The following is a 55880-nucleotide window of genomic DNA, read 5'->3' as shown; positions in this document are numbered from 1 at the left end:
GAAAGACACGCATGATTACCCCAAGGGTGTGTGGACACTACCGCCGACCTATCAGGAGGGCGACAAGGACCGCGCGCGCTATGCAGCGATCGGGGAAAGCGATCGCATGACGTTGAAGTTCGTGAAGCCGAAATAAGGGCGAGCGAACAGAGCCGGGACGGACCGCCGCGTCGCCGAATCTCTGGGCCGAATCTCTGGGCCGAATCTCTGGACAATCAAGGGCCGCCAAATCTATCCATCAGCGGACATTTCAGCGCGGAGAAGGCAATGGATTTCCTCAAGGCGGGCACGACCGGACTGTTCCTCCTGATCGCGAGCGGTGGCGTCGCCCATGCCGACAAGGCCTGCCTGATCGAAGGGACGATGATGTCCGAACAGATCAAGGATTGCACCCAGACGAGCATGAGCGTGCCCGCGGCCGAATATGCCGCGCAATGCACGTCGAACACCGAAGCCTTCAAACAGATGGGCGGCACGATGAAGGCCACCGTGCTGAACGCCTGTCCGGCAAAAGCGCAGGCCGCTTGTGTCGGGCTCTTCGGTCAGCCCGCCACCGCTTATTATTATGCGCGCGATCCGAAATCGCTGGCCGCGACCAAGTCGAGCTGCATCGCACAGCGCGGCAAATGGGTGGCGAACCCATAGTGGTCCGGGTTGAGACTCGCTCGACCTCGGCGACAGACAGGCGATCAGCAGAGCAAGGCCAAAGCGAGACTTCATGAACGACAAGAATGCAGAGTATCGGCGGCCCTCCGTCCGGGTCGCGCTGATCGGCTATGGCTTTGCCGGCCGGACTTTTCATGCGCCGCTGATCCGCGCGACGCCGGGGCTGGACCTTGCGCTGGTCGCCTCGCGCGATGCGGCGAAGGTGCATGCCGACCTGCCTGGCATGGCGGTGGAGGCGGACCCGTTACGCGCGGTCACCGATCCGGCGATCGAGCTGGTGGTCATTGCCGCCCCCAACAGCCGCCATGCGCCGCTGGCGCGGGCAGCGCTGGCGGCGGGCAAGCATGTGGTGGTGGACAAGCCCTTCACGCTCGACTTGGCCGAAGCACGCGCGCTGATCGCGCTGGCGGAGCAGCATGACCGGCTGCTGTCGGTGTTCCACAACCGGCGCTGGGACAGCGACTATCTCGGCGTGAAGCAGTTGATCGACAGCGGCGCGCTGGGCGAGGTGGTACATTTCGAATCGCATTTCGACCGCTTTCGTCCGGAAGTACGCGGGCGCTGGCGCGAGCAGGCACTGCCGGGAAGCGGCGTGTGGTTCGATCTCGGCCCGCATCTGGTGGACCAGGCATTGCAGCTGTTCGGCTTGCCGGAGAGCATTCAGGCGAACCTGGCGGTGCAGCGCCCCGGCGGACAAATCGACGACTGGGCGCATATCGTGCTGAACCATGGCGGGCGGCGCATCGTCCTGCATGCCGGCATGGTGGTGGCCGGGGGCTCGATGCGCTTCACTGTGCATGGCAGCAAGGCAAGCGTGGTCAAACAGCGTGCCGATGGCCAGGAACGGCAATTGCTCGACGGCGTCATACCGGGCGCACCAGGCTGGGGCGAGGATGACGATGATCTGGTGCTTTACCAGGGCGATGATGTTCGCCGCCTGCCCACTCCGGCCGGCGACCAGCGCCAATATTACCGCGCGATCCATCGGGCGTTGCGCGACGGCGCGGCCAATCCGGTGCCGCCGATCCAGGCGCTGGCGGTGATGGCGGTGATCGAGGCGGCGACGCAGGCGGCTACCGAGGGGCGGACGACAAGGCTGCCGCTGACCGATGCGGAGCTGGCTGCCTGGGCGTGACGGGCGATTGCCCGCTTGCCTGGTCGGCGCCTTGCCTGGTAGCCCCTTCACATGGTGAAAGCAGTTCTGACGACCAAGGTACTGCCGGATTACAAGGATCTGCCGGAGAGCCGGTATCATTTCCCGAAAACCTATCTCAACCAGGTTGCCGGGGCGATCGGAGACTGGATCCTCTATTACGAACCGCGCCGCTCGACCGGCGATTTGTCGAGCAGCGGCGGGCGACAAGTTTATTTCGCGACCGCCCGGATCGACCGCATCCTTGAGGATCCGGAACTCGCCGACCATTTCTATGCCGAGGTTTCCAATTATTTGCCCTTTGTTCGACCCGTGCCGTTCAAGGAGGGCGATCATTATTACGAGTCGATGCTCAGAAAGCAGGACGGGTCGACCAACAAGGGCGCATTCGGACGAGCTGTCCGCAATCTGCCGGATCGGGAATATGACATGATCTGGCGCGCCGGTTTCGCCCATGTCATCGGCCTTGAAGAGCGGCGGCGCGACGCCCCCGACATTGCCGAAGAGCCCATGCCGCCATTGCCGATGGTCGCGGAGGAGAGGGCGGTGTTCGATCACGATGTGCCGATGGAGGAAGATCGCGCGATCGTGCACCAACTCGTTTCCAGGCCGTTTCGCGATCGGGCGTTTTCGGCAGCGGTCAAGGATGCGTATCGCGACACATGCGCGATGACCGGCCTCAAGATTATCAATGGCGGCGGACGATCCGAAGTGCAGGCTGCGCATATTCGCCCGGTCGGCCATCGCGGTCCCGACAGCATCCGCAACGGCATCGCCCTGTCCGGCACCGTGCACTGGATGTTCGACCGGGGCCTCATTTCGGTCGAGGATGATTATTCGTTGCTGCTGGCGAAGGACCGGTTGCCGGACACGGTCGACCGCTTGCTCGCCGGCAACAGCAAGCTGGCGGTGCCAGCGCGTTCCGACCTCCGTCCCCATCCGCAATTTCTCGATTATCACCGGCGCGAAGTGTTCAAGGGGTAGGACCGCGCGATCCGAAAGTCGGCCCGTAACGGAAAGTTCATTATGGCACTCCGCCGCAACGGAAGGAGCGGTATCGGGTTGACCATGTCCCGCATATTCAAGGACCGTGCGGCGGATGATCCGACTCGGCGCTCTTTCGCGGGGATGGCAGGGAGACAGTGACGATGGTGCAGATCGACCGACGGCGGGTATTGGCGGCGGGGGGCGCGGGGTTGCTCGCGGCGAGCCCGATCGCGCGGGCGATGGCGATCGACGCCGATGTCCGCAAAGGCACGTTGGCCGACATCGAGCATATCGTGATCCTGATGCAGGAGAATCGCGGCTTCGATCATTATTTCGGGTCGGCCGCCGGCGTCAGGGGGTTTGGCGATCGCTTCCCGATCCCCTCGGCGGCGGGGCATGACCGGCAGACCGTCTGGACGCAGTTCGGCGCACCGGACCGTCCCGCCGGAATCGCACCATTCCATCTCGACACGATCGAGGCGTTCCCGCTGATGCGTGCCGAGGGAACGCCGCATAGCTGGCCCGATGCGCAGGCGGCATGGGACGAAGGGCGGATGAGCTGGTGGCCCAAGGCCAAGACGCCCGGGTCGATGGGCTATTACCGCGCCGCCGATCTACCCTTTCAATATGCGCTCGCCGACGCCTTCACCTTGTGCGACGCTTATCATTGCTCAGTCCAGACCGGGACCAACACCAACCGGCTGTTCCTGTGGAGCGGGACCAATGATCCGCTGGGCAAGGCCGGCGGACCCTCGATCGCCAATTCGCACGATCAGCTGGTCAGGAATGGCGGCGCGCCCGACGGGTATCGCTGGACCAGCTATGTCGAGCGGCTACAGGCGGCGGGAATCGACTGGCGCATCTATGAGGACATGGCGGACAATTTCACTGACAATCCGCTGGTCGGTTTCCGCCGCTTTCGCGATGCCGATGCCGATGCCGCCGGCCCGGGCGGCGCGGACCATCAGCTGATCGCGCGGGGCCTGTCCACGCAGAAGCTCGATCGATTGCGCCATGATGTGATGAACGGCACGCTGCCGCAGATTTCCTACATCATCGCCGACGCCGCCGGATCGGAGCACCCCTCCGCCTCCAGTCCCGCGCAAGGCGCGGATTATACCGCACGGGTGCTCGACGCGCTGACCGCCAATCCCAAAGTGTGGAGCCGCACCGCGTTGCTGGTGATGTTCGACGAGAATGACGGCTTTTTCGACCATGTGCCGCCGCCCGCCCCACCCTCGCGCGATCCCGCCGCGCCCGATGGCCTGGCCGGCGGATCGACCGTGTCGACCGAAGGCGAATATCATCTGGTCCGCTCCGCCGCCGACGCCCCGTTCGAGCGCCCGGAGTTTATGGGGCGCCCCTATGGCCTGGGCCCGCGCGTGCCGATGTATGTCATCTCGCCATGGAGCCGAGGCGGCTGGATCAACAGCGAGACATTCGATCACACATCGGTGATCCGCTTCCTGGAATTACGGTTCGGGGTGCAGGAGCCGAATATTTCGCCGTGGCGGCGCAGCGTATGCGGCGACCTGACCTCCGCCTTCGATTTCAGGCACCCGAACGACGCGCGCAACTGGCCCGCCTTGCCCGCCACCGCCGCGCAGGCCGCGCGCGCCGCCGCTTTGCCCAAGCGGACCGTGCCGGTCCCGCCCGGCCAGCCCGACATGCCGGTCCAGGCGACCGGCCCGCGCCGCTCACGTGCGCTGCCTTATGCGCTCGATGTTCAGGCCCATGTCGCCGATGACGGCATCCGCCTCGATTTCGCCAATAGCGGCCGGGCCGGGGCGGTCTTCCATGTCTATGACCGGCTGCACCTGCAGCGCGCGCCACGGCGCTATACGGTGGGCGCGTCGGCCCGGCTGAGCGGCTTGTGGCAGGGCAGCAGGGACGACGCATATGATTTGTGGGTGCTTGGCCCGAACGGTTTCCATCGGCATTTCATCGGGACGCTGAATAGCGGCGCGCTGCGCGTATCGCTGCGGCCGGAGCCAGTGCGGCACGCGATCGCGCTGACATTCGACAATCCCGGCGCAGCAATGCGGCGAATCGACATTCGCCCGATGGCGTATGCCAAAGCGCTCGATGCAAGGACGATCACGCTTCGCCCCGGCCAGTCGGTCACTGAGCTTTGGCGCGTGGCGGCCACGACGGGATGGTATGATCTGGCGGTCGAGATCGATGCGGAGAAAGCCCATTTCCAGCGTTTCGCCGGACGGCTGGAGACTGGGCGGGATTCGATTTCCGATCCGGCGATGGGCGGCGCGGCGATCAGGGCGCATCCGCGATAACTTGTGGAGGCATGATGGGGAGGCCCGGCTGAGAACGGGGGCTCTTTATCGTCTCGCGAGAATATTACGCTCGGCCGGAGGGGTCATCCTGCGAGGCCATGGTAGCCCGACGCGAATTGTCGAAGCGCCCGCGCGCGCGCAGATATGTATCGATCGACCGGTTTCGCGCAGGTTCCCGAGCAAACGCCATGACGAACAGTCCAAACCAGAGCAGACCCAGAACGATGAGAAGGCAGGCGAAGAAGGTTCGCCGTGAGGGGTCATAATCAAACGGCGCGTGGGAGACCCAGCTCAACGCGAAGAATGCAGCGGCGACAATGGGTTCGAACACGGAAGGCAGGAGGAACAGGCCAGTCCCGCCGCCCAGGCCTACGACAAGCCCGACGAGGCCGAGTAGCGCTTGCCCCTTCCGGGTCGTGCCGAATGGTTCTCGCACCCAAAATCACCTCGCGCAAAACAGCCGGACCATCCGCGACGGCAATCGCTCACTGCCGCCGCGATATGTCGGCCAGAACGGCATACATGATCGCCGATACCGCCAACAGCGCGACGACGATCGCGAAGATCGTGAGCGCCACCACGGCGTCGTTCAATACGCGGGAAAGCAGCGCAACGCCGATCACCGGCAGCGAATTACCGATGAAGCAGACAATCATATAGCTCGAGACAATTTCCGCTTTCGCATCTGCGGGTGCGACTTCGTTCACCACCGACAGGCTGCCGCGATAGCCGAGCGCCGCGACGCTGCCACCGATCGCACTTGCCGCAATCAGCAGCGGCATCGACGCCATGCGGTCGGCGGCGACCAGCAATGCGAGCGCAGGCAATTGCATCGCCAGTCCGGCAAGCATTGCCGTACGGCTCGGCATATGGCGCGTCGCGCGGTTCACCAAAGCGGCAACGACGAACAATTCGCACACGATCGCGCCCGCGACCGCATGATTGGCCTGATGCAATCGTCCGGCGATGAGGCTCGGCACCAGCGCCGCATAGAAGCCGATAAAGGCAAAGGTGCAGAAGGCGGTGATCGCCGGCGCGACGAAGCGCGCGCGCGCTGCCGACGGCACACCGATGCGCGGCGCGAACGAGATCTTGCCGCTGCGCCGGACATCCGGCTCGGCGGCATGAAAAACCAATATGGTTGTCATGACGACGAGCGCGAGATAGACGAGATAGCTCAGCCGAAGCGGCATTGGCGCATATTGCGCAAGGATGCCGGCCAGGATCGGCCCCATCGCAAGACCAAGCAAGTTCGCGCTGGTCGAGATGAACGCCGCGCTCCCCGCCCCGTCCTTGTCCTCGAGTTCCGCCAGCCAGGCGGTGCCGCTACCGGCCGCGATCCCGATCGCGAAGCCGCTCAAGGCGCGGCCCGCGAACAGCCAGGGCGTTGACTGCGCGAACAGGAAGCCGAGCGCCGCGAGCGCGATGATGCCGATCGCCGGCAACGCTGCTTTCCGCCGGCCGATCTGATCCGACACCCGGCCGAAAATCAGCAGCGCGGCGAGATTGCCGATGACATAGGTCGCATAGATCAGTGTCAGCATCACATTGCCGAACCCGAAGGTGGCGGCATAGATCGTATAAAGCGGCGTCACGATCGTGCTGCCCATGAATACGACACCAATCATCGCTGATGCAGCGATGCGGCCTGAACGGATGGAAGACGGCGTGGCCACGATCGCTAATCGCTATCCCGGGTCATGAGTTCAATCAACGATACCACCCGATGGAAGTTCATTGGTTTGGCGAATACCGGCGACCGGGTCGCATCCCCGGGAGCACCGGAATTCCTGCCCGGATTGATTAAAGCGTCAACGGTACGATAGGGTCGCGGCGGGAACGCTGAGGGGGGCGGATGCGGTTCGGGATAGCGAAGATACCAGGCGTCATCGCAGTGACGATGGCCATGCCAGCCGCGCTTGCGGCACAGCAAGCCCCATCGACACCATTGCCGGCCCCCGTTCCTCCGCCAGGTCCGATGGCACCATCGGAAGACAGTACGGCAATGGTCGCGGCCAAGGCCGGCGCCGCGCTGATGAAAGTCGTACCGCGACTGATCCGGGGCGGCGTGCCCGTCTATCCCGCGAGCGAACTTGCCGCCGGACATAGCGGCACGGTGAAAGTGCGCGGCATCCTGGGCATCGACGGCAAGCTGAGCGAACTGGTGGTAACGCAAAGCGCGGGCTTTCCAGGGCTCGACGACGCTGCGCTGGCGACAGCGCAGCGCGCGACCTTCTCCCCCGCCCGGACGGCGGCGGGCGACGCCATCGCCATCCCGGTCACCATGCCGGTCCGATTCGCGCTGGAGGAGAATGCGGACAATGGCCCGCCAATCCTGACCCGGGTCGAAGCGATCTATCCCGATGCCGAACGGGCCGCCGGTCGCCACGGCAAGGTCGAGATCACCGGCACGCTGGGCGAGGATGGCAAGCTGATCGATCCGGTCGTGGCGGTCAGCAGCCGCGCCCCGGTGCTCGACGAAGCCGCATTGACCGCGGCGCGGGCCACGGTGTTTCGCGTGGACCGGAACACTGCGGGCAAACCGGTCCTGCCGTCAGTGCGTCTGCCTTTCAGCTTCAACAGCTACCAATCGCCGGGCCCGGGTGGCGGGGTATTACGCTATCGCTGCGGCCAGTTCGCGACGGATCAGGCGTGGTGGCGCGCGACCTGGCCGGAGAAGACGCATGACGCCTTTTATTACATGATCTTTGGGCTGCGAACGATCGTGATGATGCAAGGCGAGAAGCTGGATCCGGCGACGCTTAAAGGCAATATCGCGGACTTCGGACAGCGCTGGACCAAGGCGATCGACACGTGCCGCGAGCAGCCGGACATGTTGTTCATCGATGTGTTCAAGCCGGAGGGTGACTGGGCGCGGCGGCTGGCCGGCAATGGTCTGTGAAAGAGGTGCGCGGCTCCCGACAGCATCACGCGGCTGACCCGTTCAATGCGAACAGGTTCAGCGCGGCATATTGGAGCAGGATAATCGTCTTTCCGTCCTGAATGGCGCCAGTGGAAATCATCCCGAGCGCTTCATCGATATCGAGTTCGATGACCTGGATATCCTCCCCCTCCGCCGCAACGCCGCCACCCCGCCCGGTCCGCATCAGCGGGTCATATTGGGCGACGAAGAAATACAGCCGTTCCGTGACCGAGCCGGGGCTCATATAACAATTGAATATCGCCGTGACCGGACCAAGTCTCAGGCCAAGCTCTTCTTCGACTTCGGCGCGAATCCGCTCTTCTGGCGAGGCCTTGTCAAGCAGACCGGCGGCAGCTTCGATCAGCAGGTCGTCACAGCCATTGACGTAAGCGGGAAAGCGGAACTGCCGCGTCAGCAACACCGTTCGACGAACCGCATCAAAGGGCAGCAGCGTCGCCCCGTTGCCACGATCATAGGTTTCACGACTCATCGCTTGCCAGACGCCATCGGCGCGACGCCACTCGAACTTCGTCCGCTTCAGGACATACCAATCATCCGACAGGACCGTGACATCGTGGATGCGGATTCGATTGCTCAGTGACATTCGTGCAGTTTCATGCAATTTCGTGCAGAGTCAAGAAGGGCAATATCGACAATGCTGACCGAGCAACGCAAACGGCATCTCCTCGCGGTGTTGGCACAAATGGGGCGGATCGTGGCCAAGGATGTCGCGGCCGAGCTTGGCCTGTCGGAAGACACGATCCGGCGGGATTTGCGCGAACTGGCCAGCGAAGGGCAGTTGCAGCGCGTCCATGGCGGTGCGCTGCCGACATCTCCCGCGACAGGAACGTTGGAGACGCGGCGGGAAATCTTTCCAACGGAGAAGATCGCCATCGGCCGTCATGCGGCGACAATGGTCCTGCCCGGGCAAACCATATTCATCGATGGCGGCACGACCGCGATCCAGCTCGCCAATCATCTCGATCGCGATATGCGGGCAACAATCGTCACGCACAGTCCGCTTGTTGCAGCGGCATTGGCCGGCCATGCGGTCGATGTGATCCTGCTGGGCGGCAGGTTGTTCAAACATTCGATGGTGACGATGGGCGTCGTCACCTTACAGGCTATCAGGGACATCCGGCCGGACATATTCTTCATGGGCGTGACCGGCGTTCATCCCCTCGAAGGACTGACCACCGGAGACTCGGAAGAGGCCGGCATCAAGCGCGCCATCGCCGACATCTCGGCGGAGCTTGTGGTCATGGCCTCGTCCGAGAAAATCGGGGCGGCCTCTCCCTTTGTGATCGCATCCGTCGATCGGGCGGATGTGCTGATCATCCCGTCCAGTGCCAGTGGTGACGTCGCCGATCGGCTTGCGACGCTTGGGATTGATGTCCGTCGCGTGTGAGCGAGTCTGGAATGTCAGCGTCGATGGGCTTGGTGCACCGACGATCCGGAACGGATTGCTCGCTCCACCAGCGAATAGTGCAATGTCGCCGATTGAGGGCGGTAGTCGGAACGTATCGCCATAGTAATTCCTCATTCTCGACTTGGTGCTGTTGCCAGTCCCAGCTTGAGCGAGAACGTGTTTTTGTGCCCCGGGGTAGCAACGCGCTTGACGGACAGGATGTCGGATGATGCAATAGCTCATGCTCCTCTTCCCCTCCCTGCTTCTTCTCGCAGACGCGCAGCCTGTCCCGTCGATGTGGGCGGCCCTCCCCCAATGCGAATCAGCCACGGCTCCCGTGCCGAACCCTTGCGTCGTACCGCATGGCCTGACCGCGGAGGAAGCAACGCGCCGGCTGGGAACGCGCGAGCATATATGGTGGATCGACGGCGATCGATTGACGATGGTCGCCAAGCCGACGACCGAACCCTGGGCCTTGTTATGTTGTTCGCTGCAAACCGGGCTGCAACCCATTCCAAACAGTGGGCTTGCCGCCGTGACGGTCCGCGTACCGCGACTACGCGAAGCTGTTTTGAAGATCGCCACCACACCAAAAGGTACGCAGGAACCCGAGATTTACCGGGGTCCGGATGCAGAGCCAGCGCCACCTCGACTTGATACCCCCAACAGCACGATCACCGTCTACGACCTGCCATCCAAAGTGATGGGCGAAAGCCGACGCCTGACCATCTATGTACCCGCTGGAACTCCGCCCCGTGCGAAACTCCCGGTATTCTATCTGGGTGACGGCGCATCCCGCGCCTTTGCGCCAATCGCAGCGGCTGCTTCGCGCGATGGCCGCGCCCGTCCGGCAGTGCTGGTTGGAATCGACGCTGCGCCGAACAAGAAGGACTGCACCGGCATGGGTTGCGACCGGCGCGCGCCGGAATATCTGGCGGACGTTGGAGGCGCGGGACCAGATAGCCCCTACATAAGGCATCAACGCTTCCTAGTCGAAGAGGTTCTTCCCTATGTCGAAGCGCATTACCCAGTCTCGCGCCGGCGAAGCGACCGCGTTATCGGCGGCTATTCGAATGGTGGCGCCTGGGCGCTGACCACGGCAGGAAAATACTCAAGCGTATTCGGGAATGCCCTGGCGATGTCGGCGGCTGCAATGCCCGCTGCTGAACCCGCCGATCGCCTGAAGAAAGTTCGCGTATTTGGCGGCGCCGGTATCTTTGAACCCTCCTTCCACAAGAGAACCGCAAACATCCTCGTCGGCGCGAAAGCAGCAGGAGCGGATACTCAATTCCGCGAGGTCGCCAGCGGTCACGACCTCTCGACATGGGAAACTATCTTCGCCGATTCATATCATTGGTTTTTCCCGGTCAGGCAGTAATCTGCCGTCTGGTTCGCCGGCATTGAATGGCACATGAGGAAACCGTCGAACGGGAGGTAGCCGGGCTCCGATCTACTGCCACGGAGATCACTTCCGCGTCGCGTTGATCTTCACGACCACCTTCACCGCCGCAGGAATCTCGTCGGTCGCGGCATAATCGCCTTTGCCGATCTGATAAGCGGTGCGGTCGATCGTTGCGGTGCCTTGCATCTCCGCCTTCTTCCCCGTGATCTTGAGCGTGAAGGGCAGGCTGATCGGCAAGGTCACGCTCTTGATCCTGAGCGTGCCGCTCGCGACGTAGCGGTCGGTGCCGGTTTTCCGGAAGCGGCTGGCCTTGAACGTCGCATTCGCGAAGCTGCCGGCCGAAAACCAGTCATCGCTCTTCAACGTCTCGTCACGCTGGCCGTCGCCGCTGAACACCGATGCGGTGCCGATGCGGATCTCAACACGCGAGCGATCGAGTTGTTCGGGGTCGAACGCGATGTCACCGTCAAAGCTGTTGAACCCGCCATCGATCGCCTCACCCGACCAGCTGGTGTGGAACGCCAGGGCCGAGCCCCTGGCGATCGTCCAGACCGGTACTTCCTGCTCGACGGCAGCAATGCTGTTCGTGGTCACATCGACCGCTTCCGAGGCGTTTTCGATCGGCACAGTGGGCGGAGCCACCACCACCGGCTGCGAGGGTTCAGGCGTGGGAAGCGCAGGGGTTTCAGCCACCGGCGGCGCAGCGGTCCTGGCGGCTCCGGTCGACGGCCATCCGCGCCCCAACCCTATCGCAAGCAACACGCCGGCGAGGATCGCGATCATCCGCGGGTCGGCCCAGGCACCCGCCCGGGTGCCCGGCGCCATCTTCGCAATGTCGCCGTCGCGATCGATGAAATGATGCTTGAGCGCGCCGGCAATGTGCAGCGCAAATAGTGCGTAGATCACCGTCACCAGATTGACGTGGATAAACTCAGCCACGTCGTGCCACGCGGCCTTCGCCGCCCCATCGACGCCCGGGAAATGCGGCCAGGGGATCACGCCGTAAAGCAGAGTCGGCACGACGATCCGGCTGGTCGAGACAATGATCCAGCCGCTCAGCGGTAGCGCGAGCAGCAGCAGGTAGAACAGCGCATGGACGGCATGCGCCAGCACCCGTTCCCACGGCTTTGCGGTAATTTTGGGTGGGGTGCGGAAGAAACGCCAGAGCAGCCGGATCGCGACCAGCAGCAGGATGGTGATGCCGATCGATTTGTGCAGCTGGAATACGGTGAACTTGTCCGCGCCATGCGCCGCCTCCATCCGGAGCCCCAGCCCGACTTCGAAAATCAGCAGCGCCGCGATCAGCCAGTGGAGCGTGATCGCGACGGTGGAATAGCGCGTCGGGCTGGAGGGGATGGAGGCGTCGTCAGTCATTATCGATTCCTCGCGGGCGTCGTGTCGGCTCAGGCAGTGAACGCGGCGTGGATCGTCAGGTCAAGATCGTCGCCGACCATGGGAACGCCATAGCCCAGCCCAAAGTCGCTGCGCTTGATGCTGGCGGTGGCGGAGAAGCCGAGATTGGTCTTCTTGGTCATCGGGTTGGCGCCGGCGCCGTAGAATTTGGCGTCGAGCGTCACGGGCTTGGTCACACCCTTGATCGTCAGGTTACCGGTGATCCTGGCGCTGCTGCCGCTGACCTGGACCGAAGTCGATGTGAAGGTCGCAGTGGGGAATTTGGCAGTGTCGAAGAAGTCCGGGCTCGACAGATGCTTGGCGAACGCCGTGGTGGTGGTGCTCATCTCGGCGATGTTGAAGGTCACATTGACCTTGGCCGTCGCGGGGTTGGCCGGGTCGATGTTCAGCGTGCCGCCGCTCGCGCCGAACGCACCCGACAATGGAGAAATGCCGAGATGGTTGACGGTCCACACCACCTGGGTGTGCGCGGGGTCGACCTGATAGCTGCCGGCGGTAATGCGCGAAAGTTCCGCAGCGCCCGGGGTTTGCGCGACAGCGGGAATCGCGGCGGCGACGATCGTCGCGGCGAGCATCAATGGGGCATAGGCTTTGAACAAGATTCGTCTCCTTCAGTGGCTGGGCAAGGTATTTTTCAACGATGGATGCGGAAGGGTTCCGGACACGAAATCAAGAAGGTCATTACGTGTTCGATGCGGTATCAATTGGTAACTGGCGCTAAATAGATAACCACTGAGCGCTCACAAGTAGGCACAGATTTGATACCAGGTATCATCCATGTGCCCGCCCAGAACGGCGTCGCAGGCCGCAACATGGGAAGGCTCAGCGCTTGTCGATTTCTGCTGCCGCGATTTCCGCGATGCGCAGGGTCGGCACGACATGTTCATCCTCGCCGTCTTCGATCAGCCATGTGGCCGAGAGTCCGGCCCAGGCGAGGACCCATTGCAGCAAGCGTTTGCGCTCCAGCCGCGCGGCGCGAGCGACGATGTCCACTTGCCGGCTTAGCCGGCCAGGGGCCGTGGCAATTGCGTGATCGGGATTGCAGAAGAGGTTGGCATAGTCGAAGCCACGCTCGCCGATCAGCCGCTTCGGGTCGATGGCGAGCCAGCCGCGCGCTCCAAAGTCGAGGATATTCCCGTGGTGGATGTCGCCGTGCAACGGAACGACGTCGCGCGGATCGGCCAGCAACAGTTGCGCGGTGTCGGCACACCGGCCGAATATGCCATCTTCGCGCATGGCCAGGAGCGCCTGGAACCAGTCGGACAACGGGACAAGATCAGGTCGCGGCGCGACGCGCGGCGCATGGAGCCCGGCAACAGCTGCGCAAATGATCAGGCTCGCATCGTCATCCATTCCCTGCGTCGCCATGTCCGCAAGCGAGCGGCGGCCCGTCGCCCGCTCGAGCAGGATGGCGTCGCCGCCATATGCGAGGACGCGGGCAGCACCGATGCCGCCCCACCATAGCATCAGGCCGGCGCCCCATTTTTCCTCCGATCCGATCGCGACTTTCAACATCGCCGGCGCGCCATCGCGCAGGACCGGCAAAAGTCGGCTCGAATGGGTGACGATCGGGTCGCCATCGGGCAGCAGCCCCCAGCGATCGATATAAGTCGTGAAATGATCATCCATGGGCAGGTCTCTTCATCCGCTTTCGCGCAGACGGCCATGAGCAGTCGACAGCAACAATCATGTCAGCCGACGCGCACGATCACCCAGCTGACCAGCGCCATGCCAATGCCGGCGGCGATGCTCGTGGTGTATCCGGTGCCTCGTGAGCGAGACCAACCGCTCAGCGCGAGGCTGAACAGCAGGGCGTAAAGGCCGATGATGAAGCCCAACACCATCAAGATCCGCGCCCCGATCAACGGAAAAGAAGCGGCGACGGCTTGTGGGGCTTGGGGGTGCAGCACTGCCGCCAGGCCAGTCGACGCCACGACGGCAACGACGAACGCCACTGACGAGCTGACGGCAAAGCCGATGGAAAGCGATGCCGTCCGGCCACGACTGCCCAACGCCAGAAGCGTTCCCAGAAACGCCGCCGCGAATCCGCCGAGAAACGCGCTCAGGCCGCCGACCTGAGCGGCCATGGTCGAAAGATAAGCGGGAGAAAGCTGTTCCATGGGCGGACATTAACCGCGAACACCATCCGGGCAAGGGCAGGTTGGCATGCGATCGCGCAGGCATTGAGGGCTGCCCATATACAGCTATGAAGGGCGTATGACACGCCCGCGCCGCAGCTTGCTCTATATGCCCGCCTCAAACCTCCGCGCGATCGAGAAGGCGCGCGAATTACCGTGCGATGCGGTGGTGCTCGACCTTGAGGACGCTGTCGCACCCGAGGCCAAGGCCGCCGCGCGGGAAACAGCGGTGGCGGTGGTGCGCGAAGGCGGATTCGGGCGGCGCGAGCTGATCATCCGCGCCAATGGGCTGGACACGCCCTGGGGACGCGACGATCTGGCAGCACTGGCAGCGGCTGGCCCGGATGCGATCCTGGTGCCCAAGGTCAACGATGCGGCGGAGGTCGTCGTCTATGACGCGCTGATCGCCGCGGCGCCCGAACGCACCAGGCTCTGGGCGATGATCGAGACCACGCGCGCGATGTTCCGGCTGGACGAGATCGCCGCGCAGGCGCGCGCGACGCGGCTGACCTGCTGGGTGATGGGCACCAACGATCTAGCCAAGGAAATGCGCGCGACGCTGGACGGAGAGCGGGTACCGTTCCTGGGCTTCCTGGCGCAATCGGTGGCGGCGGCGCGGGCCTATGGGCTGGCCATAGTCGACGGCGTGTTCAACACGATCGACGATGAGGCCGGGCTCGAGGCGCAGTGCCGGCAAGGGCGGGCATTTGGTTTCGAGGGCAAGACGTTGATCCATCCGAAGCAGATTGCCGTGTGCAATCGAGTGTTCACGCCAAGCGACGCGGAAATTGCCGCGGCCCGGACTGTAGTGTCGGCGTTTGCCTTGCCGGAGAATGCCGACAAGGGCGCGCTCCGCGTCGAGGGGCGGATGGTGGAGCGGTTGCACCTGGCCGAGGCCGAGGCGACGATCGCGTTGTGGGAAGCGCTTTCCGGCTAGGTCTTTCTCCGTGCCGGGAAGGAGCGAAAAGGCAGCGCCCCTACCGTTACCCCTTGCCCCCCTGCCCCTGCATCGGCCATGCCGATCCCATGACGTTTCAGGTGGACATGGGCACCGACGGCGCGGGTAAGAGCGTGCCGATCGATCTCGAAGAATTGCTCGCGACGCGGCTGCTCGTGCAGGGCAATTCGGGGTCGGGCAAGTCGCATCTGCTGCGCCGCCTGCTCGAACGCAGCGCGAACCAGGTGCAGCAGATCATCATCGATCCCGAGGGTGACTTCACCACCTTGGCCGGGCCCTACGGTCATACCGCGATCGAAGCGGTGGCTTATTCGGTCAATGAAGTCACCCGCTTCGCCGCACGCTGCCGCGAACATCGCGCGTCGGTGGTGCTCAGTCTCGAGGGCCTCGAGATGGAGGGGCAGATGCGCTGCGCCGCCGCCTTTCTGTCGGGCCTGTTCGATGCGCCGCGCGAATTCTGGTACCCGGCTCTGGTGGTGGTGGACGAGGCGCAGATCTTCGCACCCGCTGCCGGCGCCGAAGTGTCGGAAGAGATTCGCCGCGCCTCTCTGTCGGCGATGACCAACTTGATGTGCCGCGGGCGCAAACGCGGCCTGGCCGGGATCATCGCCACGCAGCGGCTCGCCAAGCTATCGAAGAATGTCGCCGCCGAGGCATCCAACTTCCTGATGGGGCGGACCTTTCTCGACATCGATATGGCGCGCGCCGCCGATCTGCTCGGCATGGAGCGGCGTCAGGCCGAAGCGATCCGTGATTTGCAGCGCGGCACTTTCCTGGCGCTTGGGCCGGCAGTGTCGCGACGCCCGGTCGAGATCCGCATCGGCGCGGTCGAAACCTCGGCGCGCAGCGGCAGCCCGATCCTGACGCCGCTGCCCGATGCGCCGGCGGCGGACATGAAGCAGTTCCTGCTCGAAGGGCTGGAGGATATGCCGCCTCCGCCGCCCCCTGCTCCGCCGCGCATCGCGCCGGCCGAGGAGTTGATCGAGCGGATCGTTCATCCGGTGGAATCCGAACCGGCGGCACCCAAGCCGGCCGAGGATCCGGCGTTCATCGAACAGGTGATCCGCGACGTGATGCGCGCGATCGTCGCCGATCCCGATGCGGCGTCACGCACCGCGGCGGTGCTGTTCCAGGATTTCCAGGTCCGCTGCCGCATGGCGGGCGTATATCGCGCACCGCTCGACACTTCGGCCTTTGCCCGCCGGCTGGCGGCGGCGCGGGCGGGGATCTTCGAAGGCCTGGATGAGGAATGGGCCGATGTGATCCGCGCCGCCGACGATCTGCCGGATGATATGCTCGGCGCGTTCCTGCTCGTCGCGCGCGCAGCGAAGGACGGCGAGCCATGCCCGAGCGACGAGGATGTCGCGCGCACCTATGGCACCAGTTCGCTCGGCCGCGCGCGTCGCGTGATGAGCTATATGGAGGGGCGCAACATTCTGGTCACGCGCACCGATTTGTCGGGGCGGCGGTCAATCACGATACCGGGGCTTGGCTGGACCACGGCCGCCGCCGACGCGGCCTGATTTCACGGCGCGGTCGCTATTCGCCGATCGCCATCCGGCCTTTGGCGAGGCGCGAGGGTTCCATGCCGAACATGGCGCGAAACGCCGCGCTGAAATGCGCCGAAGACGCGAAGCCCCCAACCATCGCCGCCGCCGTCAGCGTCTCGCCCCGCGCCATCGCGGTCATCGCGGCGCGCATCGCCACCCAGAGCCGGTAGCGGCGCAGCGGGACGCCGGTCGCGTCCTTGAACAAATGGCGCAGCCGGGATTCGGATAAGCCGACCCGAACCGCAAGGGTATCGAGCGAAAGCCGGTCGCCGGCACGTCCGTGGAGCATCGCCAGCGCCGTCTCGACCCGCGGGTCGATCGCCCGGTCAGCCGGTGGCGAAAGCAACGATTCGAGCGCGGTACGTGTCGCCGTCCAATCGGCCCTGTCGTCGGCCAGCGCGGTCAGGATGCGGATCAGGGCATCTTCCACGCTGAGGTCGAACGCGGCATGCGGTGCCGGCCCCTGAGCGGAGGCGCGCAGCCGGGCCAGATCCTTGCTGAAGGGATCGAGATAAAGGAACACCATGCGGCCCCGCGTATCGGCGAAATGGTGCAGCGTGCCAGGCGGGATGACGACGCTGCGGCAGCGGCGGTAGCGGCCCGATGTCGCCACGGGCGGATCGCCGACCCCAAACGCATCATCGAGGCCGAGCGCAACCACCGCGACGGCATTGCGATGCGCCGAGAGGTTGAGCGCCGGGCCGATATAGACTGCCCGGGCGCCCCAGGCGAAGATTCGCGCCGCCGGACCCGCCGCAGCCGCATCTTGAAAGCATGGTCGGACCAAACTTGCCATGACGGCATCATGGAACATGATTGGACGAGACGCACCATGGTCAAGGCGATTTCCGTGCTCGGCGCGATCGGCGCGATGCCAGCATTGGCCGATCCCGGATCAAGCGAAACAGGGGTTCGGCAAGCGCTCGAACGCTATGCCGCGGCGTGGACCAAGGGTGACCTCGCGTTGATCGTCGCATGCTATCATGATGATTTCACGCTGCATTATTTCGGCCACTCCACCCTGTCCGGCGATCATGCCGGCAAGGCCGAAGCGCTCAAGGCCTTGGCGGCCTTCTCACAACGCACCCGGCGCAAACTGATGGGGATCACCGCCATATTGGCGGGTGACCGGCTCGGCGTGATCGTCGCGCGCGAAAGGCTGATGCAAGGCGAACAACCGATCGAGGTCGATCGCTTGCTGGTCTATCGCGTGACCGATGGGTTGCTGGCCGAATGCTGGGTCTATGATCAGGACCAGCGCCTGATCGATTCGATCATCGGCTGAACGGGAGCGAGCGCCTGACCCGCACCCCGGGCAGCATCCGTGCGAGTATGCCATCGCGCAGCACGAAATGGTGGCGCAGCGCCGCAAGGATATGCAGCAGGATCAGCGCGAGCATGAGCAAGCCGAGCGGCTCATGCGAGTTGCGCGCGGCCCCGGCGATCGCCTTCGACACCGGCAGGTAGGGGATATCGAACAGGCCGAACCAGTTGAGCGGGCGCAGCACCTTTGCGTTGGAGACCATTGCCCAGCCGGTCAGCGGCAGTGCGAGCATCAGAGCATAGAAGCCGAAATGCACGGCGTGTGCCGCCGACCGTTCCCAGCCGGCGATTTCCGCCGGCAAACGCGGCGGACGGTGCGCCAGCCGCCAGGCGATGCGCGCCACGGTCAGCACAAGCACCGTCATGCCGATCGATTTGTGCAGTGGGATGATGCCCTTCACGCCATCGAACAGCGATTCGTGGAGCAGGGCGAGCGCCAGATTGACGATCAGCAGGACCGCGAGGGTCCAGTGCAGCGCGATCGCGCCCCTGCCATAACGATCGGTCCTGGCAAGGGCGCTGCGCATAATGGCCGTCCGATCAGATCGTCAGTTCAGGCACCGGCATCTTGCCCAGCTGAACCTGCCGCGCGAAGATATCGCGCATCAGCGGCAGCGAGAAGAGATGGGCGTAGAGCAGCGGGAGCATGCCATTCTTGTGGATCTTGCGCAGCTGATCGCCGCGCATATCGGCCAGCTTCTCTTCATTGATCATCTGGAAGCCGCGATACACGAAGGGCTGCTCCGCACCTTCGGGCTGGATCGAGACTTCGCCTTCCATCAGCAAGTCCATGTCACGGAGCTCGCCCATGAACTGGTTGGTGCGCGCACCTGCCTGTTCGAAGGATTCGTTGAACGCGAGGACGTTCTTGACCAGTTCGGTCGGCTGGCCGTCCGCGAACAGCGGCTCGCCCTCGTCGAAATTGCCCAGCGCGTCGGAGGTCGGATCGAAGCACAGCGACAATTCCTGCGCATCGGGACGCAGCCGTGCGAGCATGTACGGGTAGCGGCGGACATAAGCCGGCACGTAGAAATTATTCTCGAGCAGCTTGCCGTCGTCGCCGATGAACACGTTGACGCCCTCATTCAGGCCCATCAGCGCGATTGGGATCGCATCGTCGCCCGCGGTGAAGACGATCGGCATGAAACGCTGTACCAGCGTGAATTCGTCGACCGTGACCGGAACGGTGTGATGGTTGATCAGGAACGGCGCGCTGTCCATCGCCCGTGCGCGATAATTGGCATGTGCTTCGGACGAAAGCGGCTCAAGCGCATTGTAGAAGAGCGGCAGTTGCGATTGCTGTTGCGGCGCGCTGGCCATCATAATCTCCATTAAAACGGTCGTCGTTGATTAGGGCGCCCCAGAATCTATCTGACACAAGCCGAATGGCCCGTGGCTCTATGGCTTGGCGGGCGTCGGCGCAAGCGTCACGAGCTTTCCGGGGTTGAACAGACTGTGTGGATCAAGCGCGCTCTTGATCGCGCGGAGCGTGGCCATGCGTGCAGGCGATGAAAGGCGTTCGAGTTCGCCGAGCTTCATCTGGCCGATGCCATGTTCGGCGGAGATCGATCCGCCGCTGGCGACAACCAGGTCATTGACGAAACGAGTCACGCCCGGCGCATCCTCGGCATACCAGCGGACTGGATCGATACCGACGGGTGCGCGGACGTGGAAATGGACATTGCCGTCGCCGAGATGACCGAAACCGCTGGCATGAGTGCCGGGAAATCGCGCCTCGCACGCCGCTGCCGCTTCGATCATGAAGCGCGGCATGCCGGAGACCGGAACCGAGATGTCATGCTGGACGGCGGGTCCAGCGGCGCGTTCGGATTCGGAGATCGAATCACGCAAGCGCCAGAATGCCTCGGCTTGTGCTTCGCTTGCGCCGATCACCGCGTCGGCGGCGAGGCCGTCGGACAGCGCGGGGGCAAGCAAGCGTTCGAGCAAGGCGGCAGGCGCCTCGGCCGCGTCATCCGTCGCGACCGCTTCGATCAGCACATGCCATGGATGGTCACCGCCAAGCGGCGCGCGCGTGCCCGGAATGTGACGCAGCACCAGACCGAGCGAATCCGCGGGCACGATCTCGAAGCTTTCGATCGCCTGAGTCGCGCCCTCGAGCCGGCGGAGCAAGCGCAAGGCGGCATCGGGGCTCTCCAATCCGACCCAGGCAACCGCGCGGGCCGTGACCGCAGGGACCAGGCGCAGCGTGGCGGCGGTGACGATGCCGAGCGTCCCTTCCGCGCCAATCAACAGCTGGTTGAGATCATAGCCGCGATTGTCTTTCTTCAGAGCAGCGAGTCCGTCGTGGATCGAGCCGTCGGGCAGCACCGCTTCGACGCCCGCGACGAGCGTGCGCATCGTGCCGAAGCGCAACACCTGAGTGCCGCCGGCATTGGTCGAGACAAGGCCGCCGATCGTCGCACTGCCGCGTGCGCCGAGCGTGAGCGGGAAGCGGCGGCCCTGTGCCAGGGCGGCGGCATGGAGATCGGCAAGGATCACGCCCGCTTCGGCGACCGCGAGATTGTCGGCCGGTGCGATGCCGCGGATGCGGTTGAGCCGGCGCAGCGACAGGATCAGCGCGGAGCCGTCCGCCGGCGGCGTCGCCCCGCCGACCATGCCGGTGTTGCCGCCCTGCGGCACCAGCGCCACACCCTGTTCCCGCGCCAGCGCCACAATCGCCGCCACGCCATCGGTGCTCTCGGGCGACAGGATTGCGGGACTGGCGCCATGATAGCGGCCGCGCCAGTCATGCAGCCAGGGATCGATATCGGCGGGATCGGTCAAGACCGCCTTTGCGCCAAGCGCGACGCGGACGGAATCGATCAGGCGGGATTGCGCTGAGGTCATGGCGGAGCGCTATCACGCGTCGTCATGCAGGCCAATCGCGATAGACCCTGCATCATTAGTTCATCGACTGTTCAAACGTTTGCGCTAATCCTTGGCGGTTCATGCCGAATCCGATCGTCCCTGTTCTGATCCTGTTGCTGGTCGCACCGCCCCCTCCCGACAAAGACCGGGAAAACAGGGGTGTGCTGGTGGCACAGCTGACGATTCGGCAGCGAATCATCATCCGCGTGCCGCGCCCGCCGGTCGGTCCGCCGCCAACGGTCGATATCGACATCCCCGATTCCCCGCGACGCATGGCGGAAAAGAAGGGCCCAAAATGCATTCCCGTGCAAAGCTTGGCCGGGTCGGCGGAGGCGCGCAAGGACAGTGTCGACCTGATGATGGCCGATGGCAGCAGGATGCGCGCAAAGCTCGACAATGATTGTCCCGCGCTCGATTTCTACGCCGGCTTTTATATCAAGAAGACGCCCGACGGGATGATCTGCGCCGAACGCGATATCATTCGCTCGCGCTCCGGCCGAGCCTGCCCGATTTCGTCGTTCAAGCGGCTGCAATCGAAGCACGGACGAGACTAGAACCCAAACCAAGGCATTATAAGAGTCGGGGGTAAAGGTCGGATTGACGCCTTTACCTTGACTTTTGCCCTCTTATCCGCAAGCGCTCCGTTACTGGCTGGTGGCTTTCCCCAAGCCTGATTTTTCCGGATATCGCATGACTTTTGCCGATCTCGGCCTTTCCGACGAACTTTTAAAAGCCGTGAACGAGTCCGGTTATACCGAACCGACTCCAATTCAGGCGAGCGCGATCCCGAGCGTGTTGATGATGCGCGACATTGTCGCCATCGCCCAGACCGGCACTGGCAAGACCGCCGCTTTCGTGCTGCCGATGATCGACATCCTCGGCGAAGGGCGCAGCCGTGCGCGCATGCCGCGCTCGCTGATTCTCGAGCCGACGCGCGAACTCGCTGCTCAGGTGGCGGAGAATTTCGAGAAGTACGGCAAATATCACAAGCTTTCGATGGCGCTGCTGATTGGCGGCGTGTCGATGACCGACCAGCAAAAGGCGCTGGAAAAGGGCGTCGACGTGCTCATCGCAACGCCGGGCCGGCTGATGGACCTGTTCGGGCGCGGCAAGATATTGCTCACCGGTTGTTCGCTGCTGGTGATCGACGAAGCCGACCGCATGCTCGACATGGGGTTCATTCCGGACATCGAGGAAATCTGCACCAAGCTGCCCAAGCAGCGCCAGACTTTGCTCTTCTCCGCCACGATGCCGCCGCCGATCAAGAAGCTGGCCGACAAGTTCCTCGACAATCCCAAGACGATCGAAGTGGCGCGTCCCGCGACCGCCAACATCAACATCAAGCAATGGATCGTACCGGTCACCGCGTCCAAGAAGCGCGAGAAACTGACCGAGCTGTTACGCGCCGAGGATGTACGGACCGCGATCATCTTCTCCAACCGCAAGACGACGGTGCGCGAACTCAACAAGGCGCTGCAACGCCAGGGTTTCCGCTCGTCGGAGATCCATGGCGACATGGAACAGTCACAGCGCATTGCCGAACTCGACCGGTTCAAGGCGGGCGACGTCAATATCCTGGTCGCCTCCGACGTTGCGGCGCGCGGACTCGACATCAAGGGCGTGAGCCACGTCTTCAACTTCGACGCGCCCTGGCATCCGGATGACTATGTCCACCGCATCGGCCGTACCGGCCGGGCGGGCGCGACGGGTGTCGCCTTCACCCTGGTGACGTCCGACGATGCCGAGAATATCCAGAATATCGAAAAGCTGACCGGGCTGAAGATCGACCGCTACGAAGGCGCGACCGACATCGCCGCAGCCGATGACGATGGCGACGCCAAACCACGCGGCCGCTCGCGCGCCAAACCCGCCGCGAAAGGCCGCGCGCCCAAGGCGGCACCGGTCGAGGCCGATGCGCCCGGGGTAGAGGAAGCACCAGCCCGCACGCCACGCGCGCCGCGCGAGGCCCGGCCGGCACGCGAAGCCCGTCCCGCCCGGGAAGAACGGCCCGCACGCGAGGCGCGGTCGCCCCGCGACGAGCGCCCCGCACGTGACGAACGTCCGGCGCGTGACAAGAATCGCGTGGCCGAAGATGGGCCCGATGACGGCTGGAACGGCCCGATGCCGAGCTTTCTGAGCGCCAAGCTCACCACCGATTGATCAGCGATGGACGGGATTTTCGAAACCGTCCCCGTGGTGCGGATCGCGAGTCCGTGCATCAATATCTGTGACATCGATGATGTCACAAGCCTGTGCGCCGGCTGCGCACGCACGATCGATGAGATCGCCGGCTGGACCAGCGGCTCGCCGGAATGGCGTGACGCGGTCATGGCGGCGCTGCCGGCCCGCGCGCGGGACCGGAATCAGTCCCGATAGCGCCGTCACCCTGGACTTGTTCCGGGGTGACGGTGTGCTTTCATCGCGACTGGAGATCAGGCGGGCTGCTGCGCCGGCATCAGCGCATCGTCCTTGGCATTGCCGCGCCGGTACGCCTCGCGTTCCGTGAGGCGCGCGACATAATCGACAAAGGCGTCGCGCTTCGGCAGCGTGCCGAACTGCGTGCCCCAGGCGACCTGCGACCCGACATAGACGTCGGCAGCGGTAAAAGTGTCGCCGGTAATATAGGGATGCGCCGACACCGCCTTTTCGAGCACATCGACCATCAGGTCGTAATTGCCATAGCCGGCCATCCGGCCCTGCTCGGCGGTCGGCGCGAAACCGAGCGACTTGTTGGTGACCGCCTGCTCGGTCGGCCCTGAGGCGAAGAACATCCAGCGGTAATAATCGGCTCGGTCAGTGGCCGGCGGCGCAAGGCCGGCGGCGGGAAAGGCATCGGCAAGATAAGCGCAGATCGCGGCGCACTCGGTCACAACATGGCCGTTATGGACGATCGCGGGCACCTTCCCCATCGGATTGACCGCGAGATAGGCCTCGCCCTTCATCGACGAAGCATAGTCGAGCACCACCGTCTCATAGTCAGCGCCTGTCTCTTCGAGCATCCAGCGCGCGATCCGGCCACGTGACATCGGGTTGGTGTAAAAGGTCAGGCTCATGGCACTCTCCATTTTCTGATTTCAGGAACAAATATGGAACATTTTCCCGTTCAACCGTCAAGATGGCTGTGCAGAAAAGCGATGGTGCGCTCCCAAGCCAACGTCGCCGCTGCCTCGTTATAGCGTTCCTTCGACGTGTCGTTGTTGAAGGCGTGATCGACCCCGTCATAGGTGTATGCCGTCACGTCCTTGCCCGCCGCCTTGAGCGCCTCGGTCCAGGGCAGGCCGGTCGCCGCGACACGCTCATCCTTGCCGGCATAATGCAGCAGCAAGGGCGCCTGCACCTTGATCGCCTCTTCCGGCGCGGGGGCCGGGCCATAATAGGCGACGCCAGCCGACAGCGCATCGCCCGCCGCGACCGCGACGCGATTGACCAGCGCGCCGCCCCAGCAAAAGCCGATGATCCCCGCCTTGCCATTGCCATGGTCGCGCGTCCGGAGCCGCGCGATCGTCCCGATCGCACTGGCAATGACCGCGTCGTAATTCGCCTTGCCGATCAGGTCGCGCGCGGCATTCTCATCGGCGGGTGTGCCGCCCTGATCGGAAAGAAAATCGGGCGCGACGGCATAGAATCCGCCCAGCGCGACGCGGCGCGTGACATCTTCGATATGCGGGGTCAGCCCGCGATTTTCATGGATCACCATCACCGCGCCCGCGCCCCTGGCGTCGCGCGGTGCCGCGAAATAGCCGGTCATGCTCTTGCCCGGACCGATATCGTAGCTGCCTTTGCGGGTAATCAGGCGCGGGTCGGCGGGGTCGATGATCGCGGCGGCGGCGGGCGACGCGGCGATACCCGCGATCAGAACCTCCGCGGCGGCGACCGATCCGGCCAACGCGGCCATCTGACGCAACAAGGTGCGGCGATCGCGATGCTCATGGGTGAAAGCATCATAGATCTGGATGGCACGGTCGCGAATATCGGACATTGGCGGCTCCGAAGATGAATCACCCCCCGGCATTGGGTATCACCCTAACCCGTTCGCCCTGAGCTTGTCGAAGGGCAGTTCTTCTTTTCTTGCGGCAGAGAGGAAATAAAGCAGGACGGTGGTTGGCCTGCCGTCGCCGAACGGCCCGATAAGCTCAGCACCAACGGTCGGCAGGTTCGCTCCTTAAGCCGCGCGATACCACCACACGCCGTCGACCACCTCCTTCACCGCCCTGCCCTCGATCTCCAGCCGGCGAAGATGCGCGAGCGCTTCGCCGGTCGCCATGCCGAGCATGTCGGGGCCGATCGCGCGGCGAAACAGCCGGCCGAAACAATCCACCGCGCGGCGCGGTTCGGCGAGGAAGACCTCGAGTTCGTCGAGCCGCTCATTATGCTCGCGGTCCATCGCATCGAGGCGAGCATGAAGACCGGTGAACGGGTCGCCATGCCCGGGCAGGACAAGCAGATCATCACGGAGCGTCTTCAGCTTCGCGATCGAGGCGAACCATTCGCCGAGCGGATCGGCATTGGGTTCGGTCACGCCGAGCGAGACGTTGGGGCTGATGCGCGGCAGCACCTGATCGCCGGAGATCAGCACCCCGGTCGCGTCGTTGAGCAGGCAGGCATGTTCGGGGCTATGACCTGAACCGACCACCACATGCCATGACTGGCCACCGATGGTCAGCGTATCGCCATCCTTGATACGCGTGAAGCTGAGCGGCATCGGCGTGACGATCCGGCGGAAACCGGCCCAGCCGCGTTCCGCGGCATGGGCGATCTGCTCCTCGCTCCAGCCGGCGCCGACGCGCATCGCGGTGACCTCAGCCGGAATCGCATCGCGTGCATCGGCGACAAGCATCTGCGCGGTCAGCCATTCGCCGCGCGTCATCACCAGCGGGGCCGCGTGATGATCGCACATCCAGCCGGCAAGGCCGATATGATCGGGGTGAAAATGCGTGCCGATCATTTGCGTCACACGCACGCCGGCAAGCGGTCCCTTGAACACGGCCTTCCAGGCCGCACGCGCCTCGGTCGTGTTCATGCCGGTATCGATCAGCGCGACGCCATCTCCATCATCGAGCAACCAGCAATTCACATGCTTGAGCGGGCCTGGAACCTTGAGCCGGACCCAGCGCACGCCTTCGGCCACCGTCATCACATCGCCGTCGGCCGGCTCGGCGCCACCGAACGGATAGGTCAGTCCCTTATGGCTGGTGGGCACGAAGCTCTCGTCGGGAACGAAGGCAGCATCGGAGTGAGGCGCGGTCGACATAGGTTGCGGGTAGCAACGGAATGGCGCGACTGCCAACAACTATGTGCCCATCGCCGCGACGGGGACCAGTCACAGCCGGCTGCGGTGCCTCAACCGGAAGAAGCGCGATGCTCCCGAAAGGCGCATGCCAGAGTGCGCAGCGCATCGCGGGATTTGGCGTCGGTCAGCGTGGAATGCAGGACGATCTCCGAAGACGGCAGCGGTGGCAGGCCGAAGCGCTGGCTGACTTCGACCGAACCGGCCGGTGCAAGACGATAGGAAAAGGCTGAAACCGCCAGACCGGCCGAAACCGCGGCGGTCACGACCGACGACCCGCCGCCGAGGAAAACCTCGGTCCAGGCGATACCGGCGGCGTCGAGTGCGCGCGTCGAGATATCGCGGACGCCGCAGACGGGCGACAAGGCCGCCAGGCGGAGCGGTTCGCCCTGGCGATGCTCGAACTGCGGCGCCGCGAACCAGCCGAAATGCTCCGGCCCCAACACCTCGCCATCGCGACGGTCGTCTTCGCGGCGAATGATCGCGGCATCGAGTTCGCCGCGGTCAAAGGCGTCGAGCAAGGCGCGTGATGTATCGAGTTGTACTTCGATCGTGAGGCCGGGGTCGTGCGCGTTGAGCCGCGCCAGCAATGTCGGCACTTCCGGGCCGGCGACATGCGCGGCGATACCCAGCGCGAAATGGCGGCGGGACGATGACAAAGCGGCGACCGCCCGGTCATGCGCGCAGAGAAAGTCGCGCGCGGCTTCAAGGAACACCGCCCCTTGCGCAGACAAGCGCACAAGGCGAGGCGTTCGCTCGATCAGCCGGTGATCGAGTCGCTCTTCAAGCCGCTTGAGCTTGACGCTGACCGCACCTTGCGTGCTGCCGAGCGCTTCGGCGGCACGGGTAAAGCTTTGCAGGTCGGCGATCGTCACAAAAGCTCGCACCGCCTCCACATCAAGCGTCAGCATCTCATCTATCCATATCTGTCGTCTCTGAAATATTTAACCATCCAATTCTGTTATGATCAAGCGCCCATTATGTCGCCTTGGCCCATTCCGGCGTCGAAAGGCCGAACCATGCCCCTCCCATCCCGCAGCCAAAGCATGATCGCTCTGGCGGCCGTCTGCCTCTCGTCGCTGATGTTCGGCCTGGAAATTTCCAGCGTGCCGGCGATCCTGCCCACGCTGGAACAGGTGCTGCACGCGGATTTCAGCCAGCTGCAATGGATCATGAACGCCTACACCATCGCCGTGACGACGGTGCTGTTCGCGACCGGCACCCTGGCCGACCGTTATGGCCGCAAGCGGGTTTTCCTGATCGGGATCACTGCCTTTGGCGCAACATCATTGCTGTGCGGCCTGACGGACAATGTCGCCGTGCTGATCATCGCGCGTTTCCTTCAGGGCATGAGCGGCGGGGTCATGCTGATCTGCCAGGTCGCGGTCCTCTCGCAGCAATTCAGTGGCGCGCGCGAACGCGGCATGGCCTTTGGATGGTGGGGGATCATCTTCGGGATCGGTCTTGGCTTCGGCCCGATCATCGGCAGTGCGATCGTCGCGTTGTCGAGCTGGGAATGGGTCTTCCTGGTCCATGTCGTGCTGGCGGCCATCGTGACGCTGCTTGCCGCCATCGGCGTCCGGGAATCGCGCGATCCCGGCGCCGATCGCCTCGATGTTGTCGGCATCGTCACTCTATCGCTGTCGGTATTCTGTCTCGCTTTCTACATCACCCAGGGACCGGCGCTCGGTTTCGGCAGCCCCGCAGCACTTGGCGTCATCGGCCTGGCCGGGGCGAGCTTCATCGCGTTCATCGTCGCTGAGAGGATCAGTCCCCGGCCGATGATCGATTTTGGCGTGTTCCGCATCCGGGCGTTTTCCGGCGCGATCATCGGGTCTGCCGCGATGAACATCAGCTTCTGGCCATTCATGATCTATCTACCGATCTGGTTTCATGCGGGGCTTGGTTATGACACCGTCACCGCCGGAACCGCGCTGCTTGCCTATACCCTGCCGACCCTGTTGGTACCGCCCGTGGCGGAGCGGCTGTCGCTGCGCTACCGCCCCGGCCTGGTCATTCCCGCAGGCCTGGTCACAATTGGCCTGGGATTCTTCCTGATGAAGGCAGGCGCCGACGCCGCGCAGGCGAGCTGGTTGACCATATTACCCGGCGCGCTGCTCGCCGGGATCGGACTCGGCCTGACCAACACGCCGGTCACCAATACCACCACGGGCGCGATATCGAGCGATCGCGCCGGCATGGCGTCGGGCATCGACATGAGCGCGCGAATGATCTCGCTGGCGATCAATATCGCGATGATGGGCTTCATCCTGATCAGCGGCGTGGCGGCGCACCTCAAGGGTGTTTTGCCGCAGTCGATCAGCACGACGGAACTCTATTCTCTCGCCGAACGGATCGCCGCCGGGAATGTGGCTTCGGTAGCGGCGCTGCCGGACACGGTGATCCATGACGCGCTCGTGCATGGCTTTGGCTGGGTGATGCTTTATGGTGGCATCGGCGTCTGGCTGCTCGCCGGGATCAGCTTCATCGTCTTCGGGCTGCGGGAAGACGCGCCAACGCCGGAGGCGCCAGCGATATCCTGCACGCCATAAAATCGAGGACGGGATCAGCGGGCCGCCGCCGCGCCAGTCACAACTGGCAGGCGGCGACCCGAAAGGTCAGCGCTTGAACAGATTCTCAGCGGTCGGCTCTGCCGAGACAGGCGCCTCGCCGGCTTCCACCGCTTCGGCATCGAGCACCGCCTGCGCACGCTGGGCGCGCAATTCGGTGATCAGCGCCTCGCGATCGCCTTCCAGACGGGTATCGACCGGCGCCTCGAGGCCAGCCGCCTTGGCCGCCTTGGCCACGGCCGCGTCAAGCTCGCGCTGCGTGGTCAGGCCCAGGGTCACCGGGTCCTTCGGGGTGATGTTGGCGATGTTCCAATGGCTGCGATCGCGGATCGCCGCAATCGTGGTACGGGTCGTGCCGATCAGGTTGCCGATCGCGCCATCGCTGATTTCCGGATGGTTGCGGATGATCCAGGCGATGCCATCGGGCTTGTCCGAGCGCTTCGATACCGGCGTGTAGCGCGGCCCCTTTGTGCGGCGGACCTGCTCCGGACCCTTCAGGATCTTCAGCGAATATTCCGGATCGGCCTGACCCTTGTCGATCTCTTCCTGAGTCAGTTCGTGCGCACGAACGGGGTCGCGGCCAGTCAACTTGGTCGCGGCGGTATCGTCGGCGATCGCTTGAACCTCAAGGATGTGCAGGCCGCAAAATTCGGCGATCTGCTCGAACGAAAGCGAGGTATTGTCGACGAGCCACGACGCGGTCGCATGCGGCATGAGCGGCTGAGCCATGGGGAAACTCCTTAAAAACAGAAAGGGCCGCCCCTTTCGGAGCGGCCATGTGCTGGTGCCTGACTTACTGTGATTGGCCGGGAGTGGCAAGGCAGCGCGTGCGGTGACCCTCCGGGCCCTCCATCAGTGCCGGCCAGCCATTTGCGTTGGCGACGCGGCGGCGGTAAACCGGCGTGTCGAAAAAGGCAGGGTCGGTTCCGGTAAGCCCGACCCCTTCCTCCCGGAAGCTCTGCTCCGCGCATCCGCGCGAGAACCCACGACGCGAGCCCGGCCCGTGCCGGGGGCTCGCGTTGGGTGTGCCGCTTTTCGATTGGCTCCAGCGCGGGTTTAAATCCGATGGAGCTGACAATGCGAATGAACCACCTTGACCTTCATGTCCCCGACGTCGCGGCGACGCGCGATTTCCTGATTGAGCATTTCGGCCTGACCGAAGTGGAAACGCGCGGCGCCGACGGGCTGGCAATCCTCAACGACGATGCAGGGCTGGAGATCGTCATCAGCCGGCCGATCGCAAAATTCGGCGGCATGGACCAAATCTCGCTCGGCCGCGCGACATACCATATCGGTTTCATCCTGCCGGTGCGCGAGGCCGTGGACGCGCTCCATGCCAGACTGGTAGCGGCGGATGCCGAAATCTGGAACGCTCCCAGCGCGATCCGTGGAGGCTGGGTGTTCTATTGTTTTGCGCCGGGACGCATCCTGATCGAGGTCGGGTGGCGCCCTTGAGGAGGCCGCACCGAGACGAAGCCGGGTTGTGATCCGTACACCTCACTCTGATCGCGCCCGCCCACTCCGCTGGCGACGATCTACACCTTGCCGAGACACTTTCTTACGGCGGCCGTCAGTTCGATGGCGCGCGGATCGATCAGGGCAGCCGGCCAGAGATTCGGAACATAGCCAAAGCCAACCCGGGATTCGGGATCGGCAGCCCCCAGCGATCCGCCGCTGCCCGGATGGCCAAACGACGCCGGGCCGAGCAGGGGATGGATTGGCGGGGTGGACCGCCAGAAGCCGAGCGACATGTTGAATAGGTTCTGCGTGGCGGGCAGCAGCGCCGGCGGAACGCCGTGCATGCGAGAGCGATCGGTCTGGACCTTCGTCATCTCCGCGACCGTGTCGGGCTGGAGCAGGCGGAAGCCATCGACCTCGCTCACCGTTGCGGCGTACATGCGGGCGATGGCGTGGGCGTTGGCGAACATGTTTGCGGCGGGGAACTCCGCCGCCCGATAGGCCCGTAAGTGCATGTTCTCCTCGGTGACGCCACCCACCGCGCCAGCCTTCATGAAGACCGAACCCGGTCCGTAAACATCCTTCACCACGGCCCCCGCCACGGCGGGATCCAACCCCATGAGCTTGCCGAAATCAGCCACCATGTCTTCCATGGAATTGTAGGGGAAAGGGGCCGCCTCGAGCTTGGCAACCCGCGGCTCATGCTCTTCGGGTAGGCCGATCCATGCGGACAACCCGAGAGGGCGGGCGATTTCCTCTGCGAAGAATGTGCCCAGGGACTTCCCCGTGATGCGCTTGACGACCTCCCCGACGAGAAAACCGTACGTCATCGCATGATAGAGATGCTCTGCGCCGGGGGTCCAGAGCGGCTGCTGCACCTCCAGTGCACGAACCAGCGGATCCCAGGCGCATGCTTCCTCGAACGTCACCGGCGTGTCGACATAGGGAAGGCCCGCCTGGTGGGAGAGCAAATATCTGACCGGGAGCTTGTCCTTGCCCGCCGCGCCGAATTCTGGCCAGTAGCGGGCGACGGGAACATCGAGATCAAGCTGGCCCCGCTGGACGAGAAGGTGAGCGCACATTGCGGTCGCACCCTTTGTGGTCGACGCGACGAGCGCGACCGTGTTCCGCTCCCACGGGAGATTCCTCTGGCGGTCGGCGAGACCACCCCAAAGATCGACCACGACGCGCCCGTCGACATAGACGCAGCATGCGGCGCCCAAGTCCTTCCCGTCCCTGAAGTTGGCGCGGAAAGTGTCCGCCACCTGCTCCCAGCCGTCCTCGACCATGCCATCGACCTCACGCATCGCCTCGTGCCTCCCTCCGCAGGACAGCCTTTCTCTCTCTCATCACGGTTCGTTGCCCGCGACGCGATCGATGGCATCGATCAGCCGTTTCCGCTCCTTGTCGATCCACTGACCCTCCGAGTAATTTTGGAGGAATGCCTCGGCGAACTCCACGGGGTCCTCCCCAACGATCGCGCGGATCGGGATTCCGCTCGCAGCACTCTCGTCGAAGAGATCCGCGAGATCTTCCAGCATCGACACCAGGGTGTCGCCCTTCGTTATCGACCCGAAATACATCAGGTACCGATCCAGCGCATCGATCGCCGCCCGATAGTTCTCGGGAAGCTGCTCCGTGCGCGCCTTGTATTGCCGATAGCGTTTCTTCTGCCCGATCGCCCCTGTGACCTGCTCGATCCACTCAATGGCCATGTCTATTTCCTTTCCGTGTGGAGCTGTTCGAGCCGTTCCGCGAGGAAGCTCCACGTCCTCCAGAACTCTTCAAGATATTCCTCTCCCCGAGCGTTGAGCGAATACACCTTGCGCGGCGGCCCTTTCTCGGAGGGGATTTTCCTCACATCGACGAAGCCCTTTTGCTCGTTCCTGATAAGCAGGGCGTAGACAGTGCCTTCGGCGATGTCGGAGAAGCCCTGCTCCCGCAGCCGGGCCGTAATCTCATAGCCATAGGCGGGCTGCGCGGAGAGGATCGCGAGGACGATGCCCTCCAGCGTGCCCTTAAGCATCTCCGTCATCTGCTTGCCCATGGAGCACCTCCTCATTATACTTAGCGCTGCTAAGTACCAGTATGTAGCAATGCTACATAGCCGCCGTCAAGCCCTTGTGCCTGAGGCAGGTGTCGGCTCTGCGATGGGGGTGCATGATCGTTCGCGGGGCTCCGGGACAAGGCCGAGCCGGCGAAAGGTCCGCGGGAGAATTCTGCTATCGGCACCACTAAGGCAGGCGAGGACAGTCGATGGCGATAGCTGTGATGAGCGCCCTCCATGTCGGAGAGCTGAAAGTCGATCGCAGCGGATACGTCACCGCCTCGGCGCGATATTTGCCGATGCTCGGACTGGACCGATTCCCCGCGTTTCGCGCGACCTGTCGCCTGAACCCGCGCCGTTGAAACCCGTATGCGTCAGGCCGCGGCAGCCTCGTCACCGAATGCCGGCACCAGCGCGCCGAGGAACTGGCGCGCGCTCGCTTCCCAGGTGAAGGTCTGGCCGTAAGCGGCGCAAGCGGCACGGTCGCGAGTCAGGGCGGCGGCGATCGCCGTATCGAGATCTGCGTCCATCGCGCCGACCCGGTCATTCAATATGTCGATCGGCCCGGTCACCGGATAGCCCGCGACGGGCACGCCGCACGCCAGTGCCTCGATCATCACCAGCCCGAACGTGTCGGTCTTGCTCGGAAAGACGAAGACGTTCGCAGCGGCATAGCAAGCGGCCAGGTCAGCGCCGAAACGCGGGCCGAGGAATTTCACTTCGGGATATTTCGCCTCCAGTGCGGTCCGCGCGGGCCCGTCACCGACGATCACTTTCGTGCCGGGCTGGCTCGTCTGCAGAAACGCCTCGATATTCTTTTCCACCGCGACGCGACCGACATAAAGCTGGATCGGGCCCGGCAATGCCTTGATCGCCGGATCCGGCGCGACGTCGGTGCCGAAGACCGAAAGATCGACCCCCCTCCCCCAATGCCGGATCCGCGTCAGGCCATGCGCCTTGAGCGTCGCAGCGATCGAGGGGGTCGAAGCGAGGATCGACTGAGCAGGCGCATGGAACCAACGAATATAGCGCCACACCCATTCGGGATTCACCCCGGTGCGTGCCGCGACATAGTCGGGGAACTGGGTGTGATAAGCGGTGGTGAAGGGGAATTCCCGGCTGAGGCACCAGCGCCGCGCGGCAACGCATACCGGTCCTTCAGTCGCAAGATGGATCGCGTGCGGGGCGAAATCCTCCAGCATCTTGCCAACCGCGTGCGTGCTGGCAAAGGCGAGGCGAATCTCCGGATAGGTCGGGCACGGCACCGAATAGAACAGGTCGGGCGAGACGATCAGCACGTCATGGCCCAGACGTTCGAGTTCGGCACGGACCATCTGCAAGGTCCGCACGACCCCGTTCACCTGGGGCGTCCACGCGTCAGTGGCGATCGCGATGCGCACTTTGGTCAGGCCGCCATCATCTCGATCTCCGCGCGGGCTTGTCCGGGGGCGTCATCGGGCAACTCGCGCCGCGCAATCTCGTCGGCCCAGTGGAGCAATTCCATACGGCCGTCGAAATGTTCGACCAGTGCCGTACATCCCTCCACCCAGTCGCCATCATTATAATATTCCACACCGCCGATATCGCGGAACTCGGCAGTATGGATATGGCCGCAGACGACGCCATTCACGCCACGGCTGCCCGCCGCCTGCGCCACGACTTCTTCGTAGTTCGAAATGAACTCGACGGCATTCTTGACCTTGGCCTTCGCGTGTTTCGACAACGACCAATAAGGCAGGTCGAAGAAGCGACGATACGCGTTTACCCAGCGGTTCAGGGCCATCATGAATTCATACGCGACATCGCCGACATGCGCCAGCCAGCGATGCGTCAGCGTAATCGCGTCGAATTCGTCACCGTGCAACACGAGCAGGCGGCGGCCATCCGCGGTTTCATGGATCGCCTGACGGCGGATCGACACGCCCCCGAAATCGAGCCCGGAGAATTGCCGGAACACTTCATCATGGTTGCCGGGAATATAGATCACACGCGTGCCGCGCTTGGCGCGCTTCAGCAGCCGCCAGACGATGTCGTTATGCGCCGAGGGCCAGTAGAATTTCTTCTTCAGCCGCCAGCCGTCGATGATGTCGCCGACCAGGTACATGGTCTCGCTGTCGACATGGTCGAGAAAGTCGATCAGCATCGTCGCGTTGCAGCCGCGCGTGCCGAGGTGCACGTCGGAAATCCAGATCGTGCGATATTGCCGCCGCCCCGCGACGATCCGTTCCGGAATCACCGGGCTGGAATTGGCGAAGTCCGCCAGATCGGTAATATTGCCGTCGATCGAAAGCTTGCTGATGACGTTCATGGCTCGGCCCCGCTAAGGTTTCCCATGGCAGCGGCTATGACGATCTCGTGTTACATTTAGAATCGTGACGCGTGACAGTTCCGTGTCAATTCAATCTTCTATTGTTACGTGGCCCCGCGTTGCGGCAACTTTCTTCATCCAACGTTGTATGGATTGGTAGCGCGTAAGATCGAAGCCACCATCATTCGCGACATGGGTGTAGGCATAGAGCGCAATATCGGCGAGGGTCAGCCGATCGCCGACGAAATAATCCCGCAAACCGAGATGGTCGTCCATCAACGCCAGCGCAGCTTCGCCTGCGGCCTGTTTGAGGGGAAGCTGCGCGCGCTGCGCGTCGTTCAGGTCATTGTCGCCGATGAACAGGCGCCAGAAGCGCAATGTCGCAACATTGGGTTCGTGATTATATTGCTCCCAGAACATCCAGCGCATCATGTCCGCGCGATCGAAGCGATCCTCCGGGATCAGTGCCGACCCATCGGCGAGATACAGGCAGGCCGCGCCGCTTTCGGGCAGGAACCGGTCGCCGACCTGCAGCACCGGGATACGCCCATTGGCATTGACTGCGCCGAGAAAGGCCGGGGTACGCGTTTCGCCCGCCAGGATGTCATATTCGCGCCGCTCGATCGCCAGGCCGAGATAGGCGGCAGTCAGGCGGATCTTGTAGCAATTTCCCGACTGGGCATATTCGTGGAGAATCAGGTCTGACATCGGTGCGGCTCCCCCTTTTGCTGGCGCGCCCTTCATGGCGCGCCAGCGCGGCCGGTCAAATCAAACGACCGGGGCGATCGACAAGGGCCCCTTGTGAGCTGCCCACTTGCCCGATCATGTCATCCGACACGGGTCCAGTCCATGTACCAATTCTCTACCCAGCTCTTGCCGCCATCGCGCGACATGGTCTGATACCAGCGATGCGAGACAGGGGTGATCCGATCCCATATCCCACGCACCGAAACTCTGGTGCCGCCGTCCATTTCCTCTGACTCGAACGTGCCGACGCCACCCCGGAACACACCCAGCTGCCCCGGCACCACGACCACGCCCGACTTGCCGTTGACCCAATGATCCGACCAGACCCGCTTCTCGACATCGAGCAGCCGCAGCCCCATGCCGGAGAAATCACGTGCCGGGATACGCAGTTCCTCGACGCTGCACACGCCGCCCAGGATTGCACGCACCGTCGCTTCGCCGGGAAATTCGATCCATTCGCTGGCCGTGCCCGGCTTGATCATGCGGTTATGGATTCGCCATTCGCCGGTCAGAAAGTCGAAATCGCCCGGCTTGCCCAGAGGGTCTACCTTGGGCGGCCCCACTTCAGCGGCGCTCGCCACCACACCCGTCAACGCCGTTGGCGCGACGATCAATCCCGCAGCGCCCTGCAGCACCGCCCTGCGCCCGATTGCCTGTATCATGTCCATTCCCTCTCGCCTGTGATGCGAAACGGCTTAGGTCGTGCTACCTGACACTTTCCGTCAGCTATTATCGGGCATAGTCGATTCATGCGCGCAAGCCGGCTCCTGTCGATCCTGATCCTGTTGCAGTTGCGCACACGATTGACCGCGCGCGCGCTGGCGGACGAGTTCGAGGTTTCGGAGCGCACCATCTATCGCGACATCGACGCCCTGAGCGCCGCGGGCGTGCCGGTCTATGGCGATCGCGGTCCCGGCGGTGGGTTTCAATTGCTCGACGGCTATCGCACCCGGCTGACCGGCCTCGCCAGCGACGAGGCGGAGGCAATGCTGATGATCGGCTTGCCGGGGCCCGCGGCAGCGCTTGGCCTCGGCCCGGCGGCGTCGCGCGCGAAGGGCAAGCTGCTTGCCGCGCTGACCCCCGGATCGGTCGATGGCGCAGCGCGAATCGGCGGGCGCTTCCATCTCGATCCAGTCGACTGGTACCGCGACGATCAGCCGGCCGAGCATCTGCCCCGGCTGACTCGCGCGGTGCTCGACCAGCGCATCGTCGAGATGCGCTACGAAAGCTGGACCGCGACACATGACTGGCGGATCGAGCCGCTGGGGTTGGTGATGAAGGGCGGCGGCTGGTATTGCGTCGCCGCCGCGCGTGGCAAGATCCGCTTGTTCAAGGTCGCCAATATCCTGTCCGCGACAATGCTCGAAACCGGGTTCGAACGGCCGGCGGATTTCGATCTTTCCGCATTCTGGTCGGAAGCGATTCAGCGCTTCGAAGGCGATTTGCGGAGTTCGGAAGCAGTGCTGCGTGCCTCGCCGCTCGGGCTCAAGCGGCTGGCGCGCCTCGGCAGCCATGCCGCCCGCGCCGTGCAGACGACCGGTGCAGCCGAGGACGATGGCTGGGTTCGCCTGACCCTGGCGGTCGAGCAGGGCGAGCAGGCGGCGCTCGACCTGCTTGGGGTCGGTCCGGAAATCGAGGTGATCGAGCCGCCCGAGCTGCGCGCCACACTGCGTGATCTGGCGGCAAGAATAGTCGCCCGAACCGCACCGGCTACATGATGCCGCTTATCTCGCGCCGGCGACGTTGCGCACCGAGTTCGAACAAGCCGATACCGCCGATCGCAATCACGAACAGCCAGCCCCAGGCATGCGGCCATAGCGGAAAGTCGCCATCATCGAGCGGCTTTGCCGTCTTGATCCGGACCTGCCGCAGATAATCGTCAGTGACCGGCACCACGACGAATTCCGCGTCATTCTCATAATAGATCACATGGCCATGTTGCTTGCGGACCAGAAACGGCATCGCCAGAACATCCCGCTCATAGAAGGAATAGCCGAATTTCAGCCGCGGCTTTTCATCGGTCAGGTCGGAAATGGGCACGCCCATCGGAATCTTCCGCTGGCGACCGAGTTTGAGGATATGCACGCCATAGCCGTCCATGGCCCGGGCATAGTCCGGCGGCAGATCGCGATCGGCAATCGGCGCGCCAGGCACGACGCCGGACTGCAAGCCGATAAACACTGGCCGTTTCGACAGGACGATGGTCGTCGCGATCGCCAAAATCAGGATGCCGAGCAGAATGGCGCGAATCGTCCCATCCCGCTTGAGTGTTTCGTCTTCCTGCATGAATTCCCCCTCCGGCCGCCCCCGCGACCCTTCGCCCGGCCACCCCCGCGAACGCGGGGATGGCCGGGAATCATCAGTCTTTTTCCGGCTCGATGACAATGGCCTGGATCGGTGCGGCGCTCGCGACCGACCGCGTCATCGATTCGAGCGACGTGCCGTCGATGCCGAGTTCCTTCATCAACCCGTCGATCAGCGGCGCCTGGGCACGATAGCGCAGCGCCGCCGACACCGCTGAATTGGCAAGATTGCCGCCACCACTGCCATTCCCGCCATCGCCGTCGATCGCGACACCACCGCCGCCCTGCCCTTGCAGGCCTTCGACCTGGACGATCTTGATGCTGTCGATCGCTTCCATCGGCTTCGCCGCTTCGCGGATCAGCTCGGGCAGCACCTTCAACAATGCCAGTCTGGTCGCCATCGACACCTGGTCCGACGACAGCAGGTTTGCCGCCTCGTTGACCGCACGCTGGCCCGCCGCCTCGACCTCGAAGCGGACCCGGTCGCCCTCGGCCTTGAGCTTGGCTGCCTCGGCTTCGCTCTCTGCGGTCAGGCGTACCGCTTCGCCTCGGTCAGCGGCCGCCTGTTTTTCGGCCTCGGCCTGGACCTTGATGCCGATCGCGGCGCGTTCGGCTTCGCGCGATGCGTCGATCAGCTCGATGCGCTTCTGGCGTTCAGCGATCTCGGTCTCGCGCGCGGTGCCGACCTGTTCCTCGGCCGCGACCGCCCCGGCGCGCGCCTTGTCCGCTTCTGCGCGAGCCTGGCTTTCCTCACGACTCTTGTTCTGGACCGCGATCTCCTGCTCCTGCCGGGCGAGCGCAAGCGCTTGCTCCTGCGCGATCTGCGCTTCCTTGACCGCGCGGTCGGCCTCGATCTGCGAGCTGTCGACCTTTTGCTTGGCCTCGATCTTGGCCTGATCCGCCTCACGCGTGCGCAGCGCCTGTTCGCGCGCCACCTCGGATGCCTGGCCGGCGCGCTTCAATTCGATCTCGCGCTCCTGTTCGAGCCGCGCGAATTCGGTGTCCCGGCCGATCAGGAAAGACTGACGCTCGGCCTCGAGATTCTTGGTCTCGATCTGGATCCGCGTGTCCTGTTCAATGTCGTTGCGGGCTTTCTTGCGCAGCTCGATCTGCTCGGTCAGCTTGGTCAGACCTTCGGCATCGAACGCGTTATTGGCATTGAAATGCTCGATCGAGGTCTGGTCGAGCCCGGTCAGCGACACGGATTCGAGTTCCAGGCCGTTCATCGCCAGATCGGCGGACGACACCTGCTGCACCTTCTGCACGAAGTCGGCGCGCTGTTCGTGCAGCTGGTTCATCGTCATGCCGGCCGCAACCGAGCGCAGCGCGTCGACGAACTTGCCTTCGACCAGTTCCTTCAGCGCATCGGGATGCATGGTGCGCATGCCAAGCGTCTGCGCGGCGGTCGCGATCGACTGCGCATCGGGACGGACACGGACGTAGAATTCCGCCTTCACATCAATGCGCAAGCGGTCGAGCGTGATCAGCGCGTCAGTATTCTTGCGTTCGACCGCGAGGCGCACGGTGTTCATGTTGACCGGCATGGTTTCATGGAACACCGGCAGCACCAGCGCACCGCCATTGATCACGACCTTTTCGCCGCCGAAACCGGTGCGGACGAAGCCGATCTCTTTCGAGGCACGCTTGTAGAGCTTGGCCAGGATCAGGCCGAGGATCAGCAGCGCGGCAAGCCCGACGCCCGAATAGATCAGATAGGGTATGATCGATCCCGATTGGGTCACGACGTCATTCATTGCGGTCAGACTCCGATGTGCGGCAGACGATGGTCGCCGCGGGAAATGGCACGAAAGATCTGGTTCTCGCGACGCACGAGCAGGATGCGCTCGCCTTCCTCGAAGACCTGGTCGGGCATATTGGGCTCGACCATCACGTAATGCGCCTGGCCATGCTGGTCCTCGACGCGGGCGCGGGCGGGCGATCCGTGCGCGGCCCGGCCGGTGACGATGCTGCCCGCCTCACCGACCAGATCGTCGAGCGAGATGGCGGTGGTGTGATCGCGCGGCAGGATATGCGCGAGTCCCCGCGCCGCCAGGCCGGTCACGGGAAGCGCGGCGACAAAGGCGGCCGGAATCGCGAACCATGGGTCGAGCAGTGCGCCGGTCGTATCGTGGATCGCCTGCTGGCCGATCAGCCCAATCATGCCGAACATGGCGAGAAAGACGACCAGCAGCATGAGCATCGGCAAGCGACCGACCCCAAGCCAACTCAGCAGGTCGGGATGCGAATCGAAATCGCCATGGATGTGTGCGTCATGGCCAAGCCCGACCAGCTGCACGACGCCGATCAACAGCATCAATATGATGGCCGAAACAAAGACGAAATTTTCCGGCGCCCCGAGAAACGCTAACACTTGCCACCCTGCCCCATGCAAACAGGATAGAGGCCGACGCGGCCGGTCGCCAGCGGAATCGAACATGAATGTCGATTGAGATGGCGGGAGAAGCCACCCACCTCGACGTCATCCCCGCGAAAGCGGGGATCCCGCTGCCTTTTCCACCTTGGTCGGTAGAGACTGAACCTCTGTCGAAAAGAAGAAGCGGGATCCCCGCTTTCGCGGGGATGACGGGGAGATTTAAGAAAGCGGGCCTATCGCAACTCCTCCGGAAACACCGCGCCTTCTTCCACCCCGCCATGGATCGTCCCGAACAAATCCAGCCAGTCGGGATTCGACGTCTCGATCAGTTCAACCTTCCAAGCGCGCCGCCATTTCTTCATCTGCTTCTCGCGCGCGATCGCGTCCTCGATCCGTTCGGTATACTCCGCCCAGACGAGTTTCGTGATGTTGTAGCGGCGGCAGAAGTCGGAGCCGACCTTGGTCGCGTGCTGGAAGGCTCGAGCTTCGATGCGGGAGGTGACGCCGATATAGATCGCACCACGATAGCGATCGGCCATCATATAAACCCAGCCGCCCTTCATCGGGCGTCAAGAAGAAGAAGAAGAAGAAGAAGAAGCGGGATTCCCGCGTTCGCGGGGATGACGCGTGTGGTTGGGCACGCGGCTAGCCAAACAACCCTCGTCATCCCCGCGAACGCGGGGATCCCGCTGCCTTTTTCCACGACCGATCCCGGGCGTCACCCCTCCATCACCAGCACGATCTTGCCGACATGATCGCCCGCCTCCATCCGTTCATGCGCGGCGGGCGCTTCAGCGAGCGGGAAGGTTCGGTCGATCACCGGCTTCAGCCGCCCCGCCTCGACATGCGGCCACACCGTACGATGGAGTTCATCGGCGACCAGCGTCTTGAACGCAGTGTCTCGCGGGCGCAGCGTCGACCCGGTCAGGGTCAGGCGGCGGCGCATGATCTCGAAGATCGGGATCGTCGCGGTCAAACCGCCCTGCACCGCGATCGAGACATGACGGCCATCATCGGCCAGGCATTGCAGGTTGCGCGGCAGATAATCCCCGCCGACCATGTCGAGCACCACAGCACATCCCTTGCCGCCAGTGAGTGTTTTCACTTCGGCGACGAAATCCTGCGTCTTGTAGTTGATCGCGTGATCCGCCCCGAGCGCCCTGGCCGCGGCACATTTCTCGTCCGAGCCGGCGGTGACGATGATCGTCAGGTCGAACAGATTGGCCAGCGCGATCGCCATGGTGCCGATGCCACTGGTCCCACCATGGACCAGCACCGTGTCGCCTTCGGAGGCATAGCCGCGCTCGAACAAATTGGTCCACACGGTGAACAATGTCTCGGGCATCGCCGCCGCCTCGACCATCGACAGCGCCTCGGGTACCGGCAGACACTGTCCCCACGGCGCGACGGCATAATCGGCATAAGCGCCGCCGCTGATCAGCGCGCAGACCGGCTGGCCGATAATCTCCTTCATGACGCCGTCGCCGACCGCGACGATCGTGCCGGATATCTCCATGCCGAGAATCGACGGCGCACCCGGTGGGGGTGGGTATAATCCCTTGCGCTGCATCACTTCGGGCCGATTGACCCCCGCCGCGGCAACACGAATCAACACCTCATCGGGCCCCGGTACCGGCACGGGACGCTCGACGATGCGCAGCACTTCGGGTCCGCCCGGCACTTCAGGGTCGATCGCCCGCATGATTTTCGGAATGTCGCTCATCGCTCCGCCGCCCCTTTTTCGCCGGAATCCGGCGGGTCTTATTGACATCGTGGGTCACCCGGTCAACTTTCATGTCATGGATTTGGATGAGATCCTTGCAGGAAAACCGGGCGATCCGCTGACAGCGCTTACCCGGCAGGACCTCGACCCGCTCTCGGTCGAGGAATGCGCAGCGCGCATCGCCGCGCTGGAGGGCGAGATCGTCCGTACACGCACCCGCATGACCAAGGCCGTTAACCATCGCGCAAGCGCTAACGATCTATTCAAGCGATGAGCATTGAGGCTCCGGCAGGCTGGAATAGCCGGAGCGTTTTTCAAGTGCTTGATGCGGGCGACCTGCCTTCCAACATTAGTGGAAAGGGCCGTCCGCATTCCGACGGCCCGCATGGAGTAACCTGAATGCCTAGTTTCGCCTCCGCGCTCGAGACCACGCTGCACAAGGCGCTCGAAGCCGCATCGTCGCGCCGCCATGAATATGCGACGCTGGAGCACCTGTTGCTGGCGCTGGTCGATGACGAGCACGCCTCCAATGTCATGTCGTCCTGCGGCGTCGATCTCGGCGAGCTGAAGGCGACCGTGGCGCATTATCTCGACACTGAGCTCGAGGCGCTGAAGGTCGATGCAGCCACCGACCCCTCGCCCACCAGCGGTTTCCAGCGTGTCGTGCAGCGCGCGATCCTCCACGTCCAGTCCTCCGGCCGCGACGAAGTGACCGGCGCCAATGTGCTCGTCGCTCTGTTCAGCGAGCGCGAGAGCTATGCCGTCTATTTCCTCCAGCAGCAGGACATGAGCCGCCTCGATGCCGTCAGCTTCATCTCGCACGGCGTCGGCAAAGGCGGCGCCGCTCCCGAAGCGCGCGAAGTGAAGGGCGCCGAGGAAGAGAAAACGCAAAAGCCGGGCGAGAAGAAGGGCGAAAGCGCGCTCAAGCAATTCACCATCGATCTCAACGAGAAGGCGAAGAACGGCAAGGTCGATCCGCTGATCGGGCGCGGGCCGGAAGTCGACCGCACGGTACAGATCCTGTGCCGCCGGTCGAAGAACAATCCGCTCTATGTCGGCGATCCGGGCGTCGGCAAGACCGCCATTGCCGAGGGCCTGGCGCGCAAGATCGTCGAAGGCGATGTGCCCGAGGTGCTGTTGCCGGCGGTGATCTATTCGCTCGACATGGGCGCCTTGCTCGCCGGCACGCGCTATCGCGGCGACTTCGAGGAACGCCTGAAGGCAGTCGTCAACGAGCTCGAAAAACTGCCCGACGCGATCCTGTTCATTGATGAGATCCACACCGTGATCGGCGCCGGCGCGACCAGCGGCGGCGCGATGGACGCGTCGAACCTGCTGAAACCCGCTTTGTCGGGCGGCACGATCCGTTGCATCGGGTCGACCACCTACAAGGAGTTCCGCAATCACTTCGAGAAGGACCGCGCATTGCTGCGGCGCTTCCAGAAGATCGACGTCAATGAACCGACGATCGAGGACACGATCAAGATCCTGACCGGGCTGCGCACGGCGTTCGAGAGCCATCACTCAGTGAAATACACCCCCGACGCGATCAAGTCGGCGGTGGAACTCAGCGCGCGCTACATCAACGACCGCAAGCTGCCCGACAAGGCGATCGACGTGATCGACGAAGTCGGCGCGATGCAGATGCTGGTGCCGCCGAACAAGCGCAAGAAGACCATCACCACGCGCGAGATCGAAGCCGTGATCGCGACGATGGCGCGCATCCCGCCGAAATCGGTCTCGACCGACGACACCAAGGCGCTGGAGAGTCTGGAGACCGATCTCAAGCGCGTCGTGTTCGGGCAGAATGCCGCGATCGAGAAGCTTGCGTCCGCAATCAAGCTCAGCCGCGCCGGCCTGCGCGATCCCGACAAGCCGATCGGCAATTACCTGTTCACCGGCCCGACCGGCGTCGGCAAGACCGAAGTCGCCAAGCAGCTCGCCAGCATCATGGGCATCCCGCTGCAGCGCTTCGACATGTCGGAATATATGGAGCGCCACTCGGTCAGCCGGCTGATCGGCGCGCCTCCCGGCTATGTCGGCTATGACCAGGGTGGCCTGCTGACCGATGCCGTCGATCAGCAGCCGCATTCGGTGCTGTTGCTCGACGAGATCGAGAAGGCGCATCCAGACCTGTTCAACATCCTGTTGCAGGTGATGGACAACGGCAAGCTGACCGATCATCACGGCAAGACCGTCGATTTCAGGAATGTCATCCTGATCATGACGACCAATGCCGGGGCGTCCGACATGGCGCGCGAAACGCTTGGCTTCGGCCAGTTGACGCGTGAGGGCGAGGACGAGCAGGCGGTGCAGAAGATGTTCACGCCAGAGTTCCGCAACCGGTTGGATGCGATCGTGCCGTTCAGCTATCTGCCGACCGACGTGGTCGCGCGGGTGGTGGAGAAGTTCATCCTCCAGCTCGAACTGCAGCTCGCCGACCGCAATGTGCACATCACGCTCGACGACGAATCCAAGGCGTGGCTCACCACCAAGGGCTATGACAAGCTCTATGGTGCACGCCCGATGGGCCGCCTGATCCAGGAAAAGATCAAGCAGCCGCTCGCCGAGGAATTGCTGTTCGGCAAGCTCGTCCATGGCGGCGAAGTGACGGTGAAGATGAAGGACGGCGCGCTGGTTTTCGAGATCACCGCCGCCGCGCCGAAAAAGCCCAAGAAAAAGGGTAAGGCCGAGAGCGTCGAAGCGAAGTAAGACGCTCCATCACGACATGCGAAGGGCCGGCCGAAAGTCCGGCCCTTTTGCTATCGGCGGTAATAGACGGGCCCCGAGGATCGGATCACGACCGTGACGATCGTGCCGGGTGACACGGAATATGTCACAGGCGGGGCCGGATAGGCTGGCGCATACCGGGTCCGGGCCGGCTGCGGCGCGCAGCCTTGCCGGCCACAGGCGCGCAACTGCGCCAGGCGCTCGTACGCCAGACGGCGCATCCATTTATCATGGTCGATCGCCGCCTGAGCCTGATCTTCGGTACTCTCCCATGCTTCGTCGCGGCACACCCGGTCGCTACCGCAAATGCGGTTCACCGCACGATCGACCCGCCGATAGAGTTCGGCGATGCCGGCACTGGTCGACAGATCGAGATCGGCTGCGGCCACCACGATTTGCCGGGTTTCGTAGCGATCGTCCCAATCCGCATGAGCGGTGCCGGACAGGGTCACCACTGCGGCAGCGAACAACAATTCCCGTACCATGTGCATCTCCCTGACGGACAGGATGGTTAACAATAGGCACGCGACGACGGCAAAACACAAGACGTCGGGCAAGAGCTGTCCCGTATACGGACAGGTAAAGGAAGAAGGACTTTCCGGTCATTCAGCAACGGTCAAGATGCCGCCATGCATCCCCCAACCAACAACGGATCGGGAGCGGGTAACATGCGAACATCTTTGATCGTCCTGATGGCCATGGCTGGACTGAGTGTCGCAATGCCCGTCACCGCAAAAGAAGCGCCGGCCCCCGTCAATCCGCTGATCGACTATGACGGCTTTGTCGAACTGACCAGGGATGTCCGCTCCTACCGCGCCGAACGGCTGCTCCCGGTCAACGACTTCAAGCGCCACGCCGCCGCCGCCGGCGCGCTGCTGCTCGATGCGCGGTCGGCCGAGGCGTTCCGGCAAGGCCATATCGCCGGTGCGGTCAATCTGCCGCTGCCGGATTTCACTGCCGAAAGCCTGGCGCGCGTCATCGGGCCCGACGTGAATCGGCCGATCTACATCTATTGCAACAATAATTTCCGCAACAATATCGCACCGGTGATGACCAAGGCGCGGCCATTGGCGCTCAATATCCAGACCTTCGTCAATCTGGTCGGCTATGGGTATCGGCAAGTCTGGGAGCTGGGAGAGGCCGTCGATATGAACGATCCGGCGATCGGCTGGGTCAAGGGCTGACCGCGCGCTCGTCACCGGTCATGGCCTGTCGATAGGGCGCCGATCGCGGCGTCTTTACCTTCTGTTTGGCATATCTGATCTACAGAGTGCCCATGCTTCGGGCGTGGTTTTTCAATCTCTTGGCGCTGATAGGTGCCTGCCTGGCGACATTGGTCGCCACGGCCGCGCCTGCTTATGCTCAGGCCGGCACGGTCGGAAAGCCCGTTACCGTCTGCGTCCTGCGCGCCGCGCCGGGGATGACCGCGGCGGCATTGATCCGCACGCCGGGCAAGTTCGATTGCAAGACGCCACAGGCCAGGTTCGGACCGGGCGATTATTGGGCGATCAGCGAGCCGCTCGATTTTGACGGCAAGGGGCAACGCCTCGGCGTTCGCGTGTTGAGCGTCTGGCAGAAGAGCATGACGCTCTATGCGGTCTATGCCGATAACAAGGTCGCGTCGATCCAGACCGACGTCCACGCCGCCACGCGCAATATCCAGCTGGGTGCGATCGTCCAGCGCTGGCTGCCGCGCCGTGACGTGCCCGTCGTGCGGCTGTTGTGGCACGTCGAAGGCAGCATCAACATGCGCGGCATCTTGATCGCGCCAACGATCGCCACCGGCAGCGAAGCCGCATTGTCGAACACCATCATGGCCGCGCTCTATGGCGGGTTCGGTGGGCTGTGCCTGGCCTTGCTGCTTTACAATCTCGGGCTGACCCGCGCGCTGCGGCAAAATTACCTGCCGCTGTACTGCCTGATGTTGATCGGGCTACTGCTCTATGCCTTTTCATCGTCAGGCGCGCTTGGCTGGGCCCTGCCCGACATCGCCAACACCGCGCGGCTGCGCATCAACTATGTTTCCCTGTCGATCATCGGCGTGTCGGCAATCGCGTTCCTCGGGCATTTCTTCGAAGAAGGCGTGATGACGGCGCGCCTGCGCGCGCTGATCCTCATCGCTTCATTGGCGGTCGCCCTGCCCTCGCTCGGCATTGCGCTGCTTGCGCCATGGGGGCTGCACGTCTTCGACCTGCTTTTCACCTTCGGCTTCGCGGTGCTGATCCTGTCGATCATCCCGATCCTGTACAGCGCATGGCGACACAAGAGCCCGTTCCTGTGGCTGTTCGTCGTCGCCTGGTCGGTGCCGATCGCGCTCGCGGCGGCGCGCACGGCGTATAATCTCAATTTTCTGCCCTATAATTTCTGGCTCGATAATTCGACGATCGTCTCAATGGCGGTCGAGGCGGTCCTGTCATCATTGGCGATCGCCTATCGCATCCTGCTAATCAGTCGCGAACGTGACGAGGCGCGCGAACAGGAGATCGCCGCGCGGCTGCTCGCCGATACCGATCCCCTGACCGGGCTTCTCAACCGCCGGGCCTTTCTGCAACGAGCGATCGGCCGCCAGGGCAATCAATCGCTGCTGTTGATCGACATCGACAACTTCAAGCGAGTCAACGACACGATCGGGCATGACGGCGGTGATGAAGTGCTCCGCGTGGTCGCCCGCATCCTGCGCGCATCGGCGAACGCCGAAGCCCTGGTCGCCCGGATCGGCGGCGAGGAATTCGCCGTGGTGACGGCCTGCAACCGTCCGATCGAACCCGAAGCCATCCTTAGCGGATTCCGTAGCGGCCGGATGCCGTTCGACCTCGCGGTGACCGCCAGCATCGGGGTTTGCAACGGCCCGCTCGCGCGCGAGATCGACTGGAAAGCACTGTATCGCGCCGCGGACCGCGCGTTGTTCGAAGCCAAGGCAGCGGGCCGCGACCGGGTGCGCGCAGCCGCATAAAAGGGCCGTTATGGCCTGGATACGCTTGCCGTTACGCCGCCGATTCGCTACCGGAGCAAGCACAGGGGCAATTTAACGAGAAGGACCGCGCCGATGCGCGATCGTCGTATTGCCATGGCTGTCGTTGTGGCATTGCTGTTCGTAATCGCCGTGCGTCATCCCTCGGCAGATATTCGCATCATCACCCATGATCAGGCCGATCGTTCGCCGCATCGCGTGCAGGCGGCAGTCGATGTCGGGCTGTTCGCCGTGTCGGTGCTGATCACCTGGACCAAACGGTTCGCGGGCTGAGTGTGTTTTAATGTTGCCGTCCGGACGACAAGACATTCTCGCGCTTGCGCGGCAGGAAACCGCTGCTTACACCAATGTCAATGAACGACCCTGTCAGCGCCTGGACCAACGCCTATCGTCATCCCACCCGCTGGGACACGGCGTTCCCGCCACTCTCGATGGTCGAACTGTTCGACCGTGCCGCGGCGCTGGCGGGTGATGCGCCGCTGGTCGATTTCCTCGGCCGGCATTACAGCTATGCCGAGACGCTGGATGGCGCCAACCGCGTCGCCGCCGGGCTGATCGCGCTGGGTTATGGGCCGGGCGACCGGATCGGGCTCTTCCTGCCCAATGTGCCGCATTATGTCGCCGCCTATTACGGCATCCTCAAGATCGGCGCGACGGTGGTCAATTTCTCGCCGCTCTACACCGTCGACGAACTGGCGCACCAGGTCGCGGATTCGGGCACGCGCATGTTGTTCACCGTCTCGGCCAGCGCGGTGCTGCCGACCGCGCTGAAAGTGCTCGACCAGAGCGGCCTCGAACGGCTGGTGGTCGGATCGGTCGCAGGCGCGCTGCCACCGGCAAAGTCGTTGCTCTACCGCCTGTTCAAGGGCAAGGAGACGACCAAGCGGCCCGACGATCCGCGCATCATCGCGTTTTCCAAGCTGATCGACAATGACGGCCGGCATGACCCGGTGGAGATCGATCCGGTCGATCATGTCGCGCTGATCCAATATACCGGCGGCACCACCGGCACGCCCAAGGGCGCGATGCTGACGCACCAGAATCTGTCGGCCAATGCCCGGCAAGTGATGGGGCTCGACCCGCATCCCGGCGCGGTCGACCGTATTCTCGGCGTGCTGCCGCTGTTCCACGTCTTCGCCAATACCTGCGTGCTCAACCGCACCGTGCTCAATGGCGGTTGCATCGTGATGCTGCCGCGCTTCGATGCGGGGCAAGTGCTCGCCGCGATCCACCGCACCAAGGCGACCGCCCTGCCCGGCGTGCCGACCATGTACCAGGCGCTGCTCGATAATCCGAAGATCGGCCAGACCGACTTCACCTCGCTGCGCATCTGCATCTCGGGCGGCGCACCGCTGTCGGCCGAACTGAAGGCGAAGTTCGAGGCGGCCACGGGTGCGACCGTGGTCGAGGGCTATGGCCTCTCGGAAAGTTCCGGCGTGGTCTCAGCCAACCCCTATGAGAATGAGGGCAAGCCAGGGACGATCGGCCAGCCGCTGCCCGCCACCAATGTGCGCCTGGTCGACAAGGGCGACCCGAACCAGCCCGCGCCCGAGGGCGAACCGGGTGAGTTGGTGGTATCCGGGCCGCAGATTCTGAAAGGCTATTGGGGCAAGCCCGACGCCGATGCCGATGTGTTCGTAACCGACGCGGCCGGCACGCGCTGGCTGCGCACCGGTGACGTCGGCACGATCGACCCCGACGGCTTCATCCGCATCGTCGACCGACTGAAGGACATGATCGCGGTCAGCGGCTTCAAGGTCTTTCCGAGCCAGATCGAGAATATCCTCTACCGCAATCCGGCGGTGAAGGAGGCATTGGTGATCGGCCTGCCCGACGCCTATCGCGGCGAACAGCCGCGCGCCTATGTCACGCTGACCGACGGCAACGCCGCGACCGGGGAGGACTTGCGCGACTGGCTCAACCCGCAACTCGGGCGGCACGAACGCGTCGATGAGGTGGTGATCCGGCTGACCATGCCCAAGACGATGATCGGCAAACTCAGCCGCAAAGACCTGATCGCCGAGGTCCTTGCCGAAGGCGTCTGAGCGCGCGGATTTTCCCGCTGTTCCGCGTTGTTATGTTGGCTTTTCGCGGCACAATTATCACGCCGCTTCAATAGCCTGGATCAAATCCATACTGCTATCGATAACAGCAACGAAGTATCTCTATTTGTATCAAAAACAATGGTAATAGAATTACGGTAAAGTAATGCGATTCCGCGGCCTCGCCCGAAGTAAAATCGGCCGCGTGGCACCAGTCTTTACGATGACCATATCTGTCCCAGACCGGCACGCTCGTCGTTCCCGGACCTTAACCATTGGCGTTAGTGTCGTTTTAAGCATCTTTTGACGGCAAGACAGGCTATATGACTGCTTCGGGACCGAGGGAAACGCCATGCAATGCAAGCAGTTTTATCGCGGCTCCGTAACCGTCACCCGGGCGAAATCGCACGGCTGATCGGGAAGAATATCCACCACGCCATCGCCGCCCTGTCGCACGAACAGCGCCGCCGCCGCGCTGTCGATCTCGCGTTCGACCGGCGCTGGGGCACCGACACCAGCCGCGGCGTGAGCGTTCACGACCTGGGCATCGATCTATCGCGGATCGAACAATGCAATCGCTACGATCCGAGCAGCGCGGCAATGCTGCTCGATCCGGTCATGGCCTTGGGTATCGATCCGGCCGTCCATCATTTCATCGATTATGGTGCCGGCAAGGGCCGGGCGATGATGCTCGCGATGGAGATGGGCTTTGCGCGGGTTTCCGGCATCGAACTTTCCGGGCGACTGTGCGAAATCGCGCGCGACAATATCGCGCGTTTTGCGAGCCAGCATTCCGGCATGCCGCCCGTCCAGGTGATCGGCGCCGATGCGGCGGCGTTCATGCCCGACGGACATGATATCGTCGCCTATTTCTACAACCCCTTCAACGCGACGGTGATGAACATGGTCAGGAACCGGCTGGAGGGCGCGTTAAGCCGGACGACCGGACGCGTGGTGGTGATCTATGCCAATCCCGAACATGCCGCGGTGTTTGCCGATACCCCGGGGTGGCGGCAGGGCCCCTCCACCCGGGGCGTGGCAACCTTCATGGCCACAGCGGACAAGTTCAGGCGCCACACGCCGGTCGCCTGAGGCGGCCTATCCGACCACCGTCTTCAGGTTCATGAACTCGTGCAGGCCATAAGGGCCAAGCTCACGGCCATGACCCGATCGCTTGATCCCGCCGAACGGCGCTTCCGGGCTGCTCGCGAGCATCTGGTTCACCGCGGTCATGCCCGCTTCGATATCGCGTTCGAAGCGCTCGCGTTCGGCCGAATCGTTGGTCCAGACCGAAGACCCCAGGCCGAACGGCACATCATTGGCAAGCGCGATGGCGGCATCGAGATCGGCGGCCTTGAACAGCATCGCGACGGGGCCGAATAATTCCTCCCGCGCAACGGCATGGCCGATCGGCACGTCGACCAGGATACCGGCGGACATATAAGCGCCCTTACCCGGCAGGGCTTCGCCGCCGACGATCAGCCTGCCTCCCTGGGCCTCGATCATGCGGATCTGGTCGAGCACGGTCCGGCGCTGCTCCTCGCTCGACAACGGGCCCATATCGGTGGCCGCGTCCATCGGATCGCCCGCCTTGACCGCTGCCATGCCAGCGACGAATTTCTCCAGGAACGCGTCATAGATATCGGCATGGACGATCATGCGTTTGGCGCAAATACACGACTGGCCGGTGTTCTGGATGCGTGCGGTCACCGCCGTCTTCACCGCTGTGTCGAGGTCGGCCGACGGCATGACGATGAACGGGTCCGACCCGCCCAGTTCGAGCACGACCTTCTTCAGCGCCCGGCCCGCCGCCTCGGCGACTTTCATCCCCGCCCCTTCGCTGCCGGTCAGTGTGACCGCGACGATTCGGTCGTCGGCGATCAGCGCATCGACCTGGCCCGATTTGATCGCCAGATTCTGGAACACCCCGGCCGGCGCGCCTGCCGCGACCACCATCTCCTCGATCGCCGCTGCGACGCCCTGCACGCTCGAGGCGTGTTTCAGCAGCCCGACATTGCCCGCCATGATCGTCGGCGCAAGGAAGCGCACCACCTGCCAATACGGGAAATTCCACGGCATCACCGCCAGCACCGGCCCGATCGGCAACCACCGCGCGGTGGTCGTGCCGGCCGCAGTGGTGATGCGGTGCGAGCCAAGCATTTCGGGGCCCCGCTGCGCATAATAGCGAAAGCCCGCCACGCATTTCTCAACCTCGGCGAGCGCGGATTTCAACGTCTTGCCCATTTCCCGCACCGCGATTTCGGCCAGGCGGCGCTTGTTGGCATCGAACTGATCGGCGATCGCGGAGAGCAGCGCCGTGCGCGTCGCATGATCGGTCTTGCGCCATGACCGGAACGCGTCATGCGCGCACTGCACCCTGATTTCGATTTCGTCGCTGGTCAGTTCGGCAAAGGAATCGCCGGCCTCGCCGGTCGCTGGGTTGATGCTGGTGAACACGCGCGCGCTCCTGTGATGTGTCGTGACAACGAAGCTGGTGACGTTGCTTTCCCGCTTAAAATGGGCAGGCCGGAGAAAAGCCGCGTTTTGGCCAACCGCCGTCCTTGACCCTCCTCGCCCGCCTGCCGCATAGCGGCGGCATGGATAATCCGATCGAAGAATTGTCGTTCGAGGCGGCGCTCAGGGAGCTGGAGACGATCGTCTCGCGGCTGGAAAGCGGCGACGCGCCGCTCGACGAGGCGATCCGCCTCTATGAGCGCGGCGATCAGCTGCGGCAGCGCTGCAAGGAGCGGCTCGACGCGGCGCAGGCGCGGATCGAGGCGATCCGGCTCGACGGCGAAGGCCGGCCGACAGGCACCACAAACTTTGCCGCCGGCTGAGCGCGTGAACGCCCCCTCCCTGACGCTGCAGGCCGCGCTGGGCGATGTCGCAACCGATATCGACCGGCGCTTCGATGCGTTGCTGGCCATCCCCGACGATCCGCGCGCCGATCTGTACCGCGCGATGCGTCATGCCGCGATCGGCGGCGGCAAGAGGTTGCGGCCGTTGCTGACCATGGCGACGGCGCAATTATTCGGTGTCGACCGCGACTGTGCCGGGCGCGCCGGCCTCGCGATCGAATGCATCCATGTCTATTCGCTGATCCATGACGATCTGCCGGCGATGGACGATGACGATATGCGCCGCGGCAAGCCCACCGCGCACAAGATGTTCGGCGAAGCGACGGCGATCCTCGCCGGTGATTGCCTCCATGCGCTGGCGTTCGAGATTCTTGCCGACATCGCCACGCATGGCGACCCGCATGTCCGCGTCGAGCTGATGCTCGACCTGTCGCGCGCGTCCGGCCCGAATGGCATGGCGGGCGGGCAGATGATGGACCTGGAGGCGGAGAAATCGAGCTTCGATTTGCCGACCGTCACCCGCTTACAGGCAATGAAGACCGGCGCGCTGATCGCCTGTTCAGTTGAGGCCGGTGCGATTCTCGGCAGGCTACCGCCCGAACAGCGCACCTCCTTGCGCGGCTATGCCCGCGATCTCGGCCTCGCCTTCCAGATCGCCGACGATATCCTCGATGTCGAGGGCGATGAAGCGGCGGCGGGCAAGAAGCTCGGCAAGGACGCCGCGGCGGGCAAGGAGACCTTCCTGTCGCTGCTCGGCCTCGACCGCGCGCGCGCGCAGGCGCGCATGCTGGTCGACCAGGCGGTCGAACATTTGCAGGGCTTTGGCGCCGAAGCCGATTTGTTGCGCGACATCGCCCGCTTCGTGATGGACCGCGATCGCTGAATTCGGGGGACGACAGCATGACCATTCGCACCGGCGTCTATCCCGGCACTTTCGACCCCGTCACCCTGGGGCATATGGACATCATCCGGCGCGGCGCGAAGCTGGTCGACCGGCTGGTCATCGGCGTGACGACCAACCCGTCCAAATCGCCGATGTTCAGCCTCGAAGAACGCATGGAAATGGTCAAGCGCGAGGTCGCCGATGTCAGCGGCGAGATTCATGTCGTCGCCTTCGATTCGCTGCTGATGGACTTTGCCGAGCGCGAGGGTGCGAAAGTCATCGTGCGCGGCCTGCGCGCGGTCGCCGATTTCGAATATGAATATCAGATGGCGGGAATGAATCAGCAGATCAATCCACGCGTCGAGACGGTTTTCCTGATGGCCGATGTCTCGCTGCAGCCGATCGCCAGCCGGCTGGTCAAGGAAATCGCCCTGTTCGGCGGCGACATCCATAAATTCGTCCCCGCCCGCGTGCGCGACGAAGTCGTCGCCCGGGTCGAAAAGATCGGCCGCAAGGGGTCCTGAAATAGCGAAGACCCGGCCCAAGGTTCGGATTGGCGCGGCCCGGGATTTGCTTTAGACGCAGGGCCATTCCCTCGATAGTTGCGAGACCATGATGCGTTTGATTGCCAGCCTGATTGCGTGTTTGACGGTCCTGATCGCCGGTCCTGCGGTGGCGCAAGATATGGTCCAGCTCGTGCAGCGTGCGCCCGCCGCGTCCGCGACCGACAAGGAAAACCTGCTCTATCTCGATCTGTCGACCGGTGGCCGGGTCATCATCTGGCTGCGCCCCGACGTCGCACCCAAGATGGTCGAGCGAATCAAGACGCTGACTCGCCAGCATTTCTATGACGGCCTGCTGTTCCACCGCGTGATTGACGGCTTCATGGCCCAGACCGGCGACCCCAAAGGCAACGGCACCGGCGGATCGACGCTGCCCGCCGTGCCGGCCGAGTTCAATTACTTGCCGCATGTACGCGGCGCGGTCGCGGCGGCACGCGAAGGCGCCGCCGAAGGCGCCGATGCCGCCGCCAAGAAAAAAGCCGAAGACAGCGCCAACAGCCAGTTCTTCATCGTGTTCCAGCCGCGCCTGTCGCTCGACAAGAAATATACCGTGTTCGGCCGCGTGCTCGAAGGCATGCAATATGTCGACACGATCGAACGTGGCGAGCCGCCGCAGAATCCTTCGCGCATCCTCCACGCTTATGTCGCGGCGGACAATCCTCCGGCCTATACGCCAGCCCCGGTGGAAGCCCCGGCTGCCCTGGGTCCGCCAGTGACTCTGCCGGGAACCGGGTTGGGCACTGCGACGATCGGCACGAAACCCGTCGCGAAGCCGACCCCCAAAAAGCCGGCCGCAAAGAAGAAGTAAGCGCCGCTCGCTGTCGCAAATTGGCGGCACGGGGCGGATTGGCGGGAACGGCATGAAGGTCGATCTGTTCGATTTCGAATTGCCGCCGGAGCGCATTGCGCTGCGGCCGGCGGAACCGCGCGACGCCGCGCGCCTGCTGGTGCTCGACGGCGCCGGCCCTGACGGGGCGACGCGCGACCTGCATGTCGGCGACTTGCCCGCGCAGCTACGCCGCGGCGACATGCTGGTGTTCAACGACACGCGCGTCATTCCCGCTCAGCTCGAAGGCCTGCGTGGCGCGGCGAAGATCGGCGCGACCCTGCATAAGCGCGAAGGTCCACGGCGCTGGCGTGCCTTCATCCGCAACGCGAAGCGCTTGCATGACGGCGATGCGATCGATTTCGGCCAAGGCGTCATGGCGACCGCGTCCGACCGCGCCGAGGATGGCAGTTTCGCGCTGACCTTCGCCGGCGACGAACCGGTCGAAGCCCTGCTCGAGCGCGCGGGGCGTATGCCGCTACCGCCCTATATCGCCGCCCGGCGCCAGGCCGATGCGCGCGACGCGGACGATTACCAGACCATGTTCGCCGCCGAAAAAGGCGCGGTCGCCGCACCCACGGCGGCGCTGCACTTCACGCCCGCGCTGACGGCGGCGCTGGCCGATGCCGGCATTGGCCAGGCGACGCTGACCCTTCATGTCGGCGCCGGCACCTTCCTGCCGGTCAAGGTCGACGATACGGCGGAACACCGGATGCACGCCGAATGGGGCCGCATCGACGCCGCGACGGCCGACCGCCTCAATGCCGTCCGCGCGGCCGGTGGCCGGGTGATCGCGGTCGGCACCACCAGCCTGCGCCTGATCGAAAGCGCCAGCGGCGAAGACGGCATGATCCGCCCGTTCGAGGGCGACACGGCGATCTTCATCACCCCGGGCTACCGCTTTCGCGGCGTGGACGGGCTGATGACCAATTTCCATTTGCCGCGCTCGACCCTGTTCATGCTGGTCAGCGCGCTGATGGGTCGCGAGCGGATGCAAGCGGCGTACCGGCACGCGATCGAGAATGGCTATCGCTTTTACAGCTATGGTGATTCCGGCCTGTTGCTGCCGTAACCAGCCGTCAACGGCTGAGATAGTCCCGCGGCATCCGA

The 55880-nt window shown here is 63.8% G+C and carries 58 protein-coding genes (1 of these 58 only partly in view); 29 read left to right on the top strand and 29 right to left on the bottom strand.

The window, feature by feature from the left end; translation table 11 throughout:
- The 5 genes from OO12_RS04480 to OO12_RS04460 all read left to right on the top strand — a co-directional run.
- On the top strand, positions 1–136 hold the 3' portion of the coding sequence (locus OO12_RS04480) for a class I SAM-dependent methyltransferase (protein WP_034157436.1). It extends 674 nt beyond the left edge of the window; 136 of the gene's 810 nt are visible here — the last part of the coding sequence; its start codon lies off the left edge, out of view; it ends in the stop codon at positions 134–136.
- 131 nt (positions 137–267) lie between these two features.
- On the top strand, positions 268–645 hold the full coding sequence (locus OO12_RS04475; RefSeq protein ID WP_034157435.1) for a hypothetical protein: 378 nt from the start codon (positions 268–270) through the stop codon (positions 643–645).
- 73 nt (positions 646–718) lie between these two features.
- Positions 719–1801, top strand: a complete 1083-nt coding sequence (locus OO12_RS04470) for an oxidoreductase (RefSeq protein WP_034157434.1) — start codon at positions 719–721, stop codon at positions 1799–1801.
- Positions 1802–1852: 51 nt separating this feature from the next.
- Positions 1853–2803: an HNH endonuclease gene (locus OO12_RS04465; protein ID WP_034157433.1), complete on the top strand. Its 951-nt coding sequence runs from the start codon at positions 1853–1855 to the stop codon at positions 2801–2803.
- Positions 2804–2967: 164 nt separating this feature from the next.
- Positions 2968–5097, top strand: coding sequence for a phosphocholine-specific phospholipase C (locus OO12_RS04460; protein WP_034157432.1), 2130 nt, complete (start codon positions 2968–2970; stop codon positions 5095–5097).
- A 485-nt stretch (positions 5098–5582) separates the two neighbouring features.
- On the opposite strand, the gene OO12_RS04450 is transcribed toward OO12_RS04460, so the two are convergent.
- Complete coding sequence (locus tag OO12_RS04450) at positions 5583–6725, bottom strand: MFS transporter (protein ID WP_052215536.1); 1143 nt, start codon at positions 6723–6725, stop codon at positions 5583–5585.
- A gap of 350 nt (positions 6726–7075) precedes the next feature.
- Here OO12_RS04450 and OO12_RS04445 point away from each other — a divergent pair, with 350 nt between their 5' ends.
- Positions 7076–7999 carry an energy transducer TonB gene (locus tag OO12_RS04445; RefSeq protein ID WP_160296737.1) on the top strand — a complete coding sequence of 308 codons (924 nt, stop codon included), beginning with the start codon at positions 7076–7078 and terminating at the stop codon, positions 7997–7999.
- Between the two features lie 25 nt (positions 8000–8024).
- On the opposite strand, the gene OO12_RS04440 is transcribed toward OO12_RS04445, so the two are convergent.
- The gene (locus OO12_RS04440) at positions 8025–8624 is read right to left on the bottom strand and encodes a GDP-mannose pyrophosphatase (protein WP_034157428.1); all 600 of its coding nucleotides are present in this window, start codon (positions 8622–8624) and stop codon (positions 8025–8027) included.
- A 51-nt stretch (positions 8625–8675) separates the two neighbouring features.
- Between OO12_RS04440 and OO12_RS04435 the strand changes: the two genes are divergently transcribed.
- Both OO12_RS04435 and OO12_RS27390 read left to right on the top strand, forming a co-directional pair.
- On the top strand, positions 8676–9428 hold the full coding sequence (locus OO12_RS04435; protein WP_034157427.1) for a DeoR/GlpR family DNA-binding transcription regulator: 753 nt from the start codon (positions 8676–8678) through the stop codon (positions 9426–9428).
- A 442-nt stretch (positions 9429–9870) separates the two neighbouring features.
- Positions 9871–10806, top strand: coding sequence for an alpha/beta hydrolase (locus OO12_RS27390; protein ID WP_160296736.1), 936 nt, complete (start codon positions 9871–9873; stop codon positions 10804–10806).
- An 87-nt stretch (positions 10807–10893) separates the two neighbouring features.
- Here the strand turns inward: OO12_RS27390 and OO12_RS04425 are convergent, their stop codons facing one another.
- The 4 genes from OO12_RS04425 to OO12_RS04410 all read right to left on the bottom strand — a co-directional run bounded on the left by OO12_RS04425 (position 10894) and on the right by OO12_RS04410 (position 14363).
- Positions 10894–12204 (bottom strand): cytochrome b/b6 domain-containing protein, encoded by a 1311-nt coding sequence (locus tag OO12_RS04425; protein WP_034157425.1) that lies wholly within the window; start codon positions 12202–12204, stop codon positions 10894–10896.
- Positions 12205–12233: 29 nt separating this feature from the next.
- Complete coding sequence (locus tag OO12_RS04420) at positions 12234–12818, bottom strand: YceI family protein (protein ID WP_052215535.1); 585 nt, start codon at positions 12816–12818, stop codon at positions 12234–12236.
- A gap of 247 nt (positions 12819–13065) precedes the next feature.
- Positions 13066–13872 carry an aminoglycoside phosphotransferase family protein gene (locus OO12_RS04415; protein WP_034157423.1) on the bottom strand — a complete coding sequence of 269 codons (807 nt, stop codon included), beginning with the start codon at positions 13870–13872 and terminating at the stop codon, positions 13066–13068.
- A gap of 62 nt (positions 13873–13934) precedes the next feature.
- On the bottom strand, positions 13935–14363 hold the full coding sequence (locus OO12_RS04410; protein ID WP_034157422.1) for a hypothetical protein: 429 nt from the start codon (positions 14361–14363) through the stop codon (positions 13935–13937).
- 97 nt (positions 14364–14460) lie between these two features.
- On the opposite strand from OO12_RS04410, the gene OO12_RS04405 reads away from it, so the two are divergent.
- Positions 14461–15318, top strand: coding sequence for an HpcH/HpaI aldolase/citrate lyase family protein (locus OO12_RS04405; protein WP_034157421.1), 858 nt, complete (start codon positions 14461–14463; stop codon positions 15316–15318).
- A gap of 89 nt (positions 15319–15407) precedes the next feature.
- A complete protein-coding gene (locus OO12_RS04400) occupies positions 15408–16862 on the top strand; it encodes an ATP-binding protein (protein ID WP_034157420.1) in 1455 nt (484 codons plus the stop codon).
- Positions 16863–16878: 16 nt separating this feature from the next.
- Here the strand turns inward: OO12_RS04400 and OO12_RS04395 are convergent, their stop codons facing one another.
- Entirely contained in the window at positions 16879–17685 is an 807-nt protein-coding gene (locus OO12_RS04395; RefSeq protein WP_160296735.1) for a helix-turn-helix domain-containing protein, read from the bottom strand.
- Between the two features lie 9 nt (positions 17686–17694).
- Here OO12_RS04395 and OO12_RS04390 point away from each other — a divergent pair, with 9 nt between their 5' ends.
- Positions 17695–18174: a nuclear transport factor 2 family protein gene (locus OO12_RS04390; protein ID WP_200887379.1), complete on the top strand. Its 480-nt coding sequence runs from the start codon at positions 17695–17697 to the stop codon at positions 18172–18174.
- Here OO12_RS04390 and OO12_RS04385 read toward each other — a convergent pair.
- From OO12_RS04385 to OO12_RS04375, 3 genes are all read right to left on the bottom strand, one after another.
- On the bottom strand, positions 18164–18739 hold the full coding sequence (locus OO12_RS04385) for a cytochrome b (RefSeq protein WP_034157419.1): 576 nt from the start codon (positions 18737–18739) through the stop codon (positions 18164–18166). The genes OO12_RS04390 and OO12_RS04385 overlap by 11 nt on opposite strands.
- 13 nt (positions 18740–18752) lie before the next feature.
- Complete coding sequence (locus OO12_RS04380) at positions 18753–19532, bottom strand: SapC family protein (protein WP_034157583.1); 780 nt, start codon at positions 19530–19532, stop codon at positions 18753–18755.
- 78 nt (positions 19533–19610) lie between these two features.
- A complete protein-coding gene (locus OO12_RS04375; RefSeq protein ID WP_034157418.1) occupies positions 19611–21059 on the bottom strand; it encodes an FAD-binding oxidoreductase in 1449 nt (482 codons plus the stop codon).
- Positions 21060–21160: 101 nt separating this feature from the next.
- Between OO12_RS04375 and OO12_RS04370 the strand changes: the two genes are divergently transcribed.
- The 3 genes from OO12_RS04370 (at position 21161) to OO12_RS04360 (ending at position 23456) form a co-directional block, all read left to right on the top strand.
- Positions 21161–21634, top strand: a complete 474-nt coding sequence (locus tag OO12_RS04370) for a hypothetical protein (protein WP_034157417.1) — start codon at positions 21161–21163, stop codon at positions 21632–21634.
- Between the two features lie 136 nt (positions 21635–21770).
- Positions 21771–23240 carry a DEAD/DEAH box helicase gene (locus tag OO12_RS04365; RefSeq protein ID WP_034157416.1) on the top strand — a complete coding sequence of 490 codons (1470 nt, stop codon included), beginning with the start codon at positions 21771–21773 and terminating at the stop codon, positions 23238–23240.
- A 6-nt stretch (positions 23241–23246) separates the two neighbouring features.
- Complete coding sequence (locus OO12_RS04360; protein WP_052215533.1) at positions 23247–23456, top strand: DUF1289 domain-containing protein; 210 nt, start codon at positions 23247–23249, stop codon at positions 23454–23456.
- Positions 23457–23512: 56 nt separating this feature from the next.
- On the opposite strand, the gene OO12_RS04355 is transcribed toward OO12_RS04360, so the two are convergent.
- The 4 genes from OO12_RS04355 to OO12_RS04340 form a co-directional block, all read right to left on the bottom strand.
- Positions 23513–24133 carry a glutathione S-transferase family protein gene (locus OO12_RS04355; protein ID WP_034157415.1) on the bottom strand — a complete coding sequence of 207 codons (621 nt, stop codon included), beginning with the start codon at positions 24131–24133 and terminating at the stop codon, positions 23513–23515.
- Positions 24134–24183: 50 nt separating this feature from the next.
- Complete coding sequence (locus tag OO12_RS04350) at positions 24184–25059, bottom strand: dienelactone hydrolase family protein (RefSeq protein WP_034157414.1); 876 nt, start codon at positions 25057–25059, stop codon at positions 24184–24186.
- Positions 25060–25242: 183 nt separating this feature from the next.
- The gene (locus OO12_RS04345) at positions 25243–26331 is read right to left on the bottom strand and encodes an MBL fold metallo-hydrolase (RefSeq protein ID WP_034157413.1); all 1089 of its coding nucleotides are present in this window, start codon (positions 26329–26331) and stop codon (positions 25243–25245) included.
- A gap of 89 nt (positions 26332–26420) precedes the next feature.
- A complete protein-coding gene (locus OO12_RS04340) occupies positions 26421–27278 on the bottom strand; it encodes a LysR substrate-binding domain-containing protein (protein ID WP_034157412.1) in 858 nt (285 codons plus the stop codon).
- A 135-nt stretch (positions 27279–27413) separates the two neighbouring features.
- Here OO12_RS04340 and OO12_RS04335 point away from each other — a divergent pair, with 135 nt between their 5' ends.
- A complete protein-coding gene (locus tag OO12_RS04335; RefSeq protein WP_235364682.1) occupies positions 27414–28919 on the top strand; it encodes an MFS transporter in 1506 nt (501 codons plus the stop codon).
- 66 nt (positions 28920–28985) lie between these two features.
- On the opposite strand, the gene OO12_RS04330 is transcribed toward OO12_RS04335, so the two are convergent.
- Positions 28986–29666, bottom strand: coding sequence for a DUF1013 domain-containing protein (locus tag OO12_RS04330; protein WP_034157410.1), 681 nt, complete (start codon positions 29664–29666; stop codon positions 28986–28988).
- Positions 29667–30020: 354 nt separating this feature from the next.
- Here OO12_RS04330 and OO12_RS04325 point away from each other — a divergent pair, with 354 nt between their 5' ends.
- The gene (locus OO12_RS04325) at positions 30021–30392 is read left to right on the top strand and encodes a VOC family protein (RefSeq protein WP_235364681.1); all 372 of its coding nucleotides are present in this window, start codon (positions 30021–30023) and stop codon (positions 30390–30392) included.
- Positions 30393–30472: 80 nt separating this feature from the next.
- Here the strand turns inward: OO12_RS04325 and OO12_RS04320 are convergent, their stop codons facing one another.
- The 7 genes from OO12_RS04320 to OO12_RS04290 form a co-directional block, all read right to left on the bottom strand.
- Positions 30473–31702 (bottom strand): EstA family serine hydrolase, encoded by a 1230-nt coding sequence (locus OO12_RS04320; protein WP_034157409.1) that lies wholly within the window; start codon positions 31700–31702, stop codon positions 30473–30475.
- 42 nt (positions 31703–31744) lie between these two features.
- Entirely contained in the window at positions 31745–32110 is a 366-nt protein-coding gene (locus OO12_RS04315) for a DUF1048 domain-containing protein (protein ID WP_034157408.1), read from the bottom strand.
- A 2-nt stretch (positions 32111–32112) separates the two neighbouring features.
- Positions 32113–32442: a PadR family transcriptional regulator gene (locus OO12_RS04310; RefSeq protein ID WP_034157580.1), complete on the bottom strand. Its 330-nt coding sequence runs from the start codon at positions 32440–32442 to the stop codon at positions 32113–32115.
- 374 nt (positions 32443–32816) lie between these two features.
- Positions 32817–33842 (bottom strand): glycosyltransferase family 4 protein, encoded by a 1026-nt coding sequence (locus OO12_RS04305; protein ID WP_034157407.1) that lies wholly within the window; start codon positions 33840–33842, stop codon positions 32817–32819.
- 5 nt (positions 33843–33847) lie between these two features.
- Positions 33848–34750, bottom strand: a complete 903-nt coding sequence (locus OO12_RS04300) for a UDP-2,3-diacylglucosamine diphosphatase (RefSeq protein ID WP_034157406.1) — start codon at positions 34748–34750, stop codon at positions 33848–33850.
- Between the two features lie 90 nt (positions 34751–34840).
- Positions 34841–35458 carry a glutathione S-transferase family protein gene (locus tag OO12_RS04295; RefSeq protein WP_034157405.1) on the bottom strand — a complete coding sequence of 206 codons (618 nt, stop codon included), beginning with the start codon at positions 35456–35458 and terminating at the stop codon, positions 34841–34843.
- A gap of 119 nt (positions 35459–35577) precedes the next feature.
- Positions 35578–36159, bottom strand: coding sequence for a hypothetical protein (locus OO12_RS04290; RefSeq protein ID WP_152616266.1), 582 nt, complete (start codon positions 36157–36159; stop codon positions 35578–35580).
- An 87-nt stretch (positions 36160–36246) separates the two neighbouring features.
- Here OO12_RS04290 and OO12_RS04285 point away from each other — a divergent pair, with 87 nt between their 5' ends.
- Positions 36247–37215: a helix-turn-helix transcriptional regulator gene (locus OO12_RS04285; protein WP_034157404.1), complete on the top strand. Its 969-nt coding sequence runs from the start codon at positions 36247–36249 to the stop codon at positions 37213–37215.
- Here OO12_RS04285 and OO12_RS04280 read toward each other — a convergent pair.
- From OO12_RS04280 to OO12_RS04260, 5 genes are all read right to left on the bottom strand, one after another.
- Positions 37208–37783: a hypothetical protein gene (locus OO12_RS04280; protein WP_034157403.1), complete on the bottom strand. Its 576-nt coding sequence runs from the start codon at positions 37781–37783 to the stop codon at positions 37208–37210. The two genes, OO12_RS04285 and OO12_RS04280, sit on opposite strands and share 8 nt — an antisense overlap.
- Before the next feature lie 73 nt (positions 37784–37856).
- Positions 37857–39554, bottom strand: a complete 1698-nt coding sequence (locus OO12_RS04275) for a flotillin family protein (RefSeq protein WP_034157402.1) — start codon at positions 39552–39554, stop codon at positions 37857–37859.
- A gap of 5 nt (positions 39555–39559) precedes the next feature.
- Positions 39560–40171 (bottom strand): YqiJ family protein, encoded by a 612-nt coding sequence (locus tag OO12_RS04270; RefSeq protein WP_034157401.1) that lies wholly within the window; start codon positions 40169–40171, stop codon positions 39560–39562.
- A 236-nt stretch (positions 40172–40407) separates the two neighbouring features.
- Entirely contained in the window at positions 40408–40737 is a 330-nt protein-coding gene (locus OO12_RS04265) for a GIY-YIG nuclease family protein (protein WP_052215531.1), read from the bottom strand.
- Positions 40738–40892: 155 nt separating this feature from the next.
- Positions 40893–41876, bottom strand: coding sequence for an NAD(P)H-quinone oxidoreductase (locus OO12_RS04260; protein WP_034157577.1), 984 nt, complete (start codon positions 41874–41876; stop codon positions 40893–40895).
- Positions 41877–41973: 97 nt separating this feature from the next.
- On the opposite strand from OO12_RS04260, the gene OO12_RS04255 reads away from it, so the two are divergent.
- Positions 41974–42171, top strand: coding sequence for a DUF1192 domain-containing protein (locus OO12_RS04255; protein WP_034157400.1), 198 nt, complete (start codon positions 41974–41976; stop codon positions 42169–42171).
- A 125-nt stretch (positions 42172–42296) separates the two neighbouring features.
- The gene (gene clpA, locus OO12_RS04250) at positions 42297–44609 is read left to right on the top strand and encodes an ATP-dependent Clp protease ATP-binding subunit ClpA (protein WP_034157399.1); all 2313 of its coding nucleotides are present in this window, start codon (positions 42297–42299) and stop codon (positions 44607–44609) included.
- Positions 44610–44659: 50 nt separating this feature from the next.
- Here the strand turns inward: clpA and OO12_RS04245 are convergent, their stop codons facing one another.
- Entirely contained in the window at positions 44660–45112 is a 453-nt protein-coding gene (locus OO12_RS04245; RefSeq protein WP_034157398.1) for a UrcA family protein, read from the bottom strand.
- Between the two features lie 183 nt (positions 45113–45295).
- Here OO12_RS04245 and OO12_RS04240 point away from each other — a divergent pair, with 183 nt between their 5' ends.
- From OO12_RS04240 to OO12_RS04220, 5 genes are all read left to right on the top strand, one after another.
- Complete coding sequence (locus OO12_RS04240; protein WP_034157397.1) at positions 45296–45811, top strand: rhodanese-like domain-containing protein; 516 nt, start codon at positions 45296–45298, stop codon at positions 45809–45811.
- 119 nt (positions 45812–45930) lie between these two features.
- On the top strand, positions 45931–47580 hold the full coding sequence (locus OO12_RS04235) for a GGDEF domain-containing protein (protein ID WP_235364680.1): 1650 nt from the start codon (positions 45931–45933) through the stop codon (positions 47578–47580).
- Between the two features lie 93 nt (positions 47581–47673).
- Positions 47674–47871 carry a hypothetical protein gene (locus tag OO12_RS04230; protein ID WP_034157395.1) on the top strand — a complete coding sequence of 66 codons (198 nt, stop codon included), beginning with the start codon at positions 47674–47676 and terminating at the stop codon, positions 47869–47871.
- A gap of 80 nt (positions 47872–47951) precedes the next feature.
- Positions 47952–49643 carry an AMP-binding protein gene (locus OO12_RS04225; RefSeq protein WP_034157394.1) on the top strand — a complete coding sequence of 564 codons (1692 nt, stop codon included), beginning with the start codon at positions 47952–47954 and terminating at the stop codon, positions 49641–49643.
- A 354-nt stretch (positions 49644–49997) separates the two neighbouring features.
- Positions 49998–50732 (top strand): class I SAM-dependent methyltransferase, encoded by a 735-nt coding sequence (locus tag OO12_RS04220; RefSeq protein WP_034157393.1) that lies wholly within the window; start codon positions 49998–50000, stop codon positions 50730–50732.
- 6 nt (positions 50733–50738) lie between these two features.
- Here OO12_RS04220 and OO12_RS04215 read toward each other — a convergent pair whose 3' ends face one another.
- On the bottom strand, positions 50739–52097 hold the full coding sequence (locus tag OO12_RS04215) for an NAD-dependent succinate-semialdehyde dehydrogenase (RefSeq protein WP_034157392.1): 1359 nt from the start codon (positions 52095–52097) through the stop codon (positions 50739–50741).
- A gap of 140 nt (positions 52098–52237) precedes the next feature.
- Here OO12_RS04215 and OO12_RS04210 point away from each other — a divergent pair, with 140 nt between their 5' ends.
- The 5 genes from OO12_RS04210 (at position 52238) to queA (ending at position 55842) form a co-directional block, all read left to right on the top strand.
- Positions 52238–52477 carry an exodeoxyribonuclease VII small subunit gene (locus tag OO12_RS04210; RefSeq protein ID WP_034157391.1) on the top strand — a complete coding sequence of 80 codons (240 nt, stop codon included), beginning with the start codon at positions 52238–52240 and terminating at the stop codon, positions 52475–52477.
- A 4-nt stretch (positions 52478–52481) separates the two neighbouring features.
- Complete coding sequence (locus tag OO12_RS04205) at positions 52482–53381, top strand: polyprenyl synthetase family protein (protein ID WP_034157390.1); 900 nt, start codon at positions 52482–52484, stop codon at positions 53379–53381.
- 23 nt (positions 53382–53404) lie between these two features.
- Positions 53405–53905 (top strand): pantetheine-phosphate adenylyltransferase, encoded by a 501-nt coding sequence (gene coaD, locus OO12_RS04200; RefSeq protein ID WP_200887384.1) that lies wholly within the window; start codon positions 53405–53407, stop codon positions 53903–53905.
- A 91-nt stretch (positions 53906–53996) separates the two neighbouring features.
- Entirely contained in the window at positions 53997–54752 is a 756-nt protein-coding gene (locus tag OO12_RS04195) for a peptidylprolyl isomerase (RefSeq protein WP_082006356.1), read from the top strand.
- A gap of 52 nt (positions 54753–54804) precedes the next feature.
- Positions 54805–55842, top strand: a complete 1038-nt coding sequence (gene queA / locus OO12_RS04190; RefSeq protein ID WP_034157388.1) for a tRNA preQ1(34) S-adenosylmethionine ribosyltransferase-isomerase QueA — start codon at positions 54805–54807, stop codon at positions 55840–55842.
- Positions 55843–55880 lie beyond the last annotated feature (38 nt).

This window comes from Sphingomonas sp. ERG5, from assembly GCF_000803065.1.
Classification (GTDB): Bacteria; Pseudomonadota; Alphaproteobacteria; order Sphingomonadales; family Sphingomonadaceae; genus Sphingomonas.
This window is presented reverse-complemented; position numbering and strand designations above follow the sequence as displayed.

Excerpts from the sequence above, each read along its gene's own strand:
- OO12_RS04385 (WP_034157419.1), bottom strand. The coding sequence starts at position 18,739 with ATGCGCAGCGCCCTTGCCAGGACCGATCGTTATGGCAGGGGCGCGATC.
- OO12_RS04470 (WP_034157434.1), top strand. The coding sequence starts at position 719 with ATGAACGACAAGAATGCAGAGTATCGGCGGCCCTCCGTCCGGGTCGCG.
- OO12_RS04440 (WP_034157428.1), bottom strand. The coding sequence starts at position 8,624 with ATGTCACTGAGCAATCGAATCCGCATCCACGATGTCACGGTCCTGTCG.
- OO12_RS04380 (WP_034157583.1), bottom strand. The coding sequence starts at position 19,532 with ATGGCCAGCGCGCCGCAACAGCAATCGCAACTGCCGCTCTTCTACAAT.
- OO12_RS04410 (WP_034157422.1), bottom strand. The coding sequence starts at position 14,363 with ATGGAACAGCTTTCTCCCGCTTATCTTTCGACCATGGCCGCTCAGGTC.
- OO12_RS04290 (WP_152616266.1), bottom strand. The coding sequence starts at position 36,159 with ATGATACAGGCAATCGGGCGCAGGGCGGTGCTGCAGGGCGCTGCGGGA.
- OO12_RS27390 (WP_160296736.1), top strand. The coding sequence starts at position 9,871 with ATGGTCGCCAAGCCGACGACCGAACCCTGGGCCTTGTTATGTTGTTCG.
- OO12_RS04260 (WP_034157577.1), bottom strand. The coding sequence starts at position 41,876 with ATGCGGGCGATCGACCCTGAAGTGCCGGGCGGACCCGAAGTGCTGCGC.
- OO12_RS04355 (WP_034157415.1), bottom strand. The coding sequence starts at position 24,133 with ATGAGCCTGACCTTTTACACCAACCCGATGTCACGTGGCCGGATCGCG.
- OO12_RS04325 (WP_235364681.1), top strand. The coding sequence starts at position 30,021 with ATGAACCACCTTGACCTTCATGTCCCCGACGTCGCGGCGACGCGCGAT.
- OO12_RS04345 (WP_034157413.1), bottom strand. The coding sequence starts at position 26,331 with ATGTCGACCGCGCCTCACTCCGATGCTGCCTTCGTTCCCGACGAGAGC.
- OO12_RS04300 (WP_034157406.1), bottom strand. The coding sequence starts at position 34,750 with ATGAACGTCATCAGCAAGCTTTCGATCGACGGCAATATTACCGATCTG.
- OO12_RS04285 (WP_034157404.1), top strand. The coding sequence starts at position 36,247 with ATGCGCGCAAGCCGGCTCCTGTCGATCCTGATCCTGTTGCAGTTGCGC.
- OO12_RS04350 (WP_034157414.1), bottom strand. The coding sequence starts at position 25,059 with ATGTCCGATATTCGCGACCGTGCCATCCAGATCTATGATGCTTTCACC.
- OO12_RS04255 (WP_034157400.1), top strand. The coding sequence starts at position 41,974 with ATGGATTTGGATGAGATCCTTGCAGGAAAACCGGGCGATCCGCTGACA.
- clpA (WP_034157399.1), top strand. The coding sequence starts at position 42,297 with ATGCCTAGTTTCGCCTCCGCGCTCGAGACCACGCTGCACAAGGCGCTC.
- queA (WP_034157388.1), top strand. The coding sequence starts at position 54,805 with ATGAAGGTCGATCTGTTCGATTTCGAATTGCCGCCGGAGCGCATTGCG.
- OO12_RS04395 (WP_160296735.1), bottom strand. The coding sequence starts at position 17,685 with ATGGCAAGTTTGGTCCGACCATGCTTTCAAGATGCGGCTGCGGCGGGT.
- OO12_RS04415 (WP_034157423.1), bottom strand. The coding sequence starts at position 13,872 with ATGGATGATCATTTCACGACTTATATCGATCGCTGGGGGCTGCTGCCC.
- OO12_RS04465 (WP_034157433.1), top strand. The coding sequence starts at position 1,853 with ATGGTGAAAGCAGTTCTGACGACCAAGGTACTGCCGGATTACAAGGAT.
- OO12_RS04475 (WP_034157435.1), top strand. The coding sequence starts at position 268 with ATGGATTTCCTCAAGGCGGGCACGACCGGACTGTTCCTCCTGATCGCG.
- OO12_RS04195 (WP_082006356.1), top strand. The coding sequence starts at position 53,997 with ATGCGTTTGATTGCCAGCCTGATTGCGTGTTTGACGGTCCTGATCGCC.
- OO12_RS04295 (WP_034157405.1), bottom strand. The coding sequence starts at position 35,458 with ATGTCAGACCTGATTCTCCACGAATATGCCCAGTCGGGAAATTGCTAC.
- OO12_RS04340 (WP_034157412.1), bottom strand. The coding sequence starts at position 27,278 with ATGCTGACGCTTGATGTGGAGGCGGTGCGAGCTTTTGTGACGATCGCC.
- OO12_RS04245 (WP_034157398.1), bottom strand. The coding sequence starts at position 45,112 with ATGGTACGGGAATTGTTGTTCGCTGCCGCAGTGGTGACCCTGTCCGGC.
- OO12_RS04400 (WP_034157420.1), top strand. The coding sequence starts at position 15,408 with ATGACGTTTCAGGTGGACATGGGCACCGACGGCGCGGGTAAGAGCGTG.
- OO12_RS04420 (WP_052215535.1), bottom strand. The coding sequence starts at position 12,818 with ATGCTCGCCGCGACGATCGTCGCCGCCGCGATTCCCGCTGTCGCGCAA.
- OO12_RS04210 (WP_034157391.1), top strand. The coding sequence starts at position 52,238 with ATGGATAATCCGATCGAAGAATTGTCGTTCGAGGCGGCGCTCAGGGAG.
- OO12_RS04375 (WP_034157418.1), bottom strand. The coding sequence starts at position 21,059 with ATGACCTCAGCGCAATCCCGCCTGATCGATTCCGTCCGCGTCGCGCTT.
- OO12_RS04315 (WP_034157408.1), bottom strand. The coding sequence starts at position 32,110 with ATGGCCATTGAGTGGATCGAGCAGGTCACAGGGGCGATCGGGCAGAAG.
- OO12_RS04460 (WP_034157432.1), top strand. The coding sequence starts at position 2,968 with ATGGTGCAGATCGACCGACGGCGGGTATTGGCGGCGGGGGGCGCGGGG.
- OO12_RS04435 (WP_034157427.1), top strand. The coding sequence starts at position 8,676 with ATGCTGACCGAGCAACGCAAACGGCATCTCCTCGCGGTGTTGGCACAA.
- OO12_RS04390 (WP_200887379.1), top strand. The coding sequence starts at position 17,695 with ATGGAACATGATTGGACGAGACGCACCATGGTCAAGGCGATTTCCGTG.
- OO12_RS04450 (WP_052215536.1), bottom strand. The coding sequence starts at position 6,725 with ATGATTGGTGTCGTATTCATGGGCAGCACGATCGTGACGCCGCTTTAT.
- OO12_RS04280 (WP_034157403.1), bottom strand. The coding sequence starts at position 37,783 with ATGCAGGAAGACGAAACACTCAAGCGGGATGGGACGATTCGCGCCATT.
- OO12_RS04330 (WP_034157410.1), bottom strand. The coding sequence starts at position 29,666 with ATGGCTCAGCCGCTCATGCCGCATGCGACCGCGTCGTGGCTCGTCGAC.
- OO12_RS04405 (WP_034157421.1), top strand. The coding sequence starts at position 14,461 with ATGACACGCCCGCGCCGCAGCTTGCTCTATATGCCCGCCTCAAACCTC.
- OO12_RS04275 (WP_034157402.1), bottom strand. The coding sequence starts at position 39,554 with ATGAATGACGTCGTGACCCAATCGGGATCGATCATACCCTATCTGATC.
- OO12_RS04335 (WP_235364682.1), top strand. The coding sequence starts at position 27,414 with ATGATCGCTCTGGCGGCCGTCTGCCTCTCGTCGCTGATGTTCGGCCTG.
- OO12_RS04220 (WP_034157393.1), top strand. The coding sequence starts at position 49,998 with ATGCAAGCAGTTTTATCGCGGCTCCGTAACCGTCACCCGGGCGAAATC.
- OO12_RS04360 (WP_052215533.1), top strand. The coding sequence starts at position 23,247 with ATGGACGGGATTTTCGAAACCGTCCCCGTGGTGCGGATCGCGAGTCCG.
- OO12_RS04265 (WP_052215531.1), bottom strand. The coding sequence starts at position 40,737 with ATGAAGGGCGGCTGGGTTTATATGATGGCCGATCGCTATCGTGGTGCG.
- OO12_RS04320 (WP_034157409.1), bottom strand. The coding sequence starts at position 31,702 with ATGCGTGAGGTCGATGGCATGGTCGAGGACGGCTGGGAGCAGGTGGCG.
- OO12_RS04445 (WP_160296737.1), top strand. The coding sequence starts at position 7,076 with ATGGCACCATCGGAAGACAGTACGGCAATGGTCGCGGCCAAGGCCGGC.
- OO12_RS04240 (WP_034157397.1), top strand. The coding sequence starts at position 45,296 with ATGCGAACATCTTTGATCGTCCTGATGGCCATGGCTGGACTGAGTGTC.
- OO12_RS04310 (WP_034157580.1), bottom strand. The coding sequence starts at position 32,442 with ATGGGCAAGCAGATGACGGAGATGCTTAAGGGCACGCTGGAGGGCATC.
- OO12_RS04225 (WP_034157394.1), top strand. The coding sequence starts at position 47,952 with ATGAACGACCCTGTCAGCGCCTGGACCAACGCCTATCGTCATCCCACC.
- OO12_RS04370 (WP_034157417.1), top strand. The coding sequence starts at position 21,161 with ATGCCGAATCCGATCGTCCCTGTTCTGATCCTGTTGCTGGTCGCACCG.
- OO12_RS04365 (WP_034157416.1), top strand. The coding sequence starts at position 21,771 with ATGACTTTTGCCGATCTCGGCCTTTCCGACGAACTTTTAAAAGCCGTG.
- OO12_RS04230 (WP_034157395.1), top strand. The coding sequence starts at position 47,674 with ATGCGCGATCGTCGTATTGCCATGGCTGTCGTTGTGGCATTGCTGTTC.
- OO12_RS04425 (WP_034157425.1), bottom strand. The coding sequence starts at position 12,204 with ATGACTGACGACGCCTCCATCCCCTCCAGCCCGACGCGCTATTCCACC.